At 74.3% G+C, this 57671-nt stretch carries 42 protein-coding genes (2 of these 42 cut by a window edge); 20 read left to right on the top strand and 22 right to left on the bottom strand.

Annotated elements, in window-relative coordinates:
• Positions 1-1140 carry the 3' portion of a hypothetical protein gene (locus tag BL253_RS20120; RefSeq protein ID WP_420801693.1) on the top strand. It extends 426 nt beyond the left edge of the window, so only the last 1140 of its 1566 coding nucleotides appear in the window; the start codon falls outside the window, past its left edge; the stop codon is at positions 1138-1140.
• Between the two features lie 20 nt (positions 1141-1160).
• On the opposite strand, the gene BL253_RS20115 is transcribed toward BL253_RS20120, so the two are convergent.
• Positions 1161-1589, bottom strand: coding sequence for a CoA-binding protein (locus tag BL253_RS20115; RefSeq protein ID WP_076818672.1), 429 nt, complete (start codon positions 1587-1589; stop codon positions 1161-1163).
• Between the two features lie 35 nt (positions 1590-1624).
• Between BL253_RS20115 and BL253_RS20110 the strand changes: the two genes are divergently transcribed.
• Positions 1625-2353 (top strand): HAD family hydrolase, encoded by a 729-nt coding sequence (locus BL253_RS20110; RefSeq protein ID WP_076818671.1) that lies wholly within the window; start codon positions 1625-1627, stop codon positions 2351-2353.
• Between the two features lie 420 nt (positions 2354-2773).
• Positions 2774-3133 (top strand): type II toxin-antitoxin system RelE family toxin, encoded by a 360-nt coding sequence (locus tag BL253_RS20105; protein WP_076818670.1) that lies wholly within the window; start codon positions 2774-2776, stop codon positions 3131-3133.
• A 15-nt stretch (positions 3134-3148) separates the two neighbouring features.
• Here the strand turns inward: BL253_RS20105 and BL253_RS20100 are convergent, their stop codons facing one another.
• Positions 3149-3730 carry a TerD family protein gene (locus tag BL253_RS20100; protein WP_076818669.1) on the bottom strand — a complete coding sequence of 194 codons (582 nt, stop codon included), beginning with the start codon at positions 3728-3730 and terminating at the stop codon, positions 3149-3151.
• 203 nt (positions 3731-3933) lie between these two features.
• Here BL253_RS20100 and BL253_RS20095 point away from each other — a divergent pair, with 203 nt between their 5' ends.
• The 3 genes from BL253_RS20095 (at position 3934) to BL253_RS43285 (ending at position 11925) form a co-directional block, all read left to right on the top strand.
• Entirely contained in the window at positions 3934-5802 is a 1869-nt protein-coding gene (locus BL253_RS20095) for a hypothetical protein (RefSeq protein ID WP_076818668.1), read from the top strand.
• A gap of 71 nt (positions 5803-5873) precedes the next feature.
• Positions 5874-6737 carry a hypothetical protein gene (locus BL253_RS20090; RefSeq protein WP_241834956.1) on the top strand — a complete coding sequence of 288 codons (864 nt, stop codon included), beginning with the start codon at positions 5874-5876 and terminating at the stop codon, positions 6735-6737.
• Positions 6730-11925 carry a hypothetical protein gene (locus BL253_RS43285; protein ID WP_076818666.1) on the top strand — a complete coding sequence of 1732 codons (5196 nt, stop codon included), beginning with the start codon at positions 6730-6732 and terminating at the stop codon, positions 11923-11925. Before BL253_RS20090 ends, BL253_RS43285 begins: the two co-directional genes overlap by 8 nt.
• 844 nt (positions 11926-12769) lie before the next feature.
• On the opposite strand, the gene BL253_RS20080 is transcribed toward BL253_RS43285, so the two are convergent.
• Complete coding sequence (locus BL253_RS20080; protein ID WP_076818695.1) at positions 12770-13720, bottom strand: hypothetical protein; 951 nt, start codon at positions 13718-13720, stop codon at positions 12770-12772.
• Between the two features lie 528 nt (positions 13721-14248).
• Between BL253_RS20080 and BL253_RS20075 the strand changes: the two genes are divergently transcribed.
• Both BL253_RS20075 and BL253_RS20070 read left to right on the top strand, forming a co-directional pair.
• Positions 14249-14716: an FAS1-like dehydratase domain-containing protein gene (locus BL253_RS20075; protein ID WP_076818665.1), complete on the top strand. Its 468-nt coding sequence runs from the start codon at positions 14249-14251 to the stop codon at positions 14714-14716.
• Positions 14713-15186, top strand: a complete 474-nt coding sequence (locus BL253_RS20070; protein WP_081438479.1) for a MaoC/PaaZ C-terminal domain-containing protein — start codon at positions 14713-14715, stop codon at positions 15184-15186. Before BL253_RS20075 ends, BL253_RS20070 begins: the two co-directional genes overlap by 4 nt.
• A gap of 116 nt (positions 15187-15302) precedes the next feature.
• On the opposite strand, the gene BL253_RS20065 is transcribed toward BL253_RS20070, so the two are convergent.
• Positions 15303-16490 carry an acyl-CoA dehydrogenase family protein gene (locus BL253_RS20065; protein ID WP_096336047.1) on the bottom strand — a complete coding sequence of 396 codons (1188 nt, stop codon included), beginning with the start codon at positions 16488-16490 and terminating at the stop codon, positions 15303-15305.
• A gap of 390 nt (positions 16491-16880) precedes the next feature.
• On the opposite strand from BL253_RS20065, the gene BL253_RS20060 reads away from it, so the two are divergent.
• Positions 16881-17825, top strand: coding sequence for an SDR family oxidoreductase (locus BL253_RS20060; RefSeq protein ID WP_076818664.1), 945 nt, complete (start codon positions 16881-16883; stop codon positions 17823-17825).
• A 355-nt stretch (positions 17826-18180) separates the two neighbouring features.
• Positions 18181-24513, top strand: coding sequence for a WD40 domain-containing protein (locus tag BL253_RS20055; RefSeq protein ID WP_158230383.1), 6333 nt, complete (start codon positions 18181-18183; stop codon positions 24511-24513).
• Positions 24514-24622: 109 nt separating this feature from the next.
• Here BL253_RS20055 and BL253_RS20050 read toward each other — a convergent pair whose 3' ends face one another.
• The 9 genes from BL253_RS20050 to BL253_RS20010 all read right to left on the bottom strand — a co-directional run bounded on the left by BL253_RS20050 (position 24623) and on the right by BL253_RS20010 (position 32487).
• Complete coding sequence (locus tag BL253_RS20050) at positions 24623-24976, bottom strand: lycopene cyclase domain-containing protein (RefSeq protein WP_076818662.1); 354 nt, start codon at positions 24974-24976, stop codon at positions 24623-24625.
• Entirely contained in the window at positions 24973-25434 is a 462-nt protein-coding gene (locus BL253_RS20045; RefSeq protein ID WP_241834950.1) for a lycopene cyclase domain-containing protein, read from the bottom strand. The genes BL253_RS20050 and BL253_RS20045 overlap by 4 nt, the downstream gene beginning before the upstream one ends.
• A gap of 227 nt (positions 25435-25661) precedes the next feature.
• The gene (thiE, locus tag BL253_RS20040) at positions 25662-26450 is read right to left on the bottom strand and encodes a thiamine phosphate synthase (protein WP_081438483.1); all 789 of its coding nucleotides are present in this window, start codon (positions 26448-26450) and stop codon (positions 25662-25664) included.
• Between the two features lie 10 nt (positions 26451-26460).
• A complete protein-coding gene (gene thiS, locus BL253_RS20035; protein ID WP_076818661.1) occupies positions 26461-26685 on the bottom strand; it encodes a sulfur carrier protein ThiS in 225 nt (74 codons plus the stop codon).
• A 48-nt stretch (positions 26686-26733) separates the two neighbouring features.
• The gene (locus tag BL253_RS20030; protein ID WP_241834949.1) at positions 26734-27051 is read right to left on the bottom strand and encodes an Rv2175c family DNA-binding protein; all 318 of its coding nucleotides are present in this window, start codon (positions 27049-27051) and stop codon (positions 26734-26736) included.
• A 71-nt stretch (positions 27052-27122) separates the two neighbouring features.
• Positions 27123-28775 (bottom strand): Gfo/Idh/MocA family protein, encoded by a 1653-nt coding sequence (locus BL253_RS20025; protein ID WP_076818659.1) that lies wholly within the window; start codon positions 28773-28775, stop codon positions 27123-27125.
• 372 nt (positions 28776-29147) lie between these two features.
• Entirely contained in the window at positions 29148-30404 is a 1257-nt protein-coding gene (locus BL253_RS20020; RefSeq protein WP_076818658.1) for an NAD(P)/FAD-dependent oxidoreductase, read from the bottom strand.
• A gap of 101 nt (positions 30405-30505) precedes the next feature.
• Entirely contained in the window at positions 30506-31648 is a 1143-nt protein-coding gene (gene thiH, locus BL253_RS20015) for a 2-iminoacetate synthase ThiH (protein ID WP_076818657.1), read from the bottom strand.
• Complete coding sequence (locus BL253_RS20010) at positions 31645-32487, bottom strand: thiazole synthase (protein WP_076818691.1); 843 nt, start codon at positions 32485-32487, stop codon at positions 31645-31647. The genes thiH and BL253_RS20010 overlap by 4 nt, the downstream gene beginning before the upstream one ends.
• Positions 32488-32740: 253 nt before the next feature.
• Between BL253_RS20010 and BL253_RS20005 the strand changes: the two genes are divergently transcribed.
• A complete protein-coding gene (locus BL253_RS20005) occupies positions 32741-34015 on the top strand; it encodes a LysM peptidoglycan-binding domain-containing protein (protein WP_076818656.1) in 1275 nt (424 codons plus the stop codon).
• Positions 34016-34030: 15 nt separating this feature from the next.
• Complete coding sequence (gene pknB / locus BL253_RS20000) at positions 34031-36064, top strand: Stk1 family PASTA domain-containing Ser/Thr kinase (RefSeq protein ID WP_076818655.1); 2034 nt, start codon at positions 34031-34033, stop codon at positions 36062-36064.
• A 61-nt stretch (positions 36065-36125) separates the two neighbouring features.
• Here the strand turns inward: pknB and BL253_RS19995 are convergent, their stop codons facing one another.
• From BL253_RS19995 to BL253_RS19970, 6 genes are all read right to left on the bottom strand, one after another.
• Positions 36126-37514 carry a class II 3-deoxy-7-phosphoheptulonate synthase gene (locus tag BL253_RS19995; RefSeq protein WP_076818654.1) on the bottom strand — a complete coding sequence of 463 codons (1389 nt, stop codon included), beginning with the start codon at positions 37512-37514 and terminating at the stop codon, positions 36126-36128.
• A 130-nt stretch (positions 37515-37644) separates the two neighbouring features.
• Entirely contained in the window at positions 37645-38673 is a 1029-nt protein-coding gene (locus BL253_RS19990; RefSeq protein ID WP_076818653.1) for a 6-phosphofructokinase, read from the bottom strand.
• A 184-nt stretch (positions 38674-38857) separates the two neighbouring features.
• Positions 38858-39379, bottom strand: a complete 522-nt coding sequence (locus BL253_RS19985; RefSeq protein WP_076818652.1) for a polyadenylate-specific 3'-exoribonuclease AS — start codon at positions 39377-39379, stop codon at positions 38858-38860.
• 68 nt (positions 39380-39447) lie between these two features.
• Positions 39448-40725, bottom strand: coding sequence for an ornithine cyclodeaminase family domain (locus tag BL253_RS19980; protein WP_076818651.1), 1278 nt, complete (start codon positions 40723-40725; stop codon positions 39448-39450).
• Positions 40726-41137: 412 nt separating this feature from the next.
• Positions 41138-41803, bottom strand: coding sequence for a DUF308 domain-containing protein (locus BL253_RS19975; RefSeq protein ID WP_076818650.1), 666 nt, complete (start codon positions 41801-41803; stop codon positions 41138-41140).
• Positions 41804-41808: 5 nt separating this feature from the next.
• The gene (locus tag BL253_RS19970; RefSeq protein WP_076818649.1) at positions 41809-42690 is read right to left on the bottom strand and encodes an alpha/beta hydrolase; all 882 of its coding nucleotides are present in this window, start codon (positions 42688-42690) and stop codon (positions 41809-41811) included.
• A gap of 680 nt (positions 42691-43370) precedes the next feature.
• Between BL253_RS19970 and BL253_RS19965 the strand changes: the two genes are divergently transcribed.
• Together BL253_RS19965 and BL253_RS42360 are read left to right on the top strand one after the other, a co-directional pair.
• Positions 43371-44471, top strand: coding sequence for a lysophospholipid acyltransferase family protein (locus BL253_RS19965; protein ID WP_420801692.1), 1101 nt, complete (start codon positions 43371-43373; stop codon positions 44469-44471).
• A gap of 212 nt (positions 44472-44683) precedes the next feature.
• A complete protein-coding gene (locus BL253_RS42360) occupies positions 44684-46282 on the top strand; it encodes a hypothetical protein (RefSeq protein ID WP_158230382.1) in 1599 nt (532 codons plus the stop codon).
• Positions 46283-46341: 59 nt separating this feature from the next.
• Here the strand turns inward: BL253_RS42360 and BL253_RS19955 are convergent, their stop codons facing one another.
• Complete coding sequence (locus tag BL253_RS19955; protein WP_076818647.1) at positions 46342-48156, bottom strand: AMP-dependent synthetase/ligase; 1815 nt, start codon at positions 48154-48156, stop codon at positions 46342-46344.
• A gap of 326 nt (positions 48157-48482) precedes the next feature.
• On the opposite strand from BL253_RS19955, the gene BL253_RS19950 reads away from it, so the two are divergent.
• From BL253_RS19950 to BL253_RS19930, 5 genes are all read left to right on the top strand, one after another.
• Positions 48483-49250 carry a metallophosphoesterase family protein gene (locus BL253_RS19950; RefSeq protein ID WP_076818646.1) on the top strand — a complete coding sequence of 256 codons (768 nt, stop codon included), beginning with the start codon at positions 48483-48485 and terminating at the stop codon, positions 49248-49250.
• Between the two features lie 601 nt (positions 49251-49851).
• Positions 49852-50352 carry an SRPBCC family protein gene (locus tag BL253_RS19945; RefSeq protein ID WP_076818645.1) on the top strand — a complete coding sequence of 167 codons (501 nt, stop codon included), beginning with the start codon at positions 49852-49854 and terminating at the stop codon, positions 50350-50352.
• A 7-nt stretch (positions 50353-50359) separates the two neighbouring features.
• Positions 50360-51574, top strand: a complete 1215-nt coding sequence (locus BL253_RS19940) for an ArsA family ATPase (RefSeq protein ID WP_076818644.1) — start codon at positions 50360-50362, stop codon at positions 51572-51574.
• Positions 51571-52320: a hypothetical protein gene (locus BL253_RS43875; protein WP_241834948.1), complete on the top strand. Its 750-nt coding sequence runs from the start codon at positions 51571-51573 to the stop codon at positions 52318-52320. Before BL253_RS19940 ends, BL253_RS43875 begins: the two co-directional genes overlap by 4 nt.
• A complete protein-coding gene (locus tag BL253_RS19930; RefSeq protein WP_081438476.1) occupies positions 52313-53425 on the top strand; it encodes an ROK family glucokinase in 1113 nt (370 codons plus the stop codon). Before BL253_RS43875 ends, BL253_RS19930 begins: the two co-directional genes overlap by 8 nt.
• A gap of 121 nt (positions 53426-53546) precedes the next feature.
• Here BL253_RS19930 and BL253_RS19925 read toward each other — a convergent pair whose 3' ends face one another.
• Both BL253_RS19925 and BL253_RS19920 read right to left on the bottom strand, forming a co-directional pair.
• Positions 53547-54677 carry a glycosyltransferase family 4 protein gene (locus tag BL253_RS19925; RefSeq protein WP_076818643.1) on the bottom strand — a complete coding sequence of 377 codons (1131 nt, stop codon included), beginning with the start codon at positions 54675-54677 and terminating at the stop codon, positions 53547-53549.
• 277 nt (positions 54678-54954) lie between these two features.
• Positions 54955-56235, bottom strand: a complete 1281-nt coding sequence (locus tag BL253_RS19920) for a DUF4352 domain-containing protein (protein ID WP_076818642.1) — start codon at positions 56233-56235, stop codon at positions 54955-54957.
• A gap of 427 nt (positions 56236-56662) precedes the next feature.
• On the opposite strand from BL253_RS19920, the gene BL253_RS19915 reads away from it, so the two are divergent.
• Positions 56663-57671, top strand: partial view of an NYN domain-containing protein gene (locus BL253_RS19915; RefSeq protein ID WP_076818641.1) — the 5' portion only. Its footprint extends 302 nt past the window's final position; the window shows 1009 of its 1311 coding nt (coding positions 1-1009); it begins with the start codon at positions 56663-56665; the stop codon falls past the right edge of the window.

Genomic DNA, 57671 nt, shown 5'->3' with positions numbered 1-57671 from the left:
TGGTCGCCAAGGCCGTCGATCGCCGCCTGCGCTCTGGCCGGCGGGCTGCTGGCCGCGGCGGGGCTCACGCGGACGCTGGGCGTCGTGCTCGGCGTGCTCGCGCTCGCCTACGTCGTCGTCCGCCGCCTCGGCTGGCTGCGCCTGGCCGCGTTCGCCGTGGTCTTCGCCGCGCCGCTGGCCGGATACGCGACCTGGTACCACTCGTACCACGGGACGTACGCGCTCTCCGGCGGCGACGATGCCTGGCTGTACGGCCGGGCGGCCCCGATCGCCGACTGCGACAGGCTGYGGCTGAGCCCCGAGCAGCTCGTCCTCTGCTCGCCCTACCCGCCGGCCGACCGGCCCGGCCCGAACTACTACGTCTGGGCCGACACCAGCCCCCGGTTCCAGCTCACCGGGACCGCCGAGCACAGGAACCAGGTGCTCGGCGGCTTCGCCCACGAGGTGATCCGCCGCCAGCCGGTCGACTACGCCCGGATGGTCGCCGCCGAGGTCGGCCACTACTTCGCCCCCGGCCGCTACACCGGCTACCGGGACTGGCCGGACGGTGCCTGGCGCTTCCCGGACGCCCACACCCCGCGCTACTTCCACGTCAGCGAGCCGCTGCTCGACTTCGACGAGCGCCGCCCGCCCCGGGTCGTCCACGAGCGGGCCGCCGGCGTGCTGCGCGGCTACCAGCGGTTCGCCTACACCCCCGGGCCGTTGCTGGCCGTCCTCGTCGTTCTCGCGCTCATCGCGACCGGGCTGGGCCTCCCCCGGCCGCGGCTGCCCGGAAGGCCTCGGCGCGGCCAGGCTGACGACGTCGAGCCACCCGGCGATGACCCGACCGCCGACGAGACCATCGGCTCCGCCGGGACAGGCGCTGGTGCCGCCGTGACGGGCGGGGACGCACCCGCGCGGCGCCGGCTGCCGGGACGCGCCCGCCGGCGCCCGGCCCGGCCCTGTGCCGACCCTGTGACCGGCGAGCGCCGTCGGATCGGCGCCGACTGCGCGCTGCTCACCGCACTAGGCCTCGCGGTCCTGGTCGTCCCGGCCGCGACGGTCTGCTTCGACTACCGCTACATGCTCCCGGTGCTGGTCCTCTTCCCACCCGCCGCCGCTCTCGCGACACGCCAGTTCCGGCTCGGACGCGACGGCTGAGCTACCAGCGCCCGCACGCCTCACCAATTGGCGAGGTGGGCCTCGATCTTGGGGCAGGTGTCCATGACCACCCGCAGGCCGGCTTTTTCGGCACGGGCCGCGGCCGCCTCGTCACGCACGCCCAGCTGCAGCCACAGCGCGCCCGCGCCGGCGGCGATCGCGTCGTCGACCACCGGGCCGGCGAGCTCCGAGCGGACGAACACGTCCACGACGTCGACCTTGAACGGGATGTCGGTCACCCGGGCGTAGCCAGGTTCGCCCTCGAACTCCGCCTTCGACGGGTGCACCGGGATCACCCGCTTGCCGTGCTCGCGCAGGTAGTGGGCGATCTGGTAGGCCGTCCGTGCCCTGTTGTCCGACAGCCCGACCACCGCCCAGGTCTCCGTGTCGACCAGCAGGGACCGGACCGTCTCGTCATCTCCGTAACGCACACCGATCGCAACCACCATCCGCGCCCCGGTCATCCCCGCGCGACGATGGGTGCATGACGGCGGAGCGGCAGACGACGGGCGGCGGCGCGGCGGGAACGCCCGGGACGGCCGGCGGCGGCGGGCCGCGGGCCGTCGTCTTCGACATGGACGGGGTCCTGATCGACTCCGAGCAGGTGTGGGACGCGGTCCGGCGGGAGCTGGTCGCCGAGCGCGGCGGGCGGTGGGCGCCGGACAGCACCCGGGTCATGATGGGCATGTCGACGCCCGAGTGGGCCGCCTACCTGGTCAGCCTCGGGATCGGGATGACGGCGGACGAGGCGGTCGACGAGGTGCTGCGCCGGCTCGGCGAACGTTACGGCGACGCGCCGCCCCTGATCGACGGCGCGGTGGGCGCGGTCCGGGCACTCGCGGCGGCCGGGCTGCCGCTCGCGGTCGCCTCCTCGTCGCCCCGCCCGGTCATCGAGCTGGTGCTGCGTTCGGCGGGTCTCCTCGGCGAGTTCGGGGCGTTCGTCTCGTCGGAGGAGGCCGGCCGGGGCAAGCCGGCGCCGGACGTCTACCTGGAGGCCGCACGGCGGCTCGGCGTCCCGGCGGCTCACTGCGTCGCGGTGGAGGACTCGACGAACGGGGTGCGCGCCGCGGTGGCGGCGGGGATGCGGGTGATCGTCGTGCCGAACCCGCACTTCCCGCCGTCCTCGGAGGCGGTCGCCCTGGCGGCCGCCCGGCTGGGCCACATCGGCGACCTCACCCTGGAGACGGTCCGAACCGCCTACGCACCCACCTGAACCGCCCGGTGCGGGCGCCGGTCGGCCGGATGGCCCCGGACTGCTCAGCTCGGGCAGTTCTGGCCCGGGCTGCTCGGCCCAGGCAGCCCGGCCCAGGGCACAAGTGCCGCGGTGGCGAAGGTCCGCCCCGATCACGATCGCCCATGATCATCGTAGGCGTGTCGTCGTCGTCACGATCTGGCCAGATTCACAACCGCGACGACACGGCGGGGGCGATCTACCGCCGGGTGAGCACTGGCGAGACGACGTCTGGGCCACGGACGACAGAGCAACGGTGTGTCCGTCACAGTGGCTGGCCGCGGGCCGACGTCAATGCCCGATTCGGTGAGCCGATTCCACCTATGATCGGCTGGTGTCGAAGCCATCCGCTGGTACCGCCTGCCCGCTCCCGGCGCTCCCGGCGCCCCTGGCGGGTGACCGGTGAGCGAGAAGTACCGGCTGGTGCTGGCGCCATCGGCCGAGCGGGACCTTGAGCGGCTGCCCGAGCTCATCGCGGTCGACGTGAAGCGATTCCTCAACGGCCCGCTCCTGAAGGAGCCGTACAAGGCCGGCAAGCCCCTGGGCGCGCAGGACGCGAGCGAGTCACGGTCCGCCGGGCGGGAGGGCACGACGCCGTCGGCGACGATGCTCGAGGCGTCCGAGCACTCGTGGCGGGTCCTCTACCGCGTCGACGCGAACACCCGCACCATCCGGGTCATGGTCGTCGGCCACCGCCCCCGGGTCGTCCGCCGTCTCGCCGACCCGGGCCCGCGAATCCCCTTCGTCGACCGCTTCCGCTAGGACGGGGCTCGGTCGTCAGGAGACGTTGACGCCGAAGTCGACGGCGATGCCGCGCAGGCCGGTGGAGTAGCCCTGGCCGACGGCGCGGAACTTCCACTCGCCGCCGTACCGGTACAGCTCGCCGAACAGCATCGCGGTCTCCGTCGACGCGTCCTCGGTGAGGTCGTAGCGGGCGATCTCGATGCCCGTGTTCGCGTCGGCCACACGGATGAACGCGTCGCGGACCTGGCCGAACGTCTGCCGCCGCACCTCCGCGTCGTAGATCGAGACCGCGAACACGACCTTCGACGCCTGCGCGGTCAGCCCGCGCAGGTCGACCATGATCTGCTCGTCGTCGCCGCCACCGCCGCCGACGAGGTTGTCGCCCAGGTGCTGCACGCTGCCGTCCGGGCTCGTCAGGTTGTTGAAGAAGATAAAGTAGCTGTCGGACAGCACACGGCCACGGTCATCCACGACGATCGCGGACGCGTCGAGGTCGTACGGCGCGCCGGATGTCTGCCGGACCTGCCAGCCGAGACCGACGGTGACCGTGGTCAGGTTCGGGGCGGCCTTGCTGAGGGAGACGTTTCCACCCTTGGACAGGGACACGGAGGCCATGGCCACAAAGCCTAGTACTGCCCATACAAATCGGAACACTGAACCTTGTCCGCTGGCAGACGCCGGAGACCCGTTGCCATACCCCCGCCGGTCATGCCGGTGGGCCGCGCCCCCTGTACCTCCGCGTCGGCTCGATGACTCCGCGCGGCGGCTGACGCTCGTGGCCGGCCGGCCCTGGCCGCGTCGCCGGTAACCTTCGTCCGATGTGCCCGCCGATCCCGACCGAGCCCTCGGACGCGCCGCCCTATCCCGACGGCGCGGTCCGCGTCCTCGGCGCGGCCGAGCCGACCGGCGGCCGGGACGGCTCGGCGGTCGCCCGGGGCATGGCGCTGGGCGCGGCGGACGACGGGATGGCCCGCCGGTTGAAGGCGCTGGCGCTGACGGCGCCACTGCATGACCTGGACGCGCGCAAGCGCCTGCTCGACGGCGCCGACTTCGCCGTCTACGCGATGGCGGAGCTGGCACTGCACGCGATCGACCTGGTGACGGTCGCGATGGACTTCGACCGGGGCGCGAGCCACGACCAGGTGCTGCGCCGCCTCACCCCGCTCGCCGGCGCGCAGGCACCGCGGCGGCCCGCGGCCGAGCACGAGCGGGCCGCCCGCTGGGTGCTCGACAACCTGATCAACGTGGGCAGCGTCGACCGCGGTTTCGACACGGTCTACGGCACGTACCACCCCGACGGCCGCTACGAGCGGCGCCGGTTCGACTTCAAGCTGCTCGTCGAGCTCGCCGACCCCGCTGGCGAGATCTACCTGCGCGCCACCGACGAGGCCGTCACCGTGCTCGTCGGCGCGCTGGACACCGACGTCACGTCCGCCCAGGTCGCCGCCGAGGTGACGCTGGACAACCTGATCCGCCGTGGCCGGCTCTCCGACGCGCGCACCGCCGCCGAGGCCGCCCGCTACCGCACCGTGCAGTACGCCGAGCAGCTGCGCCGGAGCCTGGAGGGCACCCGCCGGGATGTGCTGTCCGTCGACTGGCTGCACACGCTGCCGGCGCTGGTCGACGAGGCGCTCGGCCACGTCGAGGCCCGTTACCGGCACGAGAACGCGATCCTCACCCACATCCGCCGCTACCGTGACTCGGCCGAGGACCCGGCGCACAAGCGGGCGGCGGCCGACCTCGTCACGATCGTCGCGGACTGCGTGCGCAGGCACACCCAGCTGCAGGCCCGCCTGCAGGAGGCGTTCGCGGTGTTCCGGGCGGAGCAGGACCGCCAGCAGTTCGCGGCCCCGGCGGCCGGCGGCGGGACCGGTGTCGACCTGTACACCCAGCTGCTCGCGCCGACGCTCGCCCGCCCGCTCGGCGAGGCGAGCCAGGTGGCCGCGGCGTTCTTCCCCGGTGCCGCCGGGGTCCGCCCGCCGCGCGCGCCGCGCCTGGCCGATCTGGTCGACGCGTTGCTGCGCCCGCCGGCCGAGCGCGACACGCTGGGCGCGCCGGTCCCGGAGGCCGAGCTGGTCGCCTGGGAGGAGCCGCCCCGGTTCGGCGACGACGCCTGGACGCTCGCGCTCGAGCTGCTCGACGAGATCGACCCGGAGGCGCCGCGGCGGCTGTCCGGCCTGCTCGCCGAGGCCAGGGCCCTGGCGGGCAGCGCGGCCGTCGCCCTTGAGGCGGGCCAGCTGCTCACCCTGCTCACGCTGCACGCCATGAGCCCACGGCTCGCCGCCGTCGCGGACCGAGCCGGCCAGCCCCAGCGCCTCGGCGCGAAGCCCCGGCACGGCGGCGACGGCGCGGCCGGCCAGCCGGACGCGGCCGACGGCGCCGAGGCGGTGGCCGGCGAGCGGCCGCTGCTGGCCGTCGACGACGGCACGCCGCTGGACGACCCCGAGTTCGCCGGCGCCGACCTGCTCGTCGGCCGCGTCACGGTCACCGACCGCCCCGATCCCACCGAGGCCGAGACCGCTGGGGCCGCGGCCGCCGAGACCGACGTCGCCGGGTCCAGGGCCGCCGAGACCGAATCCGCGGGGACGAGGGCCACCGACGCCGGCACCGAGACGGGCATCGGGGCCGGCGAGAGCGGACGGGCGGCGCCCACCGCCACCGAGACCGGTCTGGTGGGTGCGCGGTGAGCCTGCCCGTCGAGGCGGCCGAGGATGACGCGGGCACGGCCACGCGGTCCTGGCCGGGCGCAGGCCCACCGGTGGAGGCGGTGGCGCGGGACGCCGCCGAGCTGGTGGCGTTCGGGCTGCGGCCCCGGCTGGTGCCGGCGCGGGACGCGCGTTACCGCGAGCTGGTCCGCCGCTACCTGCACGAGTCCGGCTTCGCGGCGCTGACGCACGCGGTCGCGGACGGGCTGGGCATCGTCGTGCTGGACGTCTCCGACCGGGCGGGGCTGGTCGCCGGCGGCACCGCCGAGTCGGCGTTCACCGTGCGGATCAGCGACTACGCCCGGCGTGCCGGCGGCGAGCACCGCGCCGCCGACCGGATGCTGCACGCGCTGGCGCAGCTCGCGATCGCCGCGCTCGCGTTTCCCCGCCCGGCCGACCTCACCGACGACTCCTATGTCGGGCGGGTCAGCGTCGACGGGGTGGACGCGTTCGTCCGCGAGGCCGCCCGACTCCTCGAGACCAGGGCCGGCGGCTCCGCCGTGCCAGGCCCCGGCGACCCCACGCCTGAGGACGAACCACGGCTGGAGGCGGCCTGGCGGCTGTACTCCCGCAGGCCGGCGACCGGGACCACCAGGGACGCGCGCCGGCTCTCCGGGTCGACAACCGGGATCATCGCCCGGGCCATGGGGTTCCTCGTCGAGTCGGGCTGCCTGGTCCAGGTCGGCGAGGAGGGCGGCGGCACGTTCCGCACCACCCCGCGCTATCAGGTGCAGGTCCGCGAGCTGGCCGCCGACGCGGCGATGGAGGAGCTGCTCGCGCTCGGCGTCGTCACCGTCGCCGCTCCTGACGGCGGCCTGCGCGTCGTCCCGTCCGTTCCCGACCTCCTCGACGCCGGCGCGCCCGCGAGCTCCGCCGATCCGGCGGCGACCCCGGCGGAGGGGCGTGTCGATGTATGAGCTGGCACGGGTGCGGCTGCACTCGATCGGGCCGCGGGGTGCCCGCTTCGGCGACGTTCTGCTCGACTTCTCCGGCGTCGGCGGGCCGGTGACGGGGCCGCGCCAGGACTCGATGTTCGACCTCGCCGCCGCCCAGGCGGCGTCGCGGCCGACGGGCAGCGGTTCTGGTGAACCAGGTGGGTCGGGCTCGGACGCCGGCGTGGGCGACGGCGCCGCGGCCGCCGCGGGCGCCGCGAGCCTGACGGCCGGTGCGCCAGGTGGCGGCTCGGCGGCTGACGTGGCGCCCGCCGGGTGGCGGCTGGGCGGGGAGCCGCCGGTGCGGCGGCGGGCGTCGCCGGCCACCGTGCTGTTCCTGGAGAACGGCGGCGGCAAGAGCGTGCTGATGAAGCTGATCTTCTCCGTCGTGCTGCCCGGGCGCAGGCACGTCGTCGGCACGTCCAACGGACGGGTGCTGGACAACTTCGTGCTGCCCAGGGACTGCGGTCAGGTGATCTGCGAGTGGCAGCACGCGGTGACCGGCGAGCGCGTCGTCACCGGCAAGGTCAGCGAGTGGCGCGGGCGTGGCCCGGCCGACGGCGGCCGGCTCGCCGACGCCTGGTACTCGTTCCGCCCGTCCGGCGGCCCCGGTGGCACGGAGCTCAGCACCCTCCCACTGCGCCGCGACGGCCGGCTGGTGACGCTTGCCGGGTTCCGCGAGGCGATGACCCGCGCGCACGCCGCCGACCCGGCGCTCGACCTGACCTGGGAGACCCACCAGGGCGCCTGGCTGGAGCACCTGGACGCCCTTGGCCTCGACCCGGAGCTGTTCCGCTACCAGCGCGCCATGAACGCCGGCGAGGGTGAGGCCGCCGAGGCGTTCGCGTTCACGACCGACGAGGGGTTCGTCGACTTCCTGCTGCGCGCGGTGACCCCACCGGAGGACCCCGCCGGCGTGGCCGAGGTCGTCGACGGCTACGCGGCCAAGCTCGCCGAGCGGGCGGTGCTCGCCGCCGAGCGCGACTTCGTCGCGGGCGCGCTGGAGCGCCTGTCCGTCCTCGTGGACACCCTGCGCGACCGGGACGCGGCGCAGGTGGGGCTGGACGCCGCCCGCGTCGAGATCGCCCGGCTCGCCGCGGGAGTGGACGGACGGCTGCGGGCCGGCGAGGCCGACCGCGCGGGGCTCACGGCTCAGCTCACGGCGGCCGGCGACGCGGAGGCCACCGCCGAGGCGGGCCGAGCGCACGCCGGCGACCTGGTGGCCGCGCTGCGCCGCCGGCTCGCCGAGCTGCGCCTCGCCGACGCTCAGGCCACCCGTGACGAGCTGGTCGCCGCGGCGAAGGCGACAGCGACCGTCGTCGAGGGCTGGCGGGCCAGCGCGGACACTCTGCGGCTCGCGGCGGCGAGCGCCGAGGCGGGCCGGCTGACAGCGCTGGTCGCCGAGGCGCGTGACACCGCCGCGCCGGCGCTGGCCGACCGGGACGACGCCGCCCGCGCGTTGGTCGCCGGGCTGCTCTCCGCCGCGGCCCGCGCCCGCGCCGCCGCCGACGAGGCCGAGCGGCGGGCGACCGGGCGGGACCAGGACGCCGAGACGGCGGCCGAGGCCGAGCGCCGCGCCCTCGACGAGGCCGCCACCGCCCGTGCCGGCGAGCGCGCGGCCCGGGCCCGCGTCGAGGCCGCGGCCACCGCGCTGGCCGCCGCGGCCGCCGGCGGCCTGCTCCCCGGCGCCGCCCGCACCGCTGGCACCGCTGGCACCGCTGGCACCGCCAGGGACGCGGCCATCGGCGGCGCGTCGTTGGGCGAGGCCGCGGCGGACGCGGCCGACGCGGCTCGCGCCGGGGCGACGGCGGTCCAGGAGGCGCTCGCCGAGGTCGGCCGGCTGGACCGGGAACGCACCGCGGCGGCCGAGGCGAGCCGGCGGGCCGAGCGCGCCGCCGACGTCGCCCAGGCAAGGGCCGCGGCGCTGGCCGACCAGGCCGCGGCGGCCGACGACGCCGCCGCGGCCGTCACCGCCGACGGCAGGGTCGCCGCCCTGCTCGGCCTCGCGACGCCGGCTCTCGCCGGCGCGGCGGGGCTGGACGGGGTGGCCGAGGAGGCCCTCGCCGCGCTGCGGGCCGCCGTGGCGGCGGGCGAACGGCGCAGGCTGGAGCTGACCGTCGAGTCCGACGCGGACCGGCGGGTGCTGGCCGCGCTGGGCGGCGACGACCTGCGCCCGGCCCGGCCCGAGGTGCTCGCGGTGTGCGCGGCGCTGACCGGAGCCGGCATCTCGGCCGAGCCTGGCTGGGCATACCTGGTGCGCGCGGTGGCCGCCGCCGACCGCGAGGCCGTGTGGCGCGGGCGTCCCGATGTCGCCGACGGCGTTGTCGTCACCTCCCGGGACCCGGACGGCGCGCGGGCCACGCTCGCCCGCGCCCGCGAGGTCCTCCTCGCCGCCCGCCTCCTCCCCAACGCGGCCGTCAGCGTCGCCACCCCGGCCGCGTTCGCCTCCGCCCGAGACACGGTCACCGCCCGAGGTTCGGCCGGCCCTGGCACCCAGGCTGGCCCTGGCACCCAGGCCGGTCCTGACGACGTGGCCCGCGCTGACGGCATGACCGGGCCCGGGGGCGTGACCGTCCGCGCGGAAGGCGCCGAGCGCGTGAGCTGCGCCGGCGACGAACCCGCGTCTGACGGGCTGGTGTTCGTCGTGCCACCGAACCCGGCGCTGTACGACGCGGCGGCGGCCGCGGCCGAGCGGTCCGCGACCCAGCGGCGCCAGGACGACCGGGCCCAGCTCACGGCCGAGCTCTCGGCGAGGGTCGAGGCGGACAGGGCGTTGACGGCCGCGCTCGCGGGCTGGCGGCGCGCCTACCCGCCGGGCCGGGTCACGGCGCTGGCCGCGGAGTTCGCCATCGCCCGGGACGCCGCGGCCGAGGCCGCGAGCACGCTCGCCGGGACGACGGCGCGGGCCGACGAGGCCAGGGCGGCGGCGGACGGGGCGTTCGCCGCCGTCGAGCCGCTGCGCGACGCCGAGCAGCGCGCCGTGGCCAGGGCCGGCGAGCTCGACCGGCTGGCACGCGCGATCGGGAGCCCGACAGAGGACCTCGCGCACGCGGATGAGCTGGCCGCGGCGGCCGCGCGACTGGCCGCGGCGGCCGAGGCGCATCGCGCCGCCGCGGCCGCCGCCCGCCGCGCGGCCGCCGAGGCGCGCCGCGAGGCGGACGGCGCCCGCCGCACCGCGGACGCGGCCCGCGCCGAAGCCGCCGAGGTCGTCGGCGCGGGTGCGGAGGTCGACGAGGCCGACGGCGCCGACGAGACCGGGAGCGGCCCGGGCGCCGGCGGCGGTGACGGTGACGGCCAGGGTGGCGTGCCGGGCACCGGGGGAAGCGGCGTGGCGCCGCGGGTCGCGGTGGCGGTGCTGCGGGCCCGCTACGAGGCGGCGACGCGGACATACCAGCAGGTCGCCGTCGGCGCCGACCTGACCGCCGCGCTCGAGCTGGCCCGCCGGGAGGAGGCCACGGCCCGGGCCGCTCTGGACGCGCTCACGCCCGAGGTCCGGCGGGCCGCGCGCGAGCTGCTGGACGGCCCTGACGGCGCCGACGCGGCCTCGCGCGCCGCGGCCGCCGCCACGGCCGGGCGGCACGCCGAGGCGCTCGCCGCCGAGCTGGACGAGATGCGGGAACGGGTCGGGGGCCTGCGCGAGGAGGTCCGAGCCACCAGTGAAGAGGCTCGTCGCCGCCGCGCTGGCCCGCTGACCGGCGATCAGGTACCCGCCGACGCCCGGAACGCCGAGGAGCTGCTGGGACGGGCGTTCGCCGCCGTCCGCGCCGCCGAGACGGAGCTCGGGCGCGCCAGAGCTGGGCGGGAGCGCCTTGGGGTGCTCGCCAGCCAGTACGACGGCACGCTCGCCGCGTTCCGCGCCGTCGCCGAGACACTCGCCGAGGCGATCGCCGACACCGCGAACGCCTCGGACCGGCCGGCGGACTCCCGAGCGGACCAGCCCGCTCGGATTCGCCGGTCCGGCGAGAACCCCGGCGACGGCGACGCGACCGCGAGCGACGGCGACGTCCCGGCCGGTGGTCCGGACGCCGGCACGCCGGCCGGGACCGTCGCGTTCGGCGGAGGTCCTGAAGAGGCCCGCGCCGCGGCGCGGTCGGCCCGCGACAGCTGGCGGGCGGCGACCGCGCGGCTCGCGACGGCCGCCACCGCCGTGCGCGCCGCGGCGGACGCCGTCGCCGCCTGGGCGGGGCAGGACCGGTTCGAGGGCGTCCGGGCGCCCGCCCGCCGTCAGATGGTCCGCGCCGGGCGCGAGGCGGTCGCGGCGAACGCCGTCGCCTGGGCCGACGCGCTGGCGCCCCGGCTGCGCAGCCTCGACGACGACCTCGCGCACATCGGCCGCAACCGGGCGGCGATCGTGGCCCGGCTGGAAGGCATGGTCCGTACCGCGCTCGGCACGCTGCGCGCCGCGCAGCGGCTGTCCCGCCTGCCCGACCAGCTCGGCGACTGGTCCGGCCAGGAGTTCCTGCGGATCTCGTTCTCCGATCCGGAGGGGGCGACGCTCGCCGACGCGCTCGGCGACGTCGTCGACGCCGCGGCGGCGCAGGGCCGGCCCGCGACGGCCGCGCACGGCGAGCCCACGGCCGCGGTGGCGGGAAGCCCGGCGGCCGGCGCCGCTGGTGGCGGCCGGGCGCCGGCGGCGCGGCTGGACGGGATGGCGCTGCTGCTGCGCGGGGTGCGCGCCGCGCTGCCGCGCGGCGTGCGGGTCGAGGTGCTCAAGCCGGACGCGGTGCTGCGCACCGAGCGGGTCCGGGTGTCCGAGCTCGGCGACGTGTTCTCCGGCGGCCAGCAGCTCACCGCGGCCATCATCCTGTACTGCACGATGGCGGCGCTGCGCGCCAACGACAGGGGCCAGCTGCGCACGCCGCACGCCGGCGTGCTGTTCCTCGACAACCCGATCGGCCGCGCCTCCGCCGGCTACCTGCTCGACCTGCAGCTCGCCGTCGCCGACCGGCTCGGTGTCCAGCTCGTCTACACCACGGGCCTGTTCGACACGGCCGCCCTGGCCGCCTTCCCGCTGGTGATCAGGCTACGGAACGATGCCGACCTCCGCGCCGGCCTGAAATACCTCCGCGTCGAGGAACATCTGCGCCGCGGCCTGCCGGCCACCGCCGGCGGCGGCCAGGATGCCGCCACCGGCGTCCTCACCGCGACCCGCGTCTACCGCCGCCCCGCCTGACCACGCCGAGTGGACTTCCACGGTTGGCCCGGCCCGGTCTGGATACAGGTCCGATCAACGCCCGTGTCCACACGCCAGCATGGATTTGTCGAGTTGGTGTCTTGTGCGATCCACCGGTAGATGCCACTATCGAAAAAGTACCGCCCGGTACCCCCCGAGCCGGGCGGTACGTAAACTTGCCCTACTCGCCGGCTCTTTCGCCCGGCGGCCCGCGACCCGCATTGTCGTTCAGGGGCTGCCCCCGGAGTCCCGGCGTAGCCGAGGCTCCGGCCTCCTTCGGCTCGTCGCCGCACGATGAGGTGGCGCACAACCTTTTCATCGCCGCTGGGCGGCGACTTCGGCCTCCTCCGTTTCCAGCCGCTTGACAGCGGGTGGCTCCCTCTGTTTGTGGCCGCCGGCGACGTCGGCGAAGTTGCGTTTACAACTTCTTGGTCCACTACCTTCGGTGACGTCGGGCCCCGGTCACTCCCGGGCGTGGCGCACGTTCAGCATTACAACGTGAGTGCCGGTTTAACCCTCGGGCGGAAGGGTACACAACCGCGCGCCTCGGGTTAGGAGCGGAATCCGAAACGTCGCCTGCTCCACTTTGACGTCACGCTTGGGACCGGTCACTGTTCGACACCCGAAGTCGATGTCCAGGTGCATTCTGCCGCCGCATCGCGCCGTTCCCGGGTAACGAATGCGCTTCTTGAACGTCACAGGCGTGGGCATGCCGTCGCGAGGCCGTCCCACGGTCATCTCGGCCGCCATCCGCGCGCCGTCCCCGCAACCGGCGACGCGCGCGGTGCCGGGAGTGGAGTGGCCGGTGCTGGAGCGTGCGTGCGTATATGCGCGTGCGTACGCGCTAGGAGCACGCGGCGACGGTCAGGGAGCCCTGCTTGGTGGCCACGCGGTTGTTGAGGTCCTTGACGGTCACCGTGTAGGCGAGGGTGCCGGCGGCCGCGGAGGGGCCCAGCTGGGCCGTCCAGGTGGACCTGTCGTCGGTGGTGGAGCCGAGCTGGAGGGCGACCGTCGCGGCGGCGCCGTTCGGGGCGGTGACCGCGACGCTGCCGCCGGCCATGCCGATCGGGTCCTGGACCTCGACGGTCAGGGTCGCGGCCGCCGGGGCCTGGTCGGTGGCGCAGGCCTGGGCGCGCAGCGACGACGGCGCGGCGGCCGCGGAGAGAATCCTCGGCCCGGCGGTGACGACGCCCGTCACGTGGATCGTCCCGCCGCCGGTCCCCGAGACCGGGGCGACGGTGATCGGGACGTCGAGCTGGCCGACCGGCGCGGCCGAACGGTCCAGGCTGATGAGCAGCTGAGTGCGGTAGCCCGGGTCGAGGCGGGTCGCGCGCGGTGACGCGTCCAGATAGGACGGCGCGCCGCCGGTCCGGATCGTGAAGGCCTCGGTACCCGTGTTGGTGAGGTCGACGGTGTCGGTGGAGTCGACCTGTCCGAGGTTGACGGACGTCCGCCCGAGGGTGAGCACGGGACCGGTACTCCGGGGCCCGGCGGGGGTGGCGACAAGCGTCGACGCCGGGCGCGAGGCCGAGGGCGGCGGCGGGACCGGGGGGCCGCTGGGCAATACCTCGAAGACCGTGCCTGGCGCGGGGCTGGCGCTCACGHTGTTCGGGCCAGCCTCGGCGCCCGTCGACGACGGGCCGGCCACCGTGACCCGGTCGGTGTCCTCCGTCGGCCTACCGGCGGGCGCCGAGCCACCGCTGGAGGTACCGGCCATCTTCGGGCCGCCGCCACTGAGCAGCGCGTAGCCGATGAGGACACCGACCACCGCGAGGGCGACGACGGAACCGGCCACGATCCGGCCCCACCTGATCGGCAGGATCCGCCCCGACCGGCCCCACGGGGACCGGTGCCGCCCGGCCGGCGCCGACGGGGCCTCCGGGGGCGGTTCCTCAGGGCGCGGCGCCCGCCGCGCGTAGGCGCTGGGGACGCGGCCACCCTCGGCATTGCCGCGCCGGCTGAGACTCTCGCCGCGTCGCCGCTCCTCCGCCGCACGTTGCTCCATCTCCGCCGAGCCTAGGGCTGGGAGCAGATATCCGTGGACGGTTTGCTCGTTTCTGTGACGACCGTCCACATGATGACGAACCGGGCGGCGACCGCCCGGACGACGGCCGCCCGCCGCCCGGTGGACGATCTAGATGCATCCGGGGCGAGTCCGTGGCAGCCTTGCAAGACCCGATATCGATCGATCGGGACAGGATCTGGTGACCTCCGGAGGCGCGAGGCTCGCCTGCCTCCGTCGGCCCAGCGCATCGCYGCGTGTGTCCGCCCGCGTCCGTCGCGACCCGGCGGCCCGGAGCCGCGCCGCGAGGGAAGGAGCCCCATGCCCGCACCGGGCTACACGATGGAGGTCGAACTCGGCAAGATCCGCGAGTTCGCCCGGGCGACCAAGTCGCGCAACCCCGACTACCTGGCGGCCGAACGGCCGGTCTCGCCGGCCACCTTCCTGATGACCGCCGCGTTCTGGTCCGAGGGCGCCGGTGTGCCCTGGGACGAGGTCGAGGGACACGAGGAGATCGACCTCGGGCGCGTGCTGCACGGCGGCCAGGAGTTCGTCTTCCACGGCGAGCCGCCGCGCGCCGGCACCCGGCTCGTCGGCCGAGCCAGGATCGCCGCTGACTATGTCAAGGAGGGCCGTCGTGGCGGCACGATGCGGTTCATCGAGGTCGTCAACGAGTTCCGGACGACCGACGGCCGCCTGGTCGCCGAGGCGAAGAACACCGTGATCGTCACGAGTCAGGCACCGAAGACGGCCAGCACGGCCGACGGCGGGAAGGACGACACCCGATGACCACGACCGTCGACGTCGGCACCGGCGAGGCCACCGCTCCGGTGCTCGGGCCGAGACCGGCCTGGGAGGACCTGGCCGTTGGCCTGGGTCCCGCGCCCTTCATCGACCAGCCGCTCACCCGTACCGACTTCGTCCGCTACCAGGGCGCGGCCGGCGACATGAACCCCATCCACTACGACGACGAGTTCGCCCGGGCGGCCGGGTTCCCGACGGTGTTCGCGGTCGGGATGCTGCAGGCCGGCGTGCTGGGCACGTACGTGACGGACTGCTTCGGCGCGGCGAACCTTCGCCGGTACGGCGTCCAGTTCCGCGAGCAGGCCTGGCCAGGAGACGTGCTCACCTACCGCGCGACCGTGACCGGGCTGCGCGAGGAGGCCGGCCAGCGCCTCGTCGACCTGGACCTGCTCGTCACCCGCCAGACCGGCGGCACCCACATCAAAGGGCAGGCCACCTTCGTCATTCCCTCCTGACGGCCTCCGGGGGGCGCGAGGCTTCGGCCGTCATCGCCCTTCGACCAGACCGTCGTGCCCGCCTGGGGCCGTCCCCTGGCCAGGCGCTCCCAGCGCCTGGCCAGGGGACGGCGCCGTCAGGAGCCGGCCTGGGCCAGCAGGCCTCGGGCGATGACGATCTGCTGGATCTGGCTGGTGCCCTCGTAGATCCGGAACAGCCGGGCGTCGCGGTAGAAACGCTCCACCGGGACGCCGCGGATGTAGCCGGAACCGCCGTGGATCTGCACCGCGCGGTCGGCGATCCGCCCGACCGCCTCCGAGGCGAAGTACTTGGCGCAGGACGGCCCGATCCGCTTGTCGCTGCCGTCGTCGAACCTGGCGGCGACATCGGCGACCAGCGCGCGGGCGGCGTAGAGGTCGGTCGCCGAGTCGGCGATCAGGCCCTGGATCAGCTGGTAGGTGCCGATCACCGCGCCGCCCTGCTCCCGGCTGGCCGCGTAGGAGACGGACTCGTCGACCAGCCGCTGGGACATGCCGACGCACAGCGCCGCGATGTGGATCCGGCCGTGCGCGAGGCAGCGCATCGCGGTCGCGTAGCCTCGCCCGACGCCGTCCTCCCCGCCGATGAGCGCCGACGACGGCACCCGCACGTTGTCGAGGTAGACGTCGGCGGTCCAGGCGCCCGCCTGGCCCATCTTGTGGTCGCGCGGGCCGACGGACAGGCCGGCGGTGCCCTTCTCGACCATGAACGTGGTGATGCCCCGGCTCGGCGAGGCGTGCGGGTCGGTGCGGGCGAAGACCATGAAGACGTCGGCGAGCGGCGCGTTGGTAATGAACCGCTTCGATCCGTTGATCACCCAGTCGTCACCGTCACGGACGGCGGTGGTGGCCAGGCCGGACGGGTCGGAGCCGGCGCCCTGCTCGGTCAGCGCGAACGACGCGGTCCACTCCCCCGAGGCGATCTTCGGCAGCCAGGTCTTCTTCTGCTCCTCGGTCGCCCCTTCGAGCAGCACATGGCCGGCGATCCCGTTGTTCGTCCCGAACATCGACCGGAACGCCGGCGTCGTGTAGCCGAGCTCGCAGACCAGCCGGGCCTCCTCGCTCATCGACAGGCCAAGTCCGCCGTAGAGCTCGGGAATCGCGAACCCGAACAGTCCCATCTCGGCGGCCTCGGCCCGCAGCGCCGCCGGTATCTCGTCGGTCTCCTCGATCTCCTGCTCCAACGGTGCGACCCGTTCGCGAACGAACCGTCGCACCGAGGCCACTACCTCGGTGAAGTCACTCTCCTGCACGGCACCCGTCCGTATCTGCTCGTGGTCCAGCATCGGTACGGCACTGCTCCCCGTCGATCCCTGCTGGCGCTGGAATCGGCGGGACCCCGCGCTCTGGGGTGAACCAAGAGCACCGCCGGTTGGGGCCACGGCACGCGCCGTCGTCCATCCTGCCTACCCGGACGCCATGGCGCACACCGGACGGGACTGGACGACGGAGCTCGCCGCCCGTTCGCTGGCCCGTGACGGGCAGGCGCGACACGATGACGTCCGGCTCCCCACCGGCTTCCGCGAGGCCGGGCAGKACCGACCTCCCGGGTCGACAGGCGTATGGGAGGTCGGATGGGCGTGGTTCGTCCCGCGCACAGACGAGATCGACCGCACAGACGAGATCGACAGAGCGGAACAGCACGGAACTCGACACGTGACAAGAGGAGTCCGGGTATGAGCGGGATCTGCGAGGGACGCGTCGTCGTCATCACGGGCGCGGGCGGCGGCATCGGCCGGGAGCACGCGCTGGCGTTCGCGGCCGAGGGCGCGAAGGTCGTCGTCAACGACCTCGGCGGAGCCCGCGACGGCACCGGCGCCTCCGCCGGCCCGGCGCAGTCCGTCGCCGCCGAGATCGTCGCCGCGGGCGGCGAGGCGGCCGCGAACACCGAGGACATCTCGACCTGGGACGGTTCGAAGAGCCTCGTCGACCAGGCCATCGACACCTTCGGCCGGCTGGACGTCGTCGTGAACAACGCCGGCATCCTGCGCGACCGGATGCTGGTGAACATGACCGAGGCCGAGTGGGACGCCGTCATCAAGGTGCACCTGAAGGGCACCTTCGGCGTCGCGCACCACGCCGCCGCCTACTGGCGGGACCGGTCCAAGGCCGGCGAGGCGAACGACGCCCGCATCATCAACACCTCGTCGCCGTCGGGCATCTTCGGCAACGTCGGCCAGACGAACTACGGCGCCGCGAAGGCCGGCATCGCCGCGTTCACCGTCATCGCCGCCATGGAGCTGGGCCGCTACGGGGTCACCGTCAACGCGATCGCCCCGACCGCGCTCACCCGGATGACCGAGGACCTCGGCTTCGTCAAGAACCAGCAGGAAGCGGACCTCGACGAGCAGTCCCAGGCGAAGGCCGCGTGGAACCCGCTGGGACCGGAGAACATCTCGCCGCTGGTCGTCTGGCTCGGCTCGCCGCAGTCGAACGGCGTCACCGGCCGGGTGTTCTCCGTCGCCGGCGGCTTCATCAGCGTCACCGAGGGCTGGGTGAACGGCCCGTCGGTGAACCGCGAGGGCAAGTGGGAGCCGGGCGAGCTGGGCGAGGTCATCCCCGACCTGGTCGCCAAGGCCGCCAGGAACGCCGACATGCAGGGCAACCGCCCCTCCGCCTGATGGGGCTGCACCGGTCCTTTCTGTGATGGGTTGGCGGTGCCGCCAGCGGGYGGTACCGCCGACCACGGCCCGCGTGCATCCAGCGCGTGGTGCCCGCGCTCGTGCGTGTGGTCAGGCACCGGCTGTACCGACGCGCCCGATACCGCCGTCCTCATCCCGCTCATCCCGCTGACCCGGCACATTTGGCGCCTTTCGGTGTCAATCGGGCGACGTCTCATTCCGTCGACGGCCTCAACCGGCCAAGAAGGCACGTATTTGTTGTTTTCTGTTGCCGAGTACGTGGTTCTGGGATTATCGGGACGTGTGGGGAGAGACTGTTTCGCCGGCGAGCGGCCCGGCACGGATCTTCCTCAGCGTGGCGGGGCCGGACGAGCCGTGGGGTAGCTGGCTGGACCACGTGCTGCGCGACGCCGGCCACGAGGTGGCCTTCTACCGGCGCTCGTTCCCGCTCGGGACGAACTTCGTCGACCAGATAAACGCCGCGCTCGCCCGCGCCGACCGAATGATCGCGGTGATCTCGCCGTACTACCTGGACCGTTCGTCCTGGGTGCGGGAGGAGTGGCAGGCCGGCATGCGCATAGCGCACGACCGGGACGGATTCCTCCTGCCGGTGCTCGTCGAGCCCTGCGAGCTCCCGCCGCTCCTCGGCACGATCAACATGATCGTGCTGGTCGGCCTGGACCGGGCCGCGGCCGCGCAGGCGGTGCTGCGGGGGCTGCTCCAGCCGCACACGGGTCCACCCGAGCCGGATCACGAGCCGCCCTTCCCCGGCTACGGCCTGGTCCCGCGTGCTCCGACGCTGAGGCTCCCGGCCGCCGGCGCCGCCCCGGCTGCCGCCGCGACGGCTGTCCCGGCGGTGCCGGCGCAGCCGTCGCCGCTCGACCCCACGCCGCCGGGCGGTCCCGACCTGGCTCTCCTCGCGAACGGCGGCGTCCTCCCGCTGCCTGGCGCCGCCGATCCGCCACTCCCGCCGCCGACGCCTCCTGGCGCGCCGCGAACGGCACCGCCGGGGGCGCCGTCGCTCGCGCGGCAGGACACGGGCGGGCCGTCGCCGCCGCTGTCACCACAACGGCCGCCACCCACGCCAGCCGCGCCTGGACCGGCCCCGCCCGCACCCGCCGCGCCCAGGCCAGCCGCGCCCGCGGTTCGGGTCCGCCCGCCGGTCACGGCGCACTCCGCCGCCGCCGGGTTCGCCGCCCGGCCCGCGGCGCCCGGGCCGACCGAGCACCGCGGGGAGGGCCGCGGCGGCGAGCGGGAGTCGATCACGGTGCTGCACCTGCCGGCGCTGGCCGTCCCGCCGCGTCCCGGCCACGCCCCGGACACCGGTCTGGATCCGTTCGGCAGCGCGCTCCACGACGATCTCGCGACGCTGGCCGCCAGCCCCGGGATCACCCCCGACCTGGTGGTCGTCACCGGAGTGGCGCTGGAGGGGCGACGCGGCGAGTACGAGCAGGCGGCGCCGCGGCTCGCGGGACTGGCCGAGCGGTTGGGCCTGCCAGCTCACCGGATCGCCCTGGTCCCCGGTCGTGGCGACGTCAGCGCCGCCGCGGCCCGCGCCTACTTCGCCGCCTGCGAGGACGAGGAGATCGAGCCGACGCCGCCGTACTGGCGCAAGTGGCGGCACTTCGTCGACTTCCACGCGGGCTTCTACCGGGAGCTGGGCGACCGTACGTTCGCGGTCGGGCAGGAGTGGACCCTCTACCCGATGCCGGACCTGCGGGTCGTCGTCGCCGGGCTGAACTCGACGATGGCGATGAGCCACCGACAGGCGGACGACCGCGGCGAGGTCGGCCAGGCGCAGGCCCGCTGGTTCGCCGACCGGCTCGCCGGCTACGAGCGCGCCGGCTGGTTCCGGATCGCCATCGGTCACCACCCGCCGCTCGCGGCCGACCGGGTGCACTCGGCGAAGGCGACCGACGCCTCCGGCGCCGACCTGATCCTCGGCGGTCATGTCAACGTCGTGCTCGCCGGGCACGGTCACGGCGCACCGGTGTCGGCCAAGCCGTTGCCGGCGATGCCGGCGCGGCTGCCGCGGTCCGGCACGACGCTGATCAGCGCGCACCCGCCGCACCCTGTCCCGACGGCGGAGGCGGCGATCCGTTACCAGCTCGTCCGGGTCAGCCGCACCGAGCTGACCAGGCTGGACCGCCGGTTCTCCCGTCGCGCCGGTTCCTGGCGGCCCGCCAACGAGGTCGGCCCAACCGGAACGGTCACCCACCGGACCCGCTGGGAGCACGCCGCGGCGACGTTCCCTCGCCCGGCCCGCCGGCAACCGCCCGCCGAAGGCCCGGCGGCCGCCGAGGGCGGGCCGGGTGACGGCCGGCGGCCCGTAGGCGAGCGGAGGCGGGGCACCCCAGGCACCCGCGGGGACGGGCGCGCCAACCGGCGCGGCGAGACGTTCGCCGACCGGATCGCGGAGATCGCCGAGCTCTCCTCCCCCGGCGCGACGGTCACCCGGATCTCGCCCGCCGGCGCCACGCCCGAGTACCTGCGGGTCACCGTGCCGCACGGGCCGGTGTTCGAGCAGCGACCAGTCGGGATCATCGAGGGCGGCGTCGACGAGAGCACCGTCGACCGGTTCGTCGAGCACGTGCACCACCAGTACGCGGCGACCGACCCGCAGCTGACCTCCGACCTCGTCTACGGCGGCCCGCTGCCGGCGCCGGACGAACTGGTCCGCCACGCCGCCTCGCGCGGCGTGCGGCTGCGCAGCTTCGTCGAGTACCAGGGCCTGCTGGACCTGCGTGGCTACCTGCGCCGGCAGGGCGAGCGGCTGGCGGCCGACCGGCTCTACCCGCCAGCGCTCTATCTGCCACAGCGGTTCCGCCTGATCGACGGCGGCGCGGGGGTCACCAGCCCGGGTACGGCGGACGGCACGGCGCCCGACGAAGCGTCATCCGACCGGACACCGTCCGATGAGGCGACGTCCGACGCGGCGGCGTCCGATGGCCCGGCAGGCCGCGGCGGCGGGGACCTGCTCGGGCGGGTCGTCGACTGGCTGACGGCTGACTCGGCGCGGTTCGTGCTGATCCTGGGCGACTTCGGCCGGGGCAAGACGTTCTGCCTGCACGAGCTGGCCCGCACCCTGCCCGGCCTGCGACCGCACCTGATCCCGCTGCTGATCGACCTGCGCACGATGGAGAAGGCGCACAGCGTGGACGAGCTGGTCGCGGCCCATCTGGTCGCCTCGGGCGAGCAACGGGTCGACGTGTCGGTGCTCCGGTACATGCTGCGCCGCGGCCGGCTGGTGCTCCTGTTCGACGGGTTCGACGAGCTCGCGCTGCGGGTCACCTACGAGACCGCGGCCGAGCACCTCGGGCGGCTGCTGGACGCCGTCGAGGGCCAGGCGAAGATCGTCGTGAGCAGCCGGACCCAGCACTTCCTCTCCCACGGCCAGGTCCGCGGTGCGCTCGGTGCCCGGGTCGAGCTGCTGCCCGCGAGCCGGATCGCCGAGGTCGGCGACTTCACCGAGCGGCAGATCGAGGAGTTCCTCGTCCGGCTGCACCACGGCGACGCGGCGCGGGCACGGGAGCGCCTCGAGCTGATCCACGACATCCGCGACCTGCTCGGGCTCTCGCACAACCCGCGGATGCTGGGCTTCATCGCGTCGCTGGACACCGACCGGCTGCGCGCCGTCCAGGCCAGGACCGGGATGATCAGCTCGGCGGACCTCTACGGCGAGCTGATCGAGGAGTGGCTCCGCCATGAGGAGCGGCGGGCCCGCCCGCCCGGTGCCGGGCCGGCACTGACGGCGGGCGAGCGCCGGGAGGCCGTCACCGCGCTCGCGCTTCGGCTCTGGCGTACGACCGACCAGATGATCAATCTCTCGGAGCTGGCGGCGACCACCAGCGCGGCCCTCGACGCGATGACGGACCGGGAAGACGCCGGCCAGCTCGACTCCGGGCAGGCCGCGCACATGGTCGGCTCGGGCAGCCTGCTGGTCCGCGCGGAGGCCGGTGGCTTCACCTTCATCCATCAGTCGGTGATGGAGTACCTGGTCGCCGCCGCGGCCGCCCGCGGTCTGATCGCCGGTGCGGCCGGACCCGCCGGTGCGGCCGGACCCACCGGGGACCTGACCGGCGCGGACGTACTGGCTGCCCGGGTGATGTCCCCGTTGATGGTCGACTTCGTCCGCGGCGTGGCCGGCGACGAGGCGGTCGCGGCCTGGGCGCGCCGTGTCCTCGCCGACCCGGACTCCGGCCAGGCGGCCAGGGCGAACGCGCTGACGATCGCGCGCCGGGCCGACCCGGCGGTGGCCCGAGGCGCGAGGCTCGCCGGGGCTCACCTGGAGGGCGCCAACCTGACCGGCCTCGACCTGACCGGCGCCGACCTGCGCGGCGCGAACCTCACCGACGCGAACCTCGACGGCACCGACCTCGGCGCGGCGAACCTCGCCGGCGCGCGGCTGACCGGCGTGCGCGCGCGGGGGCTCGGTCTCGCGGGCACGGACCTCACCGACGCCGACCTGAGCCGAGCCCTCCTCGCCGACCCGGACCTCACCGGCGCCAACCTCACCGGCAGCCGCTGGAGACGCGCCGCGCTGCTCGGCGCCACGCCGCCGGACCGGCCCTGGACGGTTCCCGAGCTCGCCAGCGCCGCCGTGCCCGGCCGCGATCCCGTCGAGGTCATCATCGACGCCGGCGTCCGCCTGACGCAGGCGATCTCGCCGGCGCACGATCTGATCGCCTACGGAAGCGGCCGTCATGTCGCGCTCTCGGACCTCGCCGACGGCCGGCCGCTGGCCGTGCTGCGGGGGCATGGCGACTGGATCCGCTCGGTCGCGTTCTCCGCCGACGGATCCCAGCTCGCCGCCGGGGACGTCGCGGGCCGCGTCCTGGTCTGGGATGTCACCACGGCCGAGGAGGTGGCCGTCTTCGACGGGCTCGCCTCCCGGGTGCGCTCGCTCGCCTTCTCCCCTGATGGCCGGCTGCTGGCCGGTGGCTGCTGGGATGGCGACGTGCAGGTCTGGGACCTCGCGTCCCGGGAGAGGATCGTGACGCTGGGCCAGTCGCGGGATCAGGTCAGGGCACTGTGCTTCTCGCCCGACGGGTCCCTTCTGGCCCATGGCGACCAGGTCCAGCTGTGGAACGTGCGTGACCGCCGCGACGCCGGGACGCTCGGCGCACCGGGCCAGCGCGCCCGGGCAGCACGGTTCTCGCCCGATGGCACGATGCTCGCCTGGATCGACGACCGCGCGAACGTGGCGCGGGTCTGGAGTCTCGCCGCCGGCCGCGAACTGGCCCCGCTACCCGGTGACGCCCACCCTGTCCGGACGCTGGCGTTCAACGCCGCGGGTTCCCTGCTCGCGGTCGGCGCCCCCGACGGAACGATCCGGGTGTGGGACCCGCGCACCGGGGCGCTGCGCGCGACGCTGCGGGAGCGTACCGGCTGGCTGGCGGTGCTGGAGTTCGTCGACGCCGACGGCGAGACGCTGCTCGCCGGGAGCGCGGACGGAACGGTCCGGCTCTGGAAGGTCGCCGACGGCTCCCCGCCGGGCCGGACGCTGCTCGCCAGCCACACCACCGACGTGCTCGCGACCGCGTTCGTGCCGGACCAGCCGCTGGTCGCCTCGGCCAACGAGGACGGCACCCTGCGGCTCTGGGACACCCGGACCGCCCGCCAGGTCCACGTCGGCTCGGGCGAACGCGCCTGGACCTACGGCATGGCCCTCACCGACGACGCCACGCTGCTCGCCGCCGCCGGCGAGGACGGCCTGGTCCGGATCTTCGATCTCGCCGCACCAGACCTGGACGCCCCGGCACGCACGCTGAACACAAGGCGCGCGCCGGTGAACGCGGTCGCCTTCTCCGCGGACACGACGCTGCTCGCGGTAGGGCATCCGGATGGCACGGTCGGCCTGTGGAACCCCTGGACCGGCCAGCCCACGGCGACGTTGCGTGCCGACGGCCTGCGGGTGCTCACGGTGGCGTTCTCACCGGACGGCGAGCTGCTGGCCGCCGGCACGGACGCGGGCACCGTCCATCTCTGGGACGCGGCGTCGCCCCCTCGCCCGACGAGCGGATCGGGAACCGCCCCGGCGGCCCGCCGGCTCGTCCACCACGGTGACCGGGTGAACGCCGTGGCGTTCTCTCCCGACGGCCGGCTGCTGGCGAGCGCCTGCGGATCGGGCGTGATCCAGATCTGGGACGCGGCGAGCGGCGCGCTACGCCATCGGCTGGTGGGCCACGCCGGCCCGGTCAGGACCGTCGCCTTCGCGCCGGACGGCCGGCGGGTCGCGTCCGGCGGCGAGGACGGCATCGTCCGCGTCTGGGACGCCGGCTCGGGCGCCGAGACCGGCCAGCTCGCCGGGCACACGGAGGTGATCCGGTCGCTGGCGTTCGCCGCCGGCCGCGCCACCATGACCGGGTCTCCCGCGGCCAGCGGTTCGCCGGTTCCCGGGGCCGGAGCGGGCGACATGCTGGTATCCGGCGGCGGCGACGGCACCACCCGGCTGTGGGACGTCGCGGCCGGGCGGGAGATCGCCACGCTGCTCGGGCTGTCGGGCGCTCACTGGGCGACGTTGTTCCCTGACGGCGCGTACAAGAGCTCGGACGAACGGGCGGCCGAGGGTGGTAACGGGTTCTCGTGGTCGATCAGGCTGTGCCGGTTCGACCCGGATGAGCTGACCCCCTACCTGCCATGGATCCGCCGGCTTCCCCCCAACGCGCCGATCCCATCGCCGCCGTGACGGCACGACGGCGCGACGGCGCGACGGCGCGACGGCGCGACGGCGCGACAGCGGTCGTGTGAATCCGGGTCCTGCCGCCACCGGCCCCGCCGCCGGTTCAGCCGCCGGTTCAGCCCGACGCGGCCGGCCCGGCCGGTGGCTGACCGGAACCGGCGCTGGGCAGCCGGCGACGGGCGCGACGGCCCCACCAGACCCACCAGTCGAGGGTCCACAGGACGAGGGCGAAGCCGAACAGCAGGTCCTCGACCGGGGCGAACGCGACCCGCGGGCCGAGGATCGCGCCCGGGTCGTAGCGCACGACGCCGAACCCGGTGAGCACCCCGTTCGTGATCAGCTGACAGACAACGATGATCGCGTAGGCGGCCCAGAACACCCGCCGCCGCACCAGCCGCACCCGGAACACGGCCAGGTCGGCGGCCAGGGCGGCCAGCACGCCGGTGACCGCGAGCGCCGTGTAGCTCACAGGAGCCCGGCCTCCCCGTCCGTTCGGATTCCGGCACGGTCCCGCCGAGCATGGGACGGCGCCGCGGCCGGCTCGGGCAGCGCGGGCTCGAGCGGCGCGGGCTCGAGCGGCGCGGGCTCGAGCGGCGGCGGTTCGTCACCGACGGTCCAGTCGTGGCGACGGGCGCGGACGGCCTCCAGGGTGAGGATCGCGCAGATCGGCACGACGACGAAGAACAGCGCCTCCTCGAGGGGAATCCCGCCCGGCAGCCGGACCCCGGTCACGCCGCGCGGGTCGAACGTCCACTGCCCGCGTGCTATCGCGTACAGGTCCCAGCCGACGAAGACGACCAGCACCGGGACGAGGGTGCGCACCAGCCGGCGCCACCGGGCGTAGACCCGGGTGCGCAGGAACACCTCCAGCGGCGCGGTGCCGAGCAGGCAGGCCGCCAGCACCGCGAGATAGCTGAAATGCCGCATCACGCACCCGCCGCCGCGCCGCTCCGGCCCACCATTTCCCCGCCTCTGCCCGCGAGGCAGGCCGAGCGCCGTCGCCCGCGGCACAGAAACCGCGACACCGTCCGCTCACCGCCAGAAGCCGGATCAGTCAGACGCCGCGCGCCGTCGCCGACGCGGGGAGTCTGACTGATCCTGCGGCACGACGCGCGGATCAGAGGGGTGGGCACGGAGGGCGTGGCGCCGGCGGGTCAGCCGGCGGCGCGCAGGCGGGCGGCGAGGGAGGCGGACGCGGCGGCCGGGTCGGATGCGCCGGTGATGGCGCGGACGACGACGGCTCGGCGCGCGCCCGCGTCGAGAATCGCGTCGAGGCGCTCCTCGTCGATCCCGCCGATCGCGAACCACGGCTTCGCCCCGGGCACGAACGGCGCAGCGACGGCCACGGCGGCCGCTACCAGCCTCAGGCCGACCCCGGGACGGCCCTCCTTCGTCGGCGTCGGCCAGACCGGGCCTACGCAGAAGTAGTCGACGTCCGGATCGACCAGCGCCGCCTCGAGCTGCCGCTCGTCATGCGTCGACAGGCCGATGATCACGTCAGGACCGAGGAGGCGGCGCGCGACGGCCGGCGGGATGTCGTCCTGGCCGACGTGCAGGATGTCGACGCCAAGCACTGAGGCCAGGTCCGCCCGGTCGTTGCCGCTGACCAGTGCGCCGTGGCGCCGACCGGCGGCGAGCATGCGTTCCAACGCCGCGGCCTCCTCCCGCCACTCCAGCCCCTTCTCCCGTAGCTGGATCAGGTCGACGCCGGCCACGCCCCCGGCACCAGGCGGGGCGAGCACACCGTCGAGGAAGGCGTCGAAGCCCGGCTGCCGGGGCGTGCACAGGTAGAGCCGGGCGTCCGCGAGCCGCGCCAGCCGCGCAGCACGCGCCGCCGACACACCATCCACCGGCTCCGACGGCGGTGACGGCGGTGACGGCACGACCGGTGTTCCCCCTTGCGGCGTGAGCGACTCACTCGCGAAGGCGTCCGACGATGGCATGACCAGGCTGTCATCCACCGGCGACCGCCCGGACGAGCTCGAGCCGGTCGCCGGCGCGCAGCCGCACATCCCGGCGCTGCGCGGAGGTGAGCGCCTCGCCGTTGTACTCGACCACCACCGACCCGGCCCGCAGGCCCAGGTCGGCGAGCAGGTCGGCGAGCGGCTGCCCCGCCGGCACCTGTCGCTCCTGGCCGTTCACGACGACGGCCACCGCGGCCACAGACGGATCAACCACACCCTGGACCCTACGCGCATCCGGGCGACCGGCCGCCGCCCGCCGCCGTCAGAAGCCGAGCGCCTGGGCGCGGCGCTTGACCTCCCTGCCCCGGTTCTCGCGAAGCGCGTCCAGCGGGGTGCCGGGAAGGCTCGGGTCCTCGCGCAGCAGCCAGTCGATGGCCTCCTCCTGCGAGTACCCGGCGTCGGCGAGCAGCGTCAGCGTGCCGGGCAGGCCCTTCGTGACCTCGCCGTCCTGGATGAAGCCGGCTGGGACCCGCAGAATGCCGTCCTCCTGGCGGCGGGCAAGCAGGCTGCCCTCCCGCACCAGCTGGCGCACCCGCGTGATCGGAACCCCCATCGCCTCGGCGACGTCGGGCAGCGGCAACCAGTTGTCCATGGTCGAAAGTAAACACGACCAGGAGATGTCCTCAAGACCGACCTCGCGCCCGTGACCGCCTAGGCGGGGCCGATCTGGACGCCGCCCCCGCCCGCCGAGCGGGTGGCGGCCTCCGCGACGGCCACGACCTTGCGTGCGGTCTCCACTCGATAGGCGGCGAGTGGCCAGCCGGAAAGGAGCGCGTCGGCGAGGTCCCGGTAGAACGGGTGGGGGGCGCCCACCGTGAGCGGGAGACGGGTTCTGGTGCCGTCGTGGGAGATCACGGTGAGCGGGCCGGCCGACAGCGCGGCGGAGTGCGCCCTCTCGCCGGTCCGGCCCTCGTGCCGGCCGCCGGCCCGTGCCCATCCGCCCGCCGGCGCCGTCTCGGCGGTGCCGCCCGCGGCGAGGGCGCCCGTCGCCGGGTCGTCGCCGAACACGGAGCCGGTGGAGCCGAGCACATGCAGCCGGGTGGTGGGCACCGCGAGCAGGTCGGAGACCGTCACCTGCGCCTCGGCGCCGTTGGCGAAGCGCAGCAGGACGCGGGCGTGGTCGGCGTTGGTCACGTGGTGCCAGACCCGCTTGTGGGCGGTGGCCGTGACCCATTCGACCGGCTCGTCGACCAGGTCGAGGACCCAGTCGAGGTGGGCGGCGGCGCGGTCGTGGATGAGGCCGCCGCTGGCCCGCTCGTCGTCGCGCCAGCCGCCGGGCGGCCTGTTGTACGCGCCGTGGATGACCTCGACCGAGAGGATGTCCCCGATGGCCCCGCGGCGCACGGCTGCCCGCAGGCTCTGGTAGGCCGGGTCCTCGCGGCGCTCCGGGTACATCGCCAGCAGCGACGAACGGGCGGCGGCGAGCAGYGCCAGGTCGTCGGCCTCCTGGGTGGACAGCGCGAACGGCGACGGGATGACGACGTCCTTGCCGGCCTCCAGCGCCCGGGAGGCCCACTGCGCGCGGGTGTTGTTCGGGGTCCCGATGACGACGAGGCGGACGTCGGCGTCGGCGATCAGGCTGTCGGGCTCGTCGTAGGAGCGGGCCTGGCTCTCGCCGGACCGGCCGCCGCCGGCGCGGCCGGTGCCGCTCACCGCGACCAGGTTCAGGCCCTCGGTGGCCTCGACGGCCGTCTGGTGGACGGCCGGCGTGCCCGGCTCGCCGAGCAGCCCGACGCCGATGGGTGCCTCGTCGCGGACGCCGAGAGTGTGGCGCAGCCAGCGGCCGACGAGCCGGTGGTAGGCGGGGTCGGCGAGTGTGCTCGCGGTGGAGCCGAGGGTGAACATGCCCAGGCCGGTCGACGGCCGCCAGGTGCAGATCGGGAACTCGGCCGTCCCCTGCTGGACGAGCAGCAGCCGTTCGACGTCGTCGGCGATCTTGTCGGGGACGACCCAGCTGTCCACCGGCCGGAACTCGCCCATCCGGGCGGCGACCTCCGCGCCGTTCGGCCCGACCGTCACCCGCAGCTCATGCGTGGGCGTGGTGTGGCCGGGGATGAGCCCGGAGGCCTCGACCAGCGGGCTGTCGGACGGCAGCGCGCGCACGGTCGGCCCCGCRAGCAGCACCGGCACCGATTGCCGCGCACGGTCGAGGAGCTCCTGCTCGACGGAGTCCAGCGGCCGGTCGATGAGGACCAGCAGGGCGTCGGCGGAGCGGGCCGAGGTGGGCCCGAGCCCGGCGGCCCGGAGGTGGTCACCGAGGGCGCTCACCCCGGGCAGGTTGGAGACCAGGTGAATGCGCGGCACAGCGCCAGACTCTAGTGACAGGACCCCATCCGCCCGTCAACGGGTGCTATACGGCCGATCGACCTGAACGTCCAGCTAGTCGACCCGTCCCACTACCTGACCACCGGCACCGGCAAGCCCACGACCAGCGACGAATCGAGGCCCCCGCCACGCACCGTCACGACGGCTGGTGACAGGTCGGCCTCGTCGGCGGACCTATACGGCTCGTACGTGCCGCGACGGCCGTCGCGCCATGAGATCTGGTCATGAGCGAATCCATGGCGAGGGCGCCCCCGGGCCTCTGGACAGCCCGACAGCCTCGGACCGTGGACGATCAGCCGGTGCCAGGCGGTCCCCCGGTCAGGCCACCGATCGATGCGGCCACGGCGGACTTCAGGAATCGGGCAGGAGGGACTTCAGGGGGACGGCGGGGTCGGCGAACTGGGCCCGGTCGGGGTGGGCGGCGGCGGCGAGCAGGCGGCGGCCGGCGACCATGTCGATCGGGCGCGCGACCGTCACCAGCGCGGTGAGCGCGCCGTCCGGGGCGAACCAGCCGGCCGACCAGCCGGGCGCCTTCTTCGCGTCCGGCGCCCGGCGCGCGGCCGGGTCGCCGCGGAACACCAGGTGGGCGTCGTCCGCCGGCAGGCCGGCGAACTGCACCATCCGGCCGAACTGCTCCGACCAGAAGTACGGCACCGGGTTGTAGGCGGGCAGGTCCGCGACGGCCTGGCCGGCGGCGAGGCCGAGCAGGGTGCTCGCGGCGACGGCGGGCGCGCCCTGGGCACTGTCCCAGTGCTCGACGTGCATCCGCGTGCCGTAGCGCAGCGACCACCAGGCGGCGCAGTCGCCGACGGCGACCACCGGCGCGGCACCCTGGGCTCCCGCCACGCCAGAAGCCCACGTCGTCAGCAGGTGCTCGTCGGTGACGATCCCACGCTCGAGGACCAGCGAGCCGCCCAGCCAGGCGACGTCGGGACGCACGCCGACGCCGACGACGATCTCGTCGGCCGGGATGAACTCGCCGCCCACGAGCAGCAGCCCGTCCTCACCGATCTTGTCGACCATGGCGTCGACGCGCAGCGTGACCCCGGCCTCCTCGTACCAGTGGACGGCGTGCCCACCGACCTCGGCGCCGAGCGGCGCGAGCGGGAAGCCGCCGCCCTCGACGACGGTCACCTCGGCGCCCAGCTTGGCGGCGACGGTCGCCACCTCGGCGCCGATCCAGCCCGCGCCGACGATGACGAGCCGCAGGCCGCGGCGCAGCGTCTCGCGCAGCGCGAGCGAGTCGTCGATGGTGCGCAGCACCCGCTGGGCGGGCGCTCCGGGCAGCCGGATCGGCGCCGAGCCACTGGCGATCACCAGGCCGTCGTACTCGACGGGGCCGGCGTCGGTGTGGACCACACCGGGCTCAAGGCCGGTCGCCTGCCGGCCGAGCAGCAGCTCGACGCTGTCCAGGTCGTGCAGCCCATAGGGCAGGTGGGTGCTGTCGGTACGGCCGGTCAGCACGGCCTTCGACAACGGCGGACGGTCATAGGGCGGGTGCTCCTCCGCCCCGATCAGCGTGATCCGGCCGGTGTACCCCTGCTCGCGCAGCTCGACGACGGTCCGGCCGCCGGCCAGCCCGGCGCCCACCACCACAACGTGTTCCATAAGGCCGCAGGCTATCGGAGCACCACGCCAGGAAGCCCCCGTGAGATTCGCCAGATCACAACCGGCGGCGTCCGCGCGCCGCCGTGTGGTGACCTTGCCGGTCAGGTCGCGACGAGCGGGAAGGCGTCCTTCCAGACCGGGTCGTAGCCGGCCGCGACGAGCATGGCCGCGACGGCGTCCGGGGGACGCTCGTCGCTGATCGAGAACTGTTCCTGCGCGGTGCCCGGCGTCCCGTAGCCCCCCGGCTCGGTCGACGAGCCCGCGCTCATGGTCGTCACCGCGATGCGGGCCAGGCCGTCGCGCATCGCCACCGGCTCGCGGGTGGACAGCGACAGGTCCAGGTCGGGCTCGTAAAGCCGCAGCGCGGCGTGCGCCTGTACGAACTCGGCGTCACCGACGACGACCACGGGCGGGAATCCGGCCGCGTTCGGCCGGATCCGCGGCAGCGCCGCCGTGACCTCCGTGCGCCAGAACCGGCGGGACAGGAACGTCGCGTGCGCGGCGAGCGCGAGCACGTCGGCCCGCCAGTCGACGGCGAGGCCGAGCAGCACGCCCAGGCCGAGGCGGCGCACGCCGGCGGCGCCGGCCCGCTCGAACGACGACAGCCGGCGGTCGAAGTCGCGCTTCCAGCCGGCGACGTGCACCTCGCTGTAGCGGGCCCGGTCGTAGGTCTCCTGGTAGTGGACCGCCCCGACGAGCCCGGCCGCGACGAGCCGGGTGTAGGTGTCGTCCGACCAGGTCTGGGTCTCGATCGAGATCGCCGGGAACAGCGGGGCGAGCCGTTCGACCACGGCGACGAGGTAGTCGGCGGAGACCTCGACCCGGTGCTCGCCGGAGACCAGCAGCAGGTGGCGGAAGCCGCGCTCGGCCAGCAGCCTCGCCTCGGCCTCGGTCTCGTCGACGGACAGCGTCCGGCGCACGACCGGCAGCCCCTTGGAGAAGCCGCAGTACGTGCAGGACGACAGGCAGGCGTTCGAGACGTACAGCGGCGCGAACAGCCGCACGGCGCGGCCGAAGCGGCGCAGCGTCGTCTCCCGGGCGGCGTGCGCCAGCTCCTCGATCCGGCCGGTCGCGGCCGGGGAGAGCAGGACGGCGAGGTCGGCGAGGCCGAGCCGGCCGCCGGCGCGGGCGGTCGCGAGAACGGCGGTCACGGCGGCGTCGTCGGCGCGCGGCCCGGTGGCGGCGAGCCCCGGAAGGTCGAGGCCGGCGAGGACCGCCGCGAACTCCCCCGGCGGGGCGCTCACAGGGCGACGGTCCCGGGCTGGGCGCCGAGGAAGCCGGTGAGCGGCGAGGACGCCTTGGCCCTCGTCGGCGCGCTGACGGCGCCGCGGCCGGCGAGGTAGCCGAGCCGGCCGGCGACGGTCGCGAGCGCGAACGCGCGGGCCATCGTCACCGGGTTGCTCGCGACCGCGATCGCGGTGTTGACGAGGACGGCCGACGCGCCGATCTCCATCGCCTCGGCGGCGTCGGACGGGACGCCCAGGCCAGCGTCGACGACGACCGGCACGCCGGCCGCCTCGATGATCACTTCGAGGGCGTCCCGGGTGCGCAGGCCGCGGTTGGAGCCGATCCAGCTGCCGAGCGGCATGACCGTCGCGCAGCCCGCCTCCTCCAGCCGGCGGGCGAGCACCGGGTCGGCCGGGCAGTATGGCAACACGGTGAATCCGTCGGCGATCAGCAGCTCGGCGGCGCGCAGCGTCTCCACCGGGTCCGGCGCGAGCGTGCGCGGATCGGGGGTGACCTCGAGCTTGACGAGCGGGCTGCCGGTCGCGGCCCGGCCGAGCCGCGCGAGCCGGTGCGCCTCCTCGGCCGTGACGGCGCCCGACGTGTTCGGCAGCAGCGTCACCCCTGCCGGGACGAAGTCGAGCACGTCGCCCTCGCCCGCTCGGGCGAGATCCACCCGGCGCAGCGCGACCGTGACGATCTCGGCCCCGCTGGCGACCAGGCTGTCCCGCATCAGCGCGTGGCTGCCGAACTTCCCCGTGCCGACCATGAGCCGGCTGGCGAACGCCCGCCCGTCGATCCGCAACGGCTCGTCCTCGAGCTCGGTGAGCCCGACCGGTGCCGTCCCAGGTGCTGCCACCACTTCTCCCTCCCCACGCGCGCATGACCGCGATCGGGTCTACGGGTCGCCGACGGATACTCAGCCGGCCTCTCAGCCCGTCTCACACGGGCTCCCCGGGTCCGAACGAAATTCTATGCCCGACATTCGCCCACAGGCCGCGCCGAGCGACGCGGGGCACCACACGGACCCCGCACCAGACAAGGATGATCTTGCGGTTACGCGTTCGCTCGGTCACTGTCGGTCCTTGTCGACCGACGCCGGAGGAATGCGGATGCCAGCACGACGCCCGACCCTACTGGCGCGCGCCACCCTCTCACTCCCAGCCCGGGTCCCGCGGCCTAGCCGGGCCGCGCTCCGCGGTGCCGCGACGCTGGCCAGCGCGCTCGCCGTCGCGACCGCCGGCGGCGCGGCGGCCGGCGAGTGGGGGCCGTACGAGGTCAGTCCCGGCGACTCGTTGTGGTCGCTGGCCGCGCGGCACGGGACGACCGTCGAGCGGATCAGGACAATGAACGGCCTGCCGGACGACGAGCTGCGGGCGGGCGAGCTGCTCTACCTGCCGGGCTCCCATTCGGGGATGGCGGGGATGGCGGGGACGGCCCAGTCCGAGACGGCCGCGGACTGTCCGCCCAGTTCGCCCATCGAGGCGTGCCCGCCGTTTCGGCCGCCCGGCGGCTATGTCGTCCAACCGGGTGAGTCGCTGTCCGTGCTGGCCGCCCGGGCGGGCACGAGCGTCGCCGACCTCGCGGCCCGCAACGGGCTCGGCCCCGACGAGGGCCTGCGGATCGGCCAGATCCTGCTGGTCCTTCCGGACCCGGGCCAGGCCGGCACCCCGGCCGCCGCCCTCTCCGCCGGCGCCCCCGCACCAGGTGCGCCGGGCGATGGCGTCACGCCGTCCGCGGCGACGTCGAGCTCGACGGTCACGACAGACTCGACAGTCACATCGAGCACATCGAGCACGGCAGTCACGACGAACTCGACGGTCACGTCCAGCTCCACGGTCACCACGAACTCGACGGCCTCGGCGGGGTCAGCGGCCACGACGAGTTCAGCGGTCACGGCGGGGTCGGCGGCCCTGACGAATCCGGCGGCGACGCCGGCCGGGACCGGCGGGGGCGTGCTGGGAGGCACCGAGCCGGTCGTCTCCGCCCTGGGCGAGACCCAGCGCGCGATCCGGGCTGAGGCGGCCCAGCAGGGCGTCGACCCGGCACTCGCGCTCGCGGTCGCCTCCGTCGAGAGCGGGTTCGACCCGACGGCGGTCAGCCAGGTCGGGGCGGTCGGCGTCATGCAGCTGATGCCACGCACCGCGCGCTGGATCGCCACCGTGCTGGACCGGCCGGTCGACCGGTCGGACCCGGCCGACAATATCGCCGGCGGGGTGGCTTTCCTACGATTTCTGCTGGTAGAGACCTCAGGGGATGTCCCAACGGCGGTCGGCAGCTATTACCAGGGTCTTGACTCGGTGCGACGGTACGGTTTCTTTCCGGATACCCAGGAGTATGTCGGAAAGGTGATCGCGAGACGGGCGCACTTCGCCGAAGCCCCTTAATCGTAAACTGGCGGCGTGGATGCCACGGTCGCGGACCCCGTCATCGGTCGCCTGCTGGATAGCCGGTACACGGCGCAGGAGCGGCTGGCCGTCGGCGGCATGGCGAGCGTCTACATCGCGCACGACAACCGGCTGGACCGGATGGTCGCCCTGAAGGTGATGCATCCGAACCTCATGCACGAACCGGACTTTGTCGCCCGGTTCCACCGGGAGGCCCGGGCGGTCGCCCGGCTGAACTCCCCGCGGGTCGTACAGGTCATGGACCAGGGCGCGGCCCAGACCCCCGTCGGCGTCCTGAACTATCTCGTCATGGAGCTGGTACGCGGCCGCTCGTTGCGCCAGCATCTGGGCGCGCACGGGCGGCTCGCGCCCTACGAGGCCATCGACATCATGGAAGCCGTCGCCGAGGCGCTGGCCGCCGCGCACCTGGCCGGCATCATCCACCGCGACATCAAGCCGGAGAACATCCTGCTCGGGGACGACGGCCAGGTGAAGGTGGCCGACTTCGGCCTCGCCCGCCCGATCACCCAGCCGACGGCCGCGCTGACCCAGGGCGTGGTGATGGGGACGGTCGGGTACCTCGCGCCCGAGCAGGTCACCCATGGCGTCGCGGACTACCGCAGCGACGTGTACGCGGCCGGCGTCGTGCTGTTCGAGATGCTGACCGGCCAGCTTCCGCACACCGGTGCCACCCCGATGTCGGTGGCCTACCAGTCGGTCCACAGCGAGATCCCGGCGCCGTCGACGATCGTCGCCGGCATCGAGCCCGAGCTCGACGCCCTGGTGCTGCGGTCCACCGCCCGCCAGCCCGACCAGCGCCCGTCCGACGGCGTCGCGCTGCTCGACGAGGTACGCCGCGTCCTGCCCTTCATCACGGACTCGGGACCCGCCTCGCCGGCCGCTCCCTTCCAGGCCGGCGGTCCGCCCACTCCCACGTCGGCGGACCGCTACCCACCCACCCGGATCGAGCGTCGTTCCGACGAGGTCGACCTCGACGCCTACCTCGACGATCCGGACTTCGCCCCCGGGCCGGCCGCACGCGGCGGCGGCCACCGCGCCGCCTCCGGCGGCCGGGACGGGACCTACGGGAACCGGCCGTCCGCCCACCGTGGCGGCGGTATCGGGGGCTTCCGCCCGCCTGCGTGGGCGTACGCGGTGCTTGCCGTGGTGGTCGTGCTGATTCTCCTGATCGTCGGGGCGAAAGCGATGCTGGGCGGCGGTGGCGGCGGTACCGAGGTACCGCTGCTGACGGGGCTGACCAAGGTGGACGCCGAGGCCGAGCTGAGGTCCGACGGCCTGCAGTGGACCTACGGCACGCCCGTCCACAGCTCGACCGTCCCCAAGGACAAGGTCGCCGACTACTCGCCCAACGGCAGCAAGAAGGTCAAGCCCGGCGAAACCGTCACGATCATCCTGTCGCTCGGGCCCGAGCAGGTCTCCGTCCCCGATCTGAAGGGCCATTCGCAGACGGACGCGCAGGGCACGCTCCAGTCGATGAACCTGGGGTTCGCCGGCCTGCGGCAGCAGCCCAGCGACGACGTCGAGAAGAACCAGGTCATCGGGACCGACCCGCCGGCGGGCACGAAGGTCGACCCCGGTACCCAGGTCACCATTCTGGTCAGCAGTGGTCCGGCCGCTCGGACCGTCCCCGACGACCTCGTCGGCAAGAGCTACGACGACGCGAAGGCCGAGCTGGAAGCGCTCGGGTTCACGGTCCAGAAGGACATCGACACCAGCGGCGCGTTCGACAAGGACAAGGTCGCGCGCACCTCGCCGGACCCAGGTCGGCAGGTCAACCCCGGCGCCACCATCACGCTGTTCGTCTCGGCCGTCGACGGCGGCGGCGACGGCTCGGGCGTCATGGTGACGGTCCCGAACGTCAAGGGCAAGAGMTGGAACGACGCGCAGTCGATCCTTCACAACGCGGGGCTCGAGGCGGACTTCCAGGGCGGCGGGTTCTTCAGCAGAAACAAGGTCAAGTCAACGAACCCGCCCGCCGGCACCCGCGTCGAGCAGGGAACCACGATCCACGTCACCCTCGGCAACTGAGCTGTACTGCTGGTTCGTTCCGTCCGGGCGGCGCGCCGCCCGGACGGAACGAACCAGCAGATCAGTGTCGGCGGGAGCGGGTGGCCTGGAGCATCTCGGCGACGAGGAAGGCGAGCTCGAGGGCCTGGCTGGTGTTCAGGCGCGGGTCGCAGGCCGTCTCGTAGCGGCCGCCCAGGTCGGCCTCGCCGATCTTCTGCCCGCCGCCGAGGCACTCGGTGACGTTGTCGCCGGTCAGCTCGATGTGCAGGCCGCCGGGGTGGGTGCCGAGCTGCTGGTGGACCTCGAAGAAGCCGAGCACCTCGTCGAGCACGTCGTCGAAGTGCCGGGTCTTCACGCCGCTCACGTCGCGCGTGTTGCCGTGCATCGGGTCGCAGGCCCAGACCACCGGATGGCCGGCGCCGTTGACCTTCTCGATGATCGGCGGCAGCGCGTCGCGGATCTTGCCTGTGCCCATCCGGGAGATCAGGATGAGCCGGCCGGGGATGTGGTCGGGGTTGAGCCGGTCGACGATCGCGAGGACCTCGTCGGGGCTTGCCTTGGGGCCGACCTTGCAGCCGATCGGGTTGCCGACCCGGGACAGGAAGTCCATGTGCGCGCCGTCGAGGTCGCGGGTGCGCTCGCCGATCCAGATCATGTGGGCGGACAGGTCGTAGACCGCGTCCGTCGCCTCCTCGACCCGCGTCAGCGCCCGCTCGTACTCCAGCAGGAGACCCTCGTGGCTGGTGTAGAGCTCGACGCCGCCGAGCTCGGCGGTGCGGTCGAGGTCGATGCCGCAGGCCGCCATGAACGCGAGCGCCCGCTCGATGTCGGTGGCCATCAGCTCGTAGCGGCGGCCGGCGGCCGAGTCGCGCACGAACGCCTTGTTCCACTCGTGGACCTGGGACAGGCTCGAGAACCCACCGGTCGCGAACGCGCGGATCAGGTTCAACGCGGCGGCGCTGTGGTGGTAGGCGGAGACCATCCGGGCCGGATCCGGCCGGCGCGACTCGGGCGTCGACTCGATGCCGTTCACCGCGTCGCCCCGGWAGGACGGCAGGCCGGTGGCCGGCTCGATGTCCGCCGAGCGCGGCTTGGCGTACTGGCCGGCGATCCTGGCGACCTTCACGACCGGCGTGCTGGCGCCGTAGGTGAGCACCACAGCCATCTGCAGCAGCGTCTTCACCTTGTCGCGGATCTTGTTGGCGGTGTTCGCGGCGAACGTCTCCGCGCAGTCGCCGCCCTGGAGCAGAAACGCCTCGCCGCGGGCGACGTCCGCGAGCCGCTCGGTGAGCGAGCGGACCTCGGGAGCCGTCACCAGCGGCGGCAGCGTGGCGAGCTCGGCATAGGCGGCCCGCAGCGCGCCCTGGTCCGGCCAGGAGGGCTGCTGACTGGCGGTCAGGGTGCGCCAGAAGTCCAGCTCAGGCCGCGGCCGCTCGAGTTCGGTCTGCCCACCATCAGGTCCGAGGTCCATCACCCACCCAGGGTACGGGCACCGACCGAACGTTTCACGCCAGTTTCCGCGCCCCCATCGTGCGGTGGCGCACAGTGACAGACCCCGCCGACCCGCCCGCGTCGGGCGGGCCGGCGCCGTTCCGGAGATATCAGCCGAAGAAGACCTCGGACTCGGCGTAAAGGTCCTCGGGGACCGTTTTCAGCTCGGCGACGGCATCGCGCAGCGGGACACGCTCGATGCGGGTGCCACGCAGCGCGGTCATCATGCCGAAGTCACCGTCGTGGACCGCGTCGATCGCGTGCAGGCCGAAGCGGGTAGCCAGCCACCGGTCGAACGCCGTCGGGGTGCCGCCGCGCTGGACGTGGCCGAGCACGGTCGCGCGGGACTCGCGGCCGGTCCTCGCCCTGATCTCCGCCTCCAGCAGCCCGGAGATGCCCTGCAGCCGGACGTGGCCGAAGGAGTCCAGTTCGCCCTCCTTGACCACCATCGTCCCGGCCAGCGGCGCGGCGCCCTCCGCGACGACGATGATCGGCGCGTAGTGAGTCGCGAACCGGCTCTCGACGAGTGAGCAGACCTTGTCGATGTCAAACGGCCGCTCGGGGATGAGGATGACGTTCGCGCCGCCGGCCAGGCCGCTGTGCAGCGCGATCCAGCCCGCGTGCCGGCCCATCACCTCGACGATGAGCACCCGGTGGTGACTCTCGGCCGTGGTGTGCAGCCGGTCGATCGCCTCCATCGCGATGTTGACCGCGGTGTCGAAGCCGAAGGTGTAGTCGGTGGCGGCCAGATCGTTGTCGATCGTCTTGGGCACGCCCACGACCGGCACGCCGGCGTCGTCGTACAGGCGGCTCGCGACGCCCAGGGTGTCCTCGCCGCCGATCGCGATGAGCGCGTCGACGCCCAGCTCCGCGAGGTTCTCCTTGATCCGGTCGGATCCTCCCGCGATCTTGTACGGGTTGGTCCTGCTGGAACCGAGGATCGTGCCCCCGCGCGGCAGGATCCCGCGTACCGCCTGGATGTCGAGCGCGCAGGTGTCGTTCTCCAGCGGCCCGCGCCACCCGTCGCGGAACCCGACAAAGTGGTGTCCGTAGACCCCGATGCCCTTGCGCACGATCGCGCGGATCACCGCGTTGAGCCCGRGGCAGTCGCCGCCCCCCGTCAGCACACCGATCTTCACGGCCCAAGTCCTCCAACGGTCGACGAAGCCGATCGATGACGGAGCGTAAGTCCGCGTGACAGCCATCACAAGGTCCACATCCCGCCAGCTGGCGGTGGACAGCGTCCGGTCCGCGGCCGGCAGTGGTCCCGCGCCGAAGGGCCGGGCCTCTCGAACTCGAGGACGGTCGGCGGGTGTCCCTGCCCTAGGAAGCTGCCGCGCGCCGCGGGCGCAGGGGGTCGAGCACCCGCCAGCGGGCCAGGTTGTGGCGGGCGTCGACGAGCGCGTCGTGTGCGCCCGCCGGCGGCGAGGGCAGCCGTGGCCGGCCGGTCTCCTCCCACAGCTGCCGCAGGTCACGGGTGAACCGCGGCAGCGCCCGCGGCAGGGCCGGCATCATCCCGAACAGCTGGCACAGCACGACGTGGTCGTACGCGCCGTACCAGGCCCACAGCTCCGGCTCACCGTCAGCGGTGAGGAAGGCGAGCAGCTCCTCGCGGATCCGGGCACGCGAGCGCCACGCCGACGCCGACGGGGACGGCAGCTGTTCGAGGACGTTGCGCCGCACCCAGGGCCCCGCCCGGCTGGGGTCGAACTCGGTGGAGACCGCGTAGAACTCGCGCTCCCCGTCCTCGCTCACCGCGCCGATGCTGACCAGGTCGAGCCAGAAGTGGCCACCGTCCAGCCGCTCGATGAACTCGGTGTCGTAGAAATACCGCTCGCCGCCCACTCCCCCAGTGAACCCGCCCTCCCGCACACACGACGACGAGGGTCACCGCCGCGCCAGAACGATCGCCTCTAGCGACCGTCGGTGAAGGTGGCCGACGGTTCGGGCGAGTGGTAGTCGGGGACGAGCTCCTTGGCCAGGTGCTCCAGGAACAGGCCGGTGTCGGCGATGACACCCAGCCCCTGCGAGGCGGCCCGGTCCGTCAGCGCGGCGACGGTCGCCGGGTTCATGTCGACGGCGGCCAGCGGTACCGACGCCGGCAGGATGTTGCCGGTCGCGACCGAGTGCAGCGCGGTCGCGACCATGATGGTGAAACCGACGCCGCGCAGCGCGGCGCGCATCGCGCGCTGGCCGGCGAGCACGTCGGTGTGCACGTCCGGCAGCGGCCCGTCGTCGCGCACCGAGCCGACGAGCACGAACGTCTTGTTGGCCTTCACCATCGCGTGCATGACGCCCTGGGCGAGCACGCCCTGCTCGACGGCGGCGCGCACCGAGCCGGCCCGGCGGATCGTGTTGATCGCGCGGATGTGCTGCTCGTTGCCGCGCTGCACCCGCTTGCTGCGCAGGGGGCCGATGCCGATCGGGTGGCCGTAGAGCGCCTGCTCGATGTCGAGGGTCGCCAGCGCGTTCCCGGCGAACAGCACGTCGACGTAACCGGCCTCGACGAGGGCGACCAGCGCGCCGCCGGCACCGGTGCTGATCGCCGTCTGCCCGAGAACCCACAGCACCTGCTGGCCCTCGGCCTTGACCTCGCGGATCTGGCGGGCGATCGCGCTGACGAGCATCGCCTGCGGCTGGGTCGACCCGACCGGCGGCACCGACATCGCGCCGAAGGTGCCGTAGGAGCGGCTCGAGTGGGTGGAGTGGTCGGTCATCGGCAGCACGACCTTCACCCCGGACGAACCGCAGACGATCTTGTCGCCGGCACGCACCTCGGCGACCGGCACCGTCCGCACCCGGCCGCCGGACACGACCAGGCCGCAGTCCATCTCGGGCTGCTCGACCGGCACCCACTGGCCGTCGAGATGGACGACGGTCTCCAGGTTGGTGGTGGCGTAGAAGTCGGAGGGGAACACGCCGTCGCGGTCGGCCGGGCGCAGCAGCGCCTCGCCCGGGTCGACGCGGTTGACGCCGTGAACCTGGATGCGCATGAGGATCCGCATGAGCAGGTCCTCGGTGTCCGCCCCGACCGTGATCACCGCGTGGGACTCGTCGTCGTGCGTCTTGCCCAGGTCGATCCGGTCGACCCCGTAGTCACCGCCGTAGTCGAGCACGTCGTCGAGCACGCGGGCGAGCACGCCCGTATCCATCAGGTGCCCGTGAACCTCGACCTTCTCGTAGAAACGCACGCCGCCGTCCCTTCCCTGTCCAGTTCGCGGGCGGCCTCGGCCCTGGACCGCCCGTCTCCCTGCCCGCCCCGAAACACCCGCCCACCGGCGCTCCGTCCGCCCGCCCGGTCGTCCAGCCAGGCAGTCGACCGCCCGATAGCCCGATCACCCCAGCGACCGGCCAGCCAGTCGGCCAGCCGGCCGTGTTCGGACGATCATGCCGGTRCGGCGCCACATGCGCCATCCCGCCAGACGAGGTTCTTCCCCGGGCGGCGGCTGTCTCCCGGCCCTGCCCGTGGTCCGCCCAGTGGGCGGCGGTGCCCTGCCCGCGCGGCGGTATCCACCCAGCGTGACGCACCTCGGGTCGAGGCGCCACGCTTAGACGCTGGGCGCCAGGGGCGTCCACGCGCCCCGCCGTTCGAGTTTCAACCAATCAGAGGACGGCGCCGTTGTCCGGCCCCTCGTCGTCAGTGGGAGGACGCTCACTCAGCCGCGCGACCAGCCCTCCGACGCCACCTAGGATGAGCACCACACCGGTGATATCGCCCACGCCGCTCGTCACCTGACTCACCAGCGTGGGGATGACGAGGATCAGCACACCGAGCACGATCGCGCCGAGCGCGATCCCGGTGGAGGGCCTGACCCAGCCCGCCTTCGGCGGTGGCGGCGGGAGGTAGTGCTCGTCCTCGTCCAGCTCGTCCCCGTCGGCCGCGCCCGGCGCGGTGTCGCCCGGGCGCCGCCAGCCGGAGCCGTCGACCAGGCCGCGGCCGACCGCGTCGTCGAGCAGGTCGCGGCCGCTTCGGCCGCCCGGCCACCCGCCGGCGCCGTCGGCAGGGCCCGACGCGGGCGTGGCCACGCTCGTCGGGCCGGTCGGATCCTCGTCGTCACCATCGAGGGCGTCGCCGCCCGCCGGAGGGGACGTCGGCAGCGATCCCACCTCCCCCGCCGCGCCCGACCCGGGGATGACGTCCTCCGCGTCCGGCCACGTGTGCTCCGCCGGCTCGTCGTCGAAGTGGGCCACCAGCTCCGCGAAGACGTCGTCGTCGGCCGGCTGGTCGGCGCCGCCGTCGGCCGGGCGCGGGTCGGGGTTGTCCGCCATGGTCGTCAGCCGTCACCCTCGGCCAGGGCGGACGGTCTGGCCGCGTCACCCACGCTCTGGACGGGCGCGGGGGCGGGGGTGGGGGCGGGGACATGCTGGCGGACGAAGTCCAGGCTGCCCTGGAAGATCGTCTCCTTGTCGTTGTCGAGCGTGGCGACGTGGTAGCTGTCGGGCAGCAGCCGCTCGGTCACCGGCGCGGACGTCACCCCGGCGAGCAGGCGACGCCCCGAGCTGGGCTCGACGACGTGATCGACGACGCTGCGGAACGTCAGCACCGGGCTCTCGATCCGCGACAGGTCCGGAACGGTGATCTTCCATAGCTCCTGGAGCGACACGAAGGCGCGCACCGGGACCCGGTCGTAGCCGATCTCGGTAGCGCCGTCGGCCTTGATGTCGCTGGCGATCCCAGGGACCGACCGCCGGATCCTGGACAGCAACGGGGCGATCTTCGCGTCCCAGCGGTCGGTGCCGAGGCTCGGGTTGACGGTCACCGCGCCGGCCACCTCGGCGCCGCGCTCCTCGGCGAGCCGCAACGTCAGCGTGCCGCCCATCGACAGCCCCATCACGAAGACCTGGGAGCAGCGGGCGCGCAGGTCACCGAAGGCCTCGTCGACGGCGCCGTACCAGTCGCGCCAGCCGGTCGCGGCGAGGTCCTGCCACCGGGTGCCATGCCCGGGCAGCAGCGGGCAGCGCACCGTGAGCCCCGCGGCCGCGAGGAACTCCCCCCACGGCCGCAGGCTCTGGGGCGAGCCGGTGAACCCGTGCACCAACAGCACGCCGGTGCTGCCCGCGCCGCCCAGCTCGAAGGGCTCCGCACCCGGCAGCACCGGGCCGAAGCTCGCCGCCGCGCCAGCGGATGCCGCCGTGGTACGTCCGGCACCAGCCATCTGATCCGCCTTCCCCCGTCAACGCGTCGTCCGTCGCCAGCCAAAGGAGATGCGAAATTGATCTTCCTTCGCACCTCCGGAGGCCCCAGTCTCCGGTCGAGAGCCGGAGGAGATGCGAAATGATCTTCTTTCGTACCTCCCAAGGCTCCTGTCCCAGAAGCACGGGCAGGAACACCCCAGTACTGGAATGCTCGCACGGCGCCGCCGGCCAGACCACGGCCACCGTGGGCACCGCATGCCCATGGTGAGGCGGTGGCGGGCCGGACGCCTCGGTTTCCAGGTCACTGACTCAGCTCACTGGATATGGCCGGGATTGACCCCGTCTCCGGACAAGATCTTGGTCGGGTTTCGCGGAATACCGAACCTTGGGGCAACGAGCCGTCGTTCGGGCGGCAGAAAGACATCAACTGGTGCCGGCCCGGGCGGCGGCGACCGCCCTGGTTGGGTCGCGGGAGTGGCCTGACGGTGGACCGGTGGTGACGAGGCCGGGTGCGCGGAATCCGGCGGCGGGGATTGCTCCCGGGCGCCCCCTCGGGAGGCTAGGGTCGTCTCGACCATCGGGCGCGGCCACGGCGCGACGATGGCACCGTGATGCCGGGAACCCACGATGGTGGGAGCCGGACATCAGGGAACCCGATGTTGGGGAACCCGATGTTGGGGAATCACGGTGCGGACGGACCGTGGCGCAGGGTCCGGGCGCCGGGAGGGCGGGTGGCCGCGGCGCGGCCGAGCAGGGAGCTGGCGTGTTCTACTGGATGCTCAAGGTGTTCCTGTCCCCGTTCCTGCGCACGTTCTGGCGGCCCTGGATCGAGGGAGCGGAGAACGTGCCCGCGGAGGGGCCGGCCATCCTGGCCAGCAACCACCTGTCCTTCCTCGACTCGATCTTCCTGCCGCTGATGCTCCCCCGGCGGGTGACGTTCCTCGCCAAGATGGACTACTTCACCGGCAGCGGGCTGAAGGGCACCGCGAAGCGGATGTTCTTCAGCGGCGTCGGGCAGCTGCCGATCGACCGCAGTGGCGGCAAGGCCAGCGACGCGGCGCTGCGTTCCGGGGTGCRCGTCCTGAGCCAGGGCAAGCTGCTCGGCATCTACCCCGAGGGCACCCGCACGCCGGACGGCCGGCTCTACCGCGGCAAGATCGGCGTCGCCAGGATGGCCCTGGAGGCCAGGGTGCCCGTCATTCCCGTCGCGATGTTCGGGACGTTCGAGGTCCAGCCGCAGGGCCGGACGATCCCGCGGATCCGGAAGGTCGGCATGCGCATCGGCCGGCCGCTGGACTTCAGCCGCTACGAGGACATGGCCGACGACCGGTTCGTGCTGCGCTCGATCACCGACGAGATCATGTACGAGCTCATGCAGCTGTCCGGCCAGGAATACGTGGACATGTACGCCCAGAAGGCCAAGGACGACCTCGCCGCGGCCCGCGCGGCCGCGACGGCCGCCGCGGCCGAGGCGGCAGGCGCGGGCACCGGCACCGGCGGGGCGTCGCCCGGTGGCCCGGCCAAGCCAGCCACATCGGCCAAGCCGGCCAGCATGCCTAAACCGCCGAAGCCGGCCAAACCGACCAAGTCGGGCAAGCCGCCGACCAGGCCCGCCACGTTCACCAAGCCGGGCAAGCTCCCGAATCCGCTCGCCAGGACGGCGGGGGCGCCCCCGGCCGCCGCCACGGCGCGGACCGGCGCCGCGGCCGCCGAGCACCCCGCGACGGACGTCCCACCGCCGCCGCGCCCGCAGGCGCCGGAGGCCGCCGTCGAGCTGCCTCCCGACCCGCTCCAGCGCTGAGCATCGCGACAGCCCTCGTGCCCGGGCCTTGGCGCGTTCTCCGGCGGGCCGGCGGAAACGCCTGTACCTGGGCCGAGGCACCCGGTGGCTGGCGCGCGAACGCCACCGCCCCGGCCGCCCCGGTCAGCCCTGGCGCCCGAGGCTCCCGGCCGTCCGCCAGGCGGTGTCGGCCCACCGACCCGCGAGACGGCGAACACGGCAGGATGGGGGACGTGGCGGCACATTCCTGGCCAAGCCGGGCAGCGGGGCGGGGTGTCCGCCGGCTCGCCGTCGGCACCGTCCTGGCCGGCGTCCTGTTCGCATTGGCTCCGGCGTCGCCGGTGCTCCCGGCGGCGGGGGCGCGCGCCGCAGGGACGCCCACGCGACCCCCCACAACCCCGGCGCAGCCCCCCACCATGCCAGCGCAGGCGCCGCCCGGGACGGTCACCCGGACCAGCGAGTACCTGACCGACGCCCAGGGCCGGGTGCTGGTGATACACGGCCCGACGCTGCCCGCCGGGGCGGCTCCCGGCGACGCCGATCTTGCCGCCTGGGTCGACGCAGGTTTCAGCACGGTCGGGGTGACGGTTCCCGTCACCGCGGCCGGCGGCTTTCCGGACCCGCGGCCCGGTGCCGGCTCCTCCATCGCGGGCGACCCCGGCCTCGCACAGGCGGCGGCCGTCGTCCGCGCGCTGACCGACCGGGGCTTCCGGGTCGTGCTGCGGGTGGTACCGCTGCCCGGTGGCGCGGCCGCGCCCGCGGCGGCGCTGACGGCGGCGGTCGGCCGCCTTGCCACGGCGTTTCGCGGCACCGGCGGACTGGTCGGCTACCAGCTCACAGCCGCCGAGGCCGCGCGTGCTCCCGGCGCGGCGGCCGCCGTCGTCGCCGCCGACCCGTTCCACCTGCTCTGGCGCGAACGGCCGGCGCCGTTCGACCCGACGGCGACGGTCGCGGTCAACGACCCGGCCGGCTACCTGACCGGCTGGGCCGGCACCGGTGACGGCGCCGTCGCCGCGCTCACCGCCGCCGCCGACGGCAACCAGATCGGCTGGCTCTACCCCGTAGGGGCCGGCGGCGCCCCCGGTACCGCCGCGTTCCCCGCCGCGCTCGCCCGCCCCTACCCGATCGCGGTCGCGGGTGACCTGTCCGACTTCGGCGTCGACGGCGCCGGCACGTTCACCCTGCGCTACGCCACGACGCTTCCCGTCGGCAAGCCGGCGCCGGGTGGGCTGCTCACCGCCGTCAGCCTGCCGGCGACCGCCTACCCGACCGGCTACCAGGTCCAGGTGACCGGCGCGAAGGTGCTCTCCAGGGCCGGCTCGGGCCTGCTGTGCCTCGCCGCCGAGCCCGGGGCCACGGCGGTCTCGCTCACGGTCACCCGCACCCCGTCCGGCCAGGCGCCGGCCCCGCCGCCGGCGGCGGGCGCCGCGGCGTGCCCGGCCGTGGCCGCCGCCCCCACCACCGGGGCGCCGGCCGTGGCTCCTCCAGGTCGCGACGGCAAGGCGGAGTCCACGAGCTACGACCCACTGCTGTGGGCGCTGCCGCTGCTGGGCGCCGCTGGGATGGCCGCGCTGCTTGGTGTTCCGTTCCTGAGGCTTCGCCGGCTGCGCGCCGGTTCCCGCACCCGCGCGGCGGCCAGTCCCGCCGACGCCGACGCCGAGGCCGACGGCGACGACGGCGACGGCGACGGCGACGGCGACGGCGACGGTTACGCCGCTGGCGGCGACGGTCATGTCGACGACGTCTACGCCGACGGCGGTCACGCCGTGGCCGGGGACTCGTCCAGGCCGCCCAGCACCCCCGGAGGCAGGCACCGGGCCACCCGCCGGTAGCGAGTCCCGCCACCGCCCACCGCGCCTGGCCGCGGCGCCCTTCTCTCGGGCGCCGCGAGCTACTTCTCGGCCGCGGTGCCGTAGATGTCGGTGACGGTGTCGGCGAACCTGTCCATGACGGCGGAGCGGCGCACCTTCAGACTCGGGGTCAGCTCGCCGCTCTCGACGGTGAAGTCCACGGGCAGCACGGCGAACTTCTTGATCCCCTCGGCGTGTGAGACGGACGTGTTGGCCGCGTCGACCGCGCCCTGCAGGTCGGCGAGCAGCTCCTGGTCGTGAACGAGCTCGGCCGGCGGAGTGCTCGCGGGGCGGCCGTGCGCGGTGAGCCAGGGCTCGAGCGTCTCCTCGTCGAGGGTGAGCAGCGCGGCGACGAACGGGCGCCGGTCGCCGATCACCATCGCCTGGCTGATCAGGGGGTGCGTCTGCAGCCGCTGCTCCAGCGGCGCCGGGGCGACGTTCTTGCCGCCGGCGGTGACCAGGATCTCCTTCTTGCGGCCGGTGATCCGCAGGAAGCCCTCCGCGTCCAGGGTGCCGAGGTCGCCGGTGCGGAAGAAGCCATCGGTGTCCAGCGCCTCCTTGGTGGCGGTCTCGTTGGCGTGGTAGCCGCTGAACAGCACCGGGCCGCGGACGAGGACCTCGCCGTCGTCGGCGACGCGGACCGTCACCCCGCCGAACGGCCGGCCGACGGTGCCCATCTTCACGTGGCCTGGCTGGTTGGCGGACAGCGCGGGCGCCGTCTCGGTCAGGCCGTAGCCCTCCAGGACGACCACGCCCAGGCCGCGGAAGAAGTGGCCGAGCCGTTCGGACAGCGGCGCGCTGCCGCTGACGGCGTAGCGGACGCGCCCGCCGAGGACGGCCCGCAGCCGCGTGTAGACGAGCCGGTCGAACAGCGCGTGCCGCAGCCGCAGCCCGACGCCCGGGCCGCCCAGGGTGTCGAGCGCCTGGCTGTAGGCGATCGCGGTCCTCTCGGCGGCGTCGAAGATGCGTCCCCGGCCGCTCCCATGCGCGGTCTGGCGCGCACGCGCGTGGACCTTCTCGAAGATCCTCGGGGCGGCGAGCAGGTAGCTCGGCCGCGACCTGGCGAGATCCTCGACCAGCGCGGAGACGTCCGACGAGTAGGCCAGCGGGAAGCCGACCTGGACCGCCACGTTCTGGACCAGCCGGGCGAAGGCGTGCGCCAGCGGGAGGAACAGCAGCGTCGACGGGTCGCTCTGCTTGCTGAACAGCTCCGGCAGGTGCGCCTCCGCCGCCAGCACGTCGAACAGCAGCGCGCCGTGGCTGAGCTCACAGCCCTTCGGCCGGCCGGTGGTGCCCGACGTGTAGATGATCGTGGCCACGCTGTCGCCGCGGACGCCGGCGCGCGCCGCCTCGAGCTGTTCCGAGGTGACCGCCGCGCCGTCGGCGCGCAGGGTCTCCAGCGCGCCGTCGTCGATGACGAGGACCTCGCGCAGCGAGGGCGTCCGGTCGCGGACCTCGGCGACCAGCTCGGCGAGCCGCGGCGTCTCGACCACCGCGAGCGACACCGCGGCGTCGGTGACGATCCATTCGACCTGCTCCGCGCTGGAGGTCTCGTAGACCGGCACCGTCACCGCGCCGGCCATCCAGATCGCGTAGTCGAGGACGGTCCACTCGTAGCGGGTCCGGCTCATCAGCGCGACGCGGTCGCCCGGGCCCACCCCGTGGGCGACGAGACCGCCGGCCGTCGCCATGACCCGGTCGAAGAACTCCCGGTACGTCATGTCGGCGAACTCGCCGTCGACCTTGTGCCGGATCACCACCTGGTCGGGGCGGTCACGGACGAGCTCGAAGACGCCGTCGGTGAGGGTCGCGTCGTCGGACAGCGTGACCAGGGCTGGTGAGGTGAACTCGGGCACCGGAAGGGCTCCTCGGATTCGCGGGGCCGGTTGCCTCGGCCACGTCGGCACGCGCACGGGGCAGGTCGCGCGGGTGGGCGGTCGCGGGTGGGCGGGTCGCGGGCAGGGCATGTCCCGGTTGGCGGGGTCAAGGTCAGACGTTAGTCCGCGCGTGAGGGTGCCGGCGAGCCGCGCGGCGCGCCCGACCGGTCGTTCCAGCCATCCGAAACCGGTCCGAAACGGTGGCGTTCCCGGAAAGGAGAAGCCCCAGTTACCACCCAGTAGCATGGCGCGTACCTGGTTCGTCGGGCAGCCGTTTGCGACCCGCGGGGCTCTAAGCTTCGGATATGCGGGTCCATGTGGTGAGCGACGTGCACGGCCGGGCGGACGCGCTCCCGGCCGCGGCGGCGGGCGCCGACGCGTTTGTCTGCCTCGGCGACCTGGTCCTGTTCATCGACTACCACGACCACAGCCGCGGGATCATGGGCAGCCTGTTCGGCGCCGACGCCGTCGGCCGGATGATCCAGCTGCGCACCGAGATGCGGTTCGACGAGGCCAGGGAATGGTCGCGCGGGCTGTGGGCCAGCCTCGAGGGCGACCGCGCCACCATCATGGAGGCGGCGATCCGCGGTCAGTACGCGGAGCTGTTCGCGGCGTTCCCGACGCCCACCTACCTCACCTACGGCAACGTCGACCTGCCGCACCTCTACCCGGAGTACCTGCGCGACGGCGTCACGTTGCTCGACGGCCAGACCGTCGACATCGGCGGGCTGCGCTTCGGGTTCGTCGGCGGCGGCCTGCGGACGCCGATGAACACGCCCTACGAGATCGACGACGAGACGTTCGCCGCGAAGGTGGCGGCGGTCGGTGAGGTCGACGTCCTGTGCTGCCACATCCCGCCGCACGTCCCGGAACTCGTGTATGACATCGAGGCCGGCCGGTTCKAGCGGGGCAGCGAGGCGGTGCTGGAGGCCATCCAGGCCACGCAGCCGAAGTACGCGCTGTTCGGCCACGTCCACCAACCGCTTGTCGACTCTTTGTATATTGGCTCGACGCGCTGCGTGAACGTCGGGCATTTCAACGCCCGCGGCACGCCCTTCGTGCTCGAGTGGTAGGCCAGAGGAGATGCGATCATGCCGCTCCTCGCGTCTCCGGCGGCTCGCCACGGGGTCACGGCGGTAGGCCAAAGGAGATGCGATCATKCTTCTCCCGCACATCTCCGGCGGCCAGTTGAGGGGTACGGCGGTAAGCCAGAGGAGGCACAGTGCCGCCCGGCCGGCGAGGCGGCCAGGCGGCTTCCGGCTGATGGTCAGCCGGCGGTTGGAGTGACGGGTCGGCCGGCGAGGCCCCGATGCCGGTCGGGTAGCCTCGTCGATCGATCGGTGACGGTCGCACCCGCCCCGGCGCGGAGCGGCCGCCACCAGCCGAGGGAGGCGTGGGCCGGATTCATCTCGCCCCTGCTCCGGAGGCATCCAGAGGCCAGCCGAAAGACGTGCGACCATGCTCGCGTCGCACGCCAGGAGGCCCGCTAAGGGGCTGGCAGCCATACATGCGATCATGCGTTTCGTCGCATGTGAGGCGGCCTCCCCAGGGAACACCACAGAATGGGTGCGATCATTCAATCGATCGCGGCCAAGGTGACCCTGGCCGATGCGTTGGGGACGTCGTTGCCTGGGGCCGGGTCAGCCCCAGGCGGATCTGGAGGTACTAACAGCGATGGCCGATCACGCACGCGCCTCGATCGTCATCAACGCCAAGCCCGCGACCGTGATGGCCACCATCGCCGACATCGCGAACTACCCGACGTGGGTCGGCCAGATGGAGCAGACCGAGGTTCTGGAGGTCGGCCCGGAGGGCCGGCCGAGCCGGGCCCGTTTCCGGGTGAACGCCGGCATCGCCAAGGACGAGTTCGTCACCGAGTACAGCTGGTTCGGCGACGAGAAAGTCACCTGGACGCTCATCGAGGGCCAGGCGATGTCCGCCCAGGACGGCAGCTACACGCTGCAGGACCTCGGCGAGAGCCGGACCGAGGTGACCTACGACCTCACCGTCGAGCTGAAGATCAAGATTCCGGGCCTGCTGCGCCGCAAGATCCAGGGCGGCATCGTCGACGCCGCCCTCAAGGATCTCAAGCGGCACGTGGAGGCCTCGCCGGCCCTCGGCGCCGGCGCGTACCCCGAGAAGTTCTCGGACCTCGAGAAGAACGTCGAGAGCTGAGGCTCGTGTGCGGTGTGTGCTGTTCACCGGTAAGGGCGGCGGCGGGACGACGACGGTAGCCGCGGCGAGCGCGACGCTCGCCGCCCAGCGCGGCCACCGGACGCTCCTGGTCTCGTTCAACCCGGTCGGGGAGCTCGGGGCCACGCTCGACCACCCGGTGGCCGGCGAGCCGGTCGAGCTCGAACCCGGGCTGTTCGGTCAGCAGGTCGACCTGCAGGACTCGTTCGAGCGGCGGCTGGACGCCGTCCGGCCGCTGCTGGACGCCGCGTGGACGCACGCCGACCTCGACCCGATCGAGACCGAGGAGCTGGCCGGGCTCACCGGCGTCGGCGAGACGCTGGCCCTGCTGGAGCTGCGCGACCAGCTCACCTCCGGCCGCTACGACCTCGTCGTCGTCGACGCGGGCCCGGCGGCCGACGCGCTGCGGCTCCTGGCGTTCCCGGAGACGCTGTCCTGGTACTGCCGCCGGCTGCTGCCCCCGGACGGGCGCTTCGTGCGCTGGGTTCGCCCGTCGCTGGCCCGCTCCGCGCGGCTGGCCGCCCGGGTCGGCCACCTGGCCGAGCCCGTCTACGACGTGCTGACCCGGCTGCGCGCGACCGCGGCCGAACTGCGCGAGGTGCTCACCGACCCGGCGCGCACCAGCGTGCGGCTCGTGCTCACCCCCGAGACGGCCTCGGTGGCGGTCACCCGGCGGGTGTTCACCGCGCTCTCGCTGCACGGCCTGCCGGTGGACGCGCTGGTGGCGAACCGGGTGATCGGCCCGAGCGGCGGTGACGTCTGGCGGGCCGGCTGGGCGGCGTCGCACCGCGAGCAGCTCGGCGAGATCGAGGCCGCGTTCGCGCCGCTTCCCGTGCTGCGTGCCGCCTACCGGGGCGGCGAGCCGGTGGGGCTGGAGGAGCTGGCCGCGTTCGGCGCGGCCGCCTACGGGTCGCTCGACCCGGCGGGCGTGCTCGGCGCCAGGGCGGGCGCGGACAGCGAGGCGCCGCTGGTGGAGCGGACCGAGGAGGGCTATTCGCTGTCGTTCGGCGTGCCGTTCGCCGACCGCGGCGAGGTCGACCTCGCCCGGCTCGGCGACGAGCTGGTGGTGACCGTCGGCCCGCACCGGCGGCTGCTCCCGCTGCCCGCCGCGCTGCGCCGCTGCGACGTCCGCGCCGCCTGGCTGCGCGACAACCGGCTGGTCGTCTCGTTCGTGCCCGACCCGGACCAGTGGGTGCGGGCGTGACCCAGAGCTCCCAGCGCGACGCCCAGCAGACCTCCCCGAACGGCTCCGCCGATCCGGCGGGAACCCCGCCACGGGTCCAACCGGAGCCCGGCACGCTCGCGCAGGAAGCGGCGCTGTTCACCGCCGCGGTCCGCGAATGGCTGACGGCGCACGGAACCCCGCCGGCCTCCGCGCGGGCCGGCGCCGCCGACGACCAGGACGCGCGGGAGGCCACCGCCGACTGGCCCGGGCCGGCCGAGGACGCCTGGGGCCTCTCCGGGCCGGAGGACCTGGGGGGCGCCCGGCAGGACCCGACCGGCGCGTACCCGCCCGCCGGTGACGCCCAGGACGACCAGTTCGACCAGGAGCACGGCGAGCACGGCGAGCACGGGGAGCACGGGGAGCACGGGGAGCACGGGGAGCACGGCGAAGGCTTCAGGCCTGGCTCCACGCCGGGCCCAGGGCCACGCCACGGCCCGCCCTGGGTGGTGGGACCCGGCGAGACGTTGTGCACCGGCTGCCCGTTGTGCAGGCTGCTCGCCAGCGTCGCCGGCAGCCACGCCGAGGTTCTCGGACACCTGCTGGCGGCGGCGAGCTCACTCGCCGCCGCGGCCCGCGCCGCCTGGCCGCCCGCGGGCGTCCCCGGCCAGGGCACGGGTGACGAGCACGACGACCCGCCGGCCTGGCAGGCTTCTCCACGACAGACCGCGACGCAGCAGACCCGGCCGGCCCGCGGCCGGGTACAGAGGATCGACATCGGTGAGTAGCACGCACGCGACCGGCACATCCGGCACATCCGTCTCGTCCGGCGCGCCCTATGCGCCTCCCGCCTCGCGCACGTCCGGCATGCCCGGCGCCGAGCCGGGAGCGCCACCCCCACCACCCGCGCCGGCCGGCGGCGCGCGGGGCCCGGCGATCGGGGTCGACGTCGGCGGGACCAAGGTGGCCGCGGGCGTCGTCGACGAGCACGGCCGGATCGTCGGCTCGGTGCGCCGCCCGACGCCGGGGCACGAGCCGGCGCTGGTGGCGGACACGATCGCCGAGGTCGTCGGCGAGCTGCTCGCCCGCCACGCCGTCGGCCTGGAGGCGCCGATCGGCATCGGCGCCGCCGGCTGGCTCGACCGCGACGGGGCGCGGGTGATGTTCGCGCCGAACCTCGCCTGGCGCGACGAGCCGCTGCGGGACATCATCTCCGACCGGCTCGGCCGCCCGGTGATCGTCGACAACGACGCGAACACGATGGCGTGGGCGGAGTACCGCTTCGGCGCGGGGCGCGGCTGCTCCGAGCTGGTCTGCGTCACGGTGGGCACCGGGATCGGCAGCGGGCTGGTGCTCGACGGGAAGGTGCGCCACGGCGCGTTCGGCGTCGGCGCCGAGTTCGGCCACATGCAGGTGGTACCGGCCGGGCTGCCGTGTGGCTGCGGCGGCCAGGGCTGCTGGGAGCAGTACGCGAGCGGCCGGGCGCTGGTCCGCCACGCCCGGGAGATCGTCGGTGGCTCGTCGGCGGCCGGCCGGCGGCTGCTCGAGCTCGCCGGCGGCGACCTGGAGCGGCTGACCGGCCCGGACGTCACGACCGCCGCCCGCGAGGGCGACCCGGCGGCCGTCAAGTGCTTCGAGGAGGTCGGCTACTGGCTCGGCCAGGGCCTGGCCAGCCTCACCGCCGTGCTCGACCCGGCGAGGTTCGTCATCGGCGGAGGCGTCTCCGACGCCGGTGAGCTCCTGCTCGGCCCGGCCAGGGCCCAGTTCCGCGCCGCCCTCCCCGGCCGCGGTCACCGCCCCGAAGCGGAGATCGTCCTGGCCCACCTGGGCCCCGACGCCGGCTTCGTGGGCGCGGCGGACCTGGCCCGTACGATCAAGCTCGGCCGCGCCTAGAGGACGCCTGCCCGGGGGTACGGGGGTGTCCCCCGGGCAACACAGCGTGGGCGCGGCGGACCTGGCCCGCACGGTCCAACTCGGCCGCGTCTGAGGTCGGTGTCGCGCCGCTCCGCGACGATCAGCGAGGGTTGGGGCTGAGGAACTCGATGAGGTTCTTGGTCAGGAGATCCCAGCGCCACGTGAGCTCGACCCAGGCGCGGCCGGCGGCGCCCATGGATCGGCCTCGGTCCGGATCATCCAGCAGCTCCGCGACGGCCGAGGCGACGTCGGTCAGGCTGCGGCCGTCGACCACGAGACCGGTGCGGCCGTCGAGCACGGCGTCGGGAGCGCCGCCGCTGTCTCCCGCCACGACCGGAAGCCCGGCGGCGGACGCCTCGAGGTAGACGATCCCCAGGCCCTCGACCTCCAGGCCGCCGAGCCGGGAGCGGCATGGCATCGCGAAGATGTCGCCGGCCGCGTAGTGCGCCGGCAGCTCCTCCCACGGCACCGACTCGGTGAAGACGACGTGGCCCTCCACGTCGTGCTCCCGGGCGAGCCGGGCCAGGTCGGCGCGGTAGGGGCCGCCGCCGACGAGCAGCAGGGCCGTGTCCGGGTAGCGGCGCCGCCAGCTCGGCAGGGCGCGGATCAGCATGTCCTGCCCCTTGCGCGGGACCAGGCGGCTCACGCAGACGACCACCCGCCGGCCGGTGAGCCCGTGCCGGGCGCGGATCTCGTCGCGGCCGACGCCGGGGCGGAACAGCTCCGCGTCGACGCCGCTGGGCAGCCGCTCCAGGCGCGGGCGGGGCCCGAAGGCCGGGCCGATCCGGCGTCGGGTGTAGTCGCCGAGGTAGGTGATGACGTCGGTGGTCGCGCCGACCCGGCGCAGCGTCTGGCGGGCGCCGGGCAGCGCCGCCCAGCCGACCTCGTGGCCGTGGGTGCTCGCGACGACTCGCTCAATCCCGGTCGTGGCGCGCAGTGGCGCGCCCAGCAGGCCGAGCGGCGCCGCCGCGCCGAACCAGACCGCGTCGCACCGCTCGGCGCGGGCGATCCCGCGGGCCCGGCGCAGCACGGACCGGGTGGGCAGCATCAGCGACGTCGGGTGCCGGATGACCGGGAAGCTCTGGGCCGCGTCGAACTCGGCCGCGCCCTTCCACGCCGGCGCGTAGACGACGACGTCGCCGGCGGGCAGCCTGCTCGCGAAGTTGTGCACGTATGCCTGGATGCCGCCGGCACGCGGCGGAAAGTCGTTGGTCACCACGAGCACCCGCATGCGCCCATGGTCCTCTACCGGCCCGTCCGCCGCTGGCCCCTCCCCGCCGATCGGCCGCGCGCTCGCCGGAGCGCGCGGTTCGACGGAGTCATCGCGGCGCCGGGCGAGGGCGCCGCCCGGCGGCCGGGTCGCGGCCCGAGGACCCGGCCGGATGGGCCCGCTACCCGCGGCAGCGGCCACGGCCGGCGCCGGCGGGCGCCAGCCACCGCCGCCGGCCGATGAGGTTGCCTGTCGGGACCAGGCCGGGTCTTGGGCCAGGTCCCGGATGCGTTGCCGATCAGTAACGGAAGTTCGCCCGGGACGTCGCGAACAGCGGCTCCCAGTACACGAGGTGGTTGTCGTCCGGAACGTCGAAGACGATGTTGCCTCGCACCTGCTGGCCGGCCGCGAGGTCATCGGCGTCCAGCCGTGAGCCGACCTCCTCGTAGGTGGCGTCGTACCGGGTGCCATCCGTGGTCTGGCCGAAGAAGCTCAGCGGGTAGACGTTGGCCTTGCCGGTGACCATCTGCACCGTGAAGTTGGCGACGATGAAGACGCCGTTCTCCGGCGGGTCGCCGTACGTCGTCACCGGGGCCGTGGTGCGGCACATGCTGTTCAGCGTGATCCGCGCGGTGTAGGTGGTGAGTTCGCTGGTGCCCTCGCCCTGGACGGTCGCCGTCTGGCCGATGTCGGCGACGCCGGCCGCGGGCGCCCCTCCCGGCGCGTTGATCGTCGTGCAGCCGGCCGGCCCCGGGCGCGTCGACGGCGTGGTGACCGGGCCGCTGGATGCCTGCGGCGGGGTCGGAGCCGGGGCGCTGCCTGTCGGCAACGTGGTCACCGGTGGCAAGGTGACCGGCGGGTCGTCATCGCCGCCGCCACCGACCGCGAGCGCGATGACGACGCCGAGGACGATCGCGAGGACCGCCACGAGCGCGGAGACAAGGATGACCACGTTGCGGTTGGAGCGGCCCGGCCGGCCCGGCTGACCTGGCTGGCCCGGCTGGCCGGTCCAGCCGGTGGGGGTACCGGGCTGGGCGTAGCCGCCCTGCTGGTAGCCCGCCTGCTGGTAGCCGGGCTGCTGGTAGCCGCCCTGCTGGGCGTAGTCGGGCTGCTGGTAGTTGGGCTGCTGGTAGCCCGGCTGCTGGTAGCCGGGCTGCGAGGGAGGGTAGCCACCGGCGGGCGGGTAGGCGTCGCCCTGCGGATAGGGCGTCGTCTGCGGGTAGCCGCCTGGTGCCGGCGTGCCGGGTGAGGGGTAGCCACCGGGCGGCGGGGTGCCCTGCGGCGGGTAGCCGGCCTGCTGGTAGCCCGGCTGCTGGTACCCGGGCTGCTGATAACCGGGCTGCTGGTAGTCGCCGGGTGCGGACCACTGGCCGGGTGAGGTCGGGGCGCCCGGCGGCGTCGCCCCAGGAGTGACGTTCTGCGGGGTCTGGCCGGCGCCCGATGGCCAGGCCGAGCCGTCCGCCTTGGTGGTCGGTGCCGCCTGCCAGTCCGGCGCCGGGGTGCTTGGCGGCCACCCACCGCCGCTCTGCGCGTTTCCGCCCCCACCGTCTGGCGGGGTCGGGGGGTTCTGGTCGCTCACAGTGTTCCTCTCGGCGTACACCCCGCTGCCAAAAACGGAGCATGGGGATGGATAGCGCGACATTACAGAAGTCGGTCATCCCCAAGGGAAATGCCCTTGTCGAACACCTTCCCGATGGTTGGGTCAACTGAGGCGGGACATCTTTCGGCAAACGTTGTCCCCCCGTCGTTGGGATTGAGGTCCCGGTGGCCTTTCGGCGTGGTTCCTGACGGTCGGGTTACTGGCGGGCCAGCGGGTGCGCCGCTCCGGCAGAAGTGCCACGCACGCCGTTGGCCCATCCCCTCGGATCCGCCGGATCGTGGCGGATGGTGACGATTCATGGCGGATGGTGATGGCTGCGCCGCCGGACTACGCTGGAGTGCTGCCACTCGTTCCTGCGACAGGGAGTCCGTACCGTGCCCGTCGACCTGCCTCCCCCGGACGCCGGGTGAGCGAGCCGCTGCCGGTGGAGGTACGCACCCAGGTCGTCGCCTTCGCCGCCGAGACACTCGCCGGGCTTGAGGACGTTGAGGTGCCCGCGAGCCTCGTCGCCGTGCGCAGGTTCACGCCCGCGCGCCGGGCCAAGCAGGGCGCGGTCCCGCTCGCGGCCGCTGTCGAGCACGACGCGATCTTCCGGGGCCGGGTGGCGGAGTGGGTCCGGCGGGCCCATCCGGGGCTCGCGGACGCCGTGATGGCGACCGACGGCCCGCCGGCCGCGGCGCCGCCTGCCGAGGTGGCCGCGGTCGCCTTCGTCCTACGCCCGGCTGGCTGGGAGGACCTGCTCGCCGTCGCCGCCACCTCGTCCGTGCAGGCCGCGGTGTCGGCCAAGGCCGAGGAGGCCGCCCGGGAGGTCGACCGGCTCACCGACGCGCTCGCCGCGGTCCAGGAGGGCGGCCGCGCGGAGAAGGAGCAGCTGCGCGACCAGCTGGCCACGGCTCGCCTGGAGACGGATGACCTGCGCCGGCGGATGCGCGGCTCGGCCGAGCGGGTCCGCCGCGCCGAGCAGGCGGCGCAGGAGGAGATCGCGGCCGCGGCCGCGGACCGGGACGCGGCCCGCGCCCTCGTCAGGGCGGCGGAGGGCGAGACCCGCCGGCTGCGGGCCCGGGTCGGCGAGCTGGAGACGGCGCTCGCCGCCGCCCGGCGGGAGGGACGCGACGCGCGCAGCCTTGACGACGCCCGCCTGCGAGTACTGCTGGACACGCTGATGGGCGCGGCCAACGGCGTGCGCCGCGAGCTTGCCCTGCCCAGCACGGTGCAGCGCCCGGCGGACCTGTGCGCCACGGAGGACGGGCAGGCACGCGACCCGTTCTCCGCGGTCGGCCCCCGCGGGCGCCCCGACGACGACCCGACCGTCATCGACGAGGTTCTCTCGATCCCCGGCATCCACCTGATCATCGACGGGTACAACGTCACCAAGCGTGGCTACGGCGCGCTGCCGCTGCAGGCCCAGCGGGTGC

Origin of the sequence: Pseudofrankia asymbiotica, from assembly GCF_001983105.1 — a bacterium.
Lineage (GTDB): Bacteria > Actinomycetota > Actinomycetes > Frankiales > Frankiaceae > Pseudofrankia > Pseudofrankia asymbiotica.
This window is presented reverse-complemented; position numbering and strand designations above follow the sequence as displayed.

Excerpts from the sequence above, each read along its gene's own strand:
- BL253_RS20110 (WP_076818671.1), top strand. The coding sequence starts at position 1,625 with ATGACGGCGGAGCGGCAGACGACGGGCGGCGGCGCGGCGGGAACGCCC.
- BL253_RS20100 (WP_076818669.1), bottom strand. The coding sequence starts at position 3,730 with ATGGCCTCCGTGTCCCTGTCCAAGGGTGGAAACGTCTCCCTCAGCAAG.
- BL253_RS19945 (WP_076818645.1), top strand. The coding sequence starts at position 49,852 with ATGGCCGATCACGCACGCGCCTCGATCGTCATCAACGCCAAGCCCGCG.
- BL253_RS20115 (WP_076818672.1), bottom strand. The coding sequence starts at position 1,589 with ATGGTGGTTGCGATCGGTGTGCGTTACGGAGATGACGAGACGGTCCGG.
- BL253_RS20075 (WP_076818665.1), top strand. The coding sequence starts at position 14,249 with ATGCCCGCACCGGGCTACACGATGGAGGTCGAACTCGGCAAGATCCGC.
- BL253_RS19925 (WP_076818643.1), bottom strand. The coding sequence starts at position 54,677 with ATGCGGGTGCTCGTGGTGACCAACGACTTTCCGCCGCGTGCCGGCGGC.
- thiE (WP_081438483.1), bottom strand. The coding sequence starts at position 26,450 with ATGCCATCGTCGGACGCCTTCGCGAGTGAGTCGCTCACGCCGCAAGGG.
- BL253_RS20060 (WP_076818664.1), top strand. The coding sequence starts at position 16,881 with ATGAGCGGGATCTGCGAGGGACGCGTCGTCGTCATCACGGGCGCGGGC.
- BL253_RS20045 (WP_241834950.1), bottom strand. The coding sequence starts at position 25,434 with ATGCGGCATTTCAGCTATCTCGCGGTGCTGGCGGCCTGCCTGCTCGGC.
- BL253_RS43285 (WP_076818666.1), top strand. The coding sequence starts at position 6,730 with ATGTATGAGCTGGCACGGGTGCGGCTGCACTCGATCGGGCCGCGGGGT.
- BL253_RS20020 (WP_076818658.1), bottom strand. The coding sequence starts at position 30,404 with ATGGAACACGTTGTGGTGGTGGGCGCCGGGCTGGCCGGCGGCCGGACC.
- BL253_RS19975 (WP_076818650.1), bottom strand. The coding sequence starts at position 41,803 with ATGGCGGACAACCCCGACCCGCGCCCGGCCGACGGCGGCGCCGACCAG.
- BL253_RS20070 (WP_081438479.1), top strand. The coding sequence starts at position 14,713 with ATGACCACGACCGTCGACGTCGGCACCGGCGAGGCCACCGCTCCGGTG.
- BL253_RS20005 (WP_076818656.1), top strand. The coding sequence starts at position 32,741 with ATGCCAGCACGACGCCCGACCCTACTGGCGCGCGCCACCCTCTCACTC.
- BL253_RS20095 (WP_076818668.1), top strand. The coding sequence starts at position 3,934 with ATGTGCCCGCCGATCCCGACCGAGCCCTCGGACGCGCCGCCCTATCCC.
- BL253_RS19970 (WP_076818649.1), bottom strand. The coding sequence starts at position 42,690 with ATGGCTGGTGCCGGACGTACCACGGCGGCATCCGCTGGCGCGGCGGCG.
- BL253_RS20065 (WP_096336047.1), bottom strand. The coding sequence starts at position 16,490 with ATGCTGGACCACGAGCAGATACGGACGGGTGCCGTGCAGGAGAGTGAC.